Origin of the sequence: Pedobacter ghigonis, from assembly GCF_903166585.1 — a bacterium.
GTDB classification, from domain to species: Bacteria; Bacteroidota; Bacteroidia; order Sphingobacteriales; family Sphingobacteriaceae; genus Pedobacter; species Pedobacter ghigonis.
Genome location: NZ_CAESCM010000016.1, coordinates 1 through 57,671, shown reverse-complemented (window position 1 = coordinate 57,671; position 57,671 = coordinate 1). Strand labels below are relative to the sequence as shown.

The window sequence follows — 57,671 nt, the reverse complement described above, 5'->3', positions numbered from 1 at the left end:
AGGGATATTATGCCAGATGTAAACAACCTGTGGCATTACCATTCTGCCTTAGAGTTAATTTATATCAAAAAAGGGCGGGGGACACAATTTATTGGAGACAGCATTAAAAATTTTAATGATGGCGATGTTGTTTTACTCGGAAGTAATTTGCCGCATTACTGGCGCTTTGATCCGGAGTTTTTTGAAACAAACGATGGGGAGCCGGTTGATGTTTATGCCGTACATTTTAAGGAAGAGTTTTTAGGGAAGGATTTTCTTAACCTGCCCGAGAACCAGGAAATAAAAAGAATTTTTGCGCAGGCAAAGCAGGGGATTAAATTACAAGGGGCTGCCAAAGAGAAAATTGCGGTTTTAATGCCTCAGATAATCGAAGCTACCGGCACCATGAGGATTATCAGGTTGCTGGAGGTGCTAACGGTAATTGCCAATTGCAGTGAAAAGAACATTTTGGTTTCACTCGGCTTTAAGCCTAACTTTCTGGAAAACGAAAAAGACCGGATCCAGTCTATTTATAATTATACCATCAGCAACTATAAAAAGAAAATCGAACTAAAGGAAATTGCAGCCGTAGCTAAGATTAGCCCAAACTCTTTTTGTAAATTCTTTAAAACCAAAAGCCGAAAAACCTACACCCAGTTCCTTAACGAAATCAGGGTTGGGCAGGCCTGTAAGTTACTTATCGAAAACGATTTAACGGTAAAGGAAATTTGCTACGATTGTGGTTTTTATAATTTCACGAGTTTTCATAAATATTTCAGGGAAATAACCGGAAAGTCGCCATTGAAATACCAGCAGGCTTTTTCCAAACAATAAAAAACCTGATCATTATTTGCAAAGCAAATTTTGCTTTCGTTAATGTTTTGACAGGGCAAGCCTGACAAATTTTAATGATTTGCCACGCTTACCTCGCCTGAAATTTGTCGCGGTATTGCGTAGGTGTCATACCAACGGATTTTCTAAATACTTTTCTGAAAGCTTTAGGATCGTTGTAACCAGAGTTATAAATTACCTCAGTCATTTGCTGTGCCGTTTGTTCCAGCAGCTTTTTGGCAGCTTCGATACGCGTTTGCTGCAGGTACTCAATAGGTGTAATACCAATTACCTGTTTAAAGCGGCGCACAATGTTCCTCCTGCTTGATGGAATATCTTTAATCATCTCTTCGATGGTGGCTACATCCTGGTAATTGGTTTCTATTTTTTCCTGTGCAGAGGCTACAATATCGTCGTTATGGTGCCGTATAGGCTGGAAGGTACTGAAATATAATTGGTTTACACGATCCATATCGATGGCAAAAATCTTAGCCACTTTAATGGCCATTTCTTTTCCGCAATGTATTTGTAAAAGGTGTAGCAACAGGTGGAAGGTAGAGGTTGCGCCACCGCTGGTAAACAGTTTACCATCCTGGGTTACCGTTTTATCAGCCTTTAAATGCACCAGTGGAAATGCTGTAGAAAATGCAGCACTGGCATCAATATGAGTAGTAGCGGCTTTGCCGTTTAGCAGTCCTGATGCGGCAAGTAAAAATGCACCTGTACAAAATGTGGCAATTTCAGCTCCTGCATGGTGTTGCTCATTTAGCCAGGGCAGGTAATGCTTATTTTCTGCAAGGCTGGCAGCCATGTCGTTGGTAGAAAAAGATGGGATCAAAATCAGATCGAGTAACGATATATGCGCTATCGAAATAGACGGATGCTCGCTAAAATTGTAATTTTTGTCATCCAGTGTAACTAAACTAATGGCAAAAGGTGTTTCGAGATTATCTTTTCTGTAAAAGCCATTTACGGTATCAAAAACGTCTAAAATGGCTGCTACGCTCAATAATCTGAAATTTTTGGGCATTAATACACCAACTTGTATCATTTGGTTAAATTTAGGTTCTGCGTACAAGATATAAAAAAATGTCTGAAATGCCCCTCAATATTGACTTTTACGGCAAGGGTAGGTGGTTAAATAAAGCCCTAACTTTATATTCATAATCAACCTAATAACAATAACATGAAAACAAAACCAATTAGCAACAGGATGTATGGCATTATGGTGCTGTACGAAATGCATACCGATTTTTTATTAAGGGCTTTAGCGGATATTGATGAAAAAGATGCCCAAAAAAGATTGGATACTAAAGCGAACCATATTGCATGGATAACCGGTAGTATAGTAGATGGCAGGTATTTTTTGGCCAAATCGTTTGGTATCGAACTTAAATCAGCAACTGGAGCGCTTTTTGCCGGTCATAAAGGGATTGTTGATGATGCCGTTTATCCTTCTTTGGCAGATTTTAAAGCAGACTGGGCACAGATTTCGCCTTTATTACAGGATGCACTTACCCAGGCTACAGATGAAAAGCTCGACGAGCAATTAGAAATGCCAGGCATGGAAATGACGCTGTTTGAGATGATCAGTTTTAATACCTACCGCGAAGCCAATTGCATCGGGCAAATTGCACTCTGGCGCAGGCTGCTCAATTATCCGGGAATGAATTACATGTAAACTATGGAAAAGGTAATTAAAGAAGCCGATGGTACTTTATCGGCATTGGAAAATCTGTTTTCAAATTTTAATGCACAGCAGGTTAATGAAGTACCTTTTCCCGGCAGCTGGACGGCGGGACAACTAGCCCAGCACCTGATTATGGCTAATGGTGGTTTTGTAGAGGTAATTAACGGGCCAACCACAGAAACCAATAAGCCAGCCGATATTATGGTAGAAAGGATAAAGGCTGATTTTTTGAATTTCAATACGAAATTTGATTCGCCGGAATTTATTTATCCAAAAAATAAGGATTACGACCGGACTGAATTATTGGTAAAATTAAAGCAGATCCGAAACAATGTTGCTGATGTAATTACTACACTGGATCTCACTAAAACCTGTACAACGTTCGAGCTGCCTGTTTATGGATTTTTAACCCGCCTCGAAGCCGTTTATTTTATTATTTACCATACACAACGGCATACGCAGCAGTTAAAAAATATTTATAGTAAATTAGATACTGCCGATTTTAACTAAATTTATGAGAAATCAAAAGCTTGATCTATTAAATCCATATATTGGTAAATGGCAAACAGAGGGGCGTACAAAAACGGGTGATGTAATTAGTGGCACCGATTGTTACGAATGGGTTGACGGCGGTTTCTTTTTAACACATCGGGTTGATGTGAAGTTTAATGACAAGGAAATCAGATCGCTGGAAATTACGCATTACGATGATATGGAAGACGTTTTCAGGTCGCAATCTTTTGGTAATGATGGGATTATTTCGATTGCTACACTAAAGATCATCGACGACATTATTCTAATATTCGGCGATAAGGAAAGGTTTAAAGGTAATTTTAAAACCAATACTATTGAAGGATTGTGGGAACGTTTTGATGGTAAATGCTGGATGCCCTGGATGGATATTACGCTAAAGAAGCTTGAGGCTGGATAAAATACAAAGTTATGGCAATGAAAAAGAAGCTAATTTCTGGCAAAGCCGAAGTAGATGAATATATGCTTCAATTGAATCATCCCTATAAACAGGAAGTAGAACAATTGAGAGCGATTATTGCCCAGGCAAATCCATTAATAATGGAAAGGGTGAAATGGAATTCACCAAGTTTTTATTACCTTAAAGATTTCGCTGCTTTTAATTTAAGGGCCCGAGGCTATGTGCAAATTATCTTTATTTTTTACGATGGCAACATGATCGAAGATGCCTCACTCTTGCTCGGCAGTTGGAAAGACCGGCGAGAAGCCAGATTTTATGGTATGGACGACATAAGCGCAAAAAGGCTGGCGCTTGAGCAATTGGTGAATAACTGGATAAAATTAATCAATAAACCAAATAATAATTAACCTTCCCGGTTGGGATTTAACAACAACAAAACAATGGCATCAATTAACACGTATTTAAATTTTAATGGTAACACCGAAGAAGCATTTAACTTTTATAAATCTGTTTTCGGCGGGGAGTTTGCAGTGGTACAGCGCTTTAAAGATTCGCCGGGTTGCGAAGGAATGGCTGCGGGAGATCAGGAAAAACTGATGCACATTGCATTACCGATAGGCGGAAATGTACTCATGGGAACCGATATTACCGATCCAACACCTGCATCTACTTTTGGAACCGGTATTTCTATTTCTGTTGATGCGGCTACTGAAGAAGAAGCACATCAGCTTTTTAACGGCCTATCGGCAGGTGGCACAGTAACTATGGAACTACAAAAAACATTCTGGGGTGCTCTTTTCGGCATGGCAACCGATAAATTCGGAATCCAGTGGATGGTTAACCACGATTATGATCAGAAATAATCTTTAAAGGTGAAAATAGCTGAATGGTTGATGGTTTATAGTCGATAGTTTTATGGCCATTAACCATTCATCTTTAGTCATTAATAAATAGGCCAATTACGTTGAGGGGTTGATCGACTATAGCTATTAACTATCAGCCATTAACCCATAAACCAGCTAGAGATATTAAGCAGGAGCTAACATAACCATTGACTATCAGCTATTAACTAACTAAACCAATAACTTTTAGTATTTTTAAATAAATAACCCAAAATTAAATCACTATGAAAATTGCAGTTATTGTTGTACGCGTGCTTTTAGCCGCCATGTATTTATTTGCTTCGGTAAGTTATTTTCTCAATATAATGCCAAAAGCACCAGAAATGACCCCGGCACAAACTACCTTTATGAGCGGCCTTATGGCATCGGTATATTTGTTTCCGCTACTTAAAGTTACCGAATTAATAGGTGGCTTATTGCTGCTTATCGGAAGGACAGCACCCCTGGCCGCAATCATTATTTTTCCGGTTACGCTGAATATTTTCCTGTACCACGCATTTCTGGGACCAAAAGATTTGCCTATGGTTGGTGTAATGCTCATTTTTAATATTTTCTTGTTTTACGCTTATCGCCAGAAGTATCTGCCTATCGTTTCCAAGTAAATTTTAAGGGATCTAAAACTTTCTTATACTTTTTCGCTTTATTTAGTGTTTCCTATAAGGTCAAATTATTATCTTTAAAAACTAACTAGAAAAAATATGAGAAAGTTCCCATTTTTAATGCTGCTGTTATTGGCAGTTTCATTTTCTGCTTTCGCACAAAATAAAGATGCAATTATCGGCAAATGGCTTAATCCATCAGGAGAGGGGCAAATAGAAATTTACAAAAAGGGTGATAAATACTATGGAAAGTTAGCCTGGATGAAAGAACCCAATCTAAATGGTAAACCCAAATTAGATAGTAAAAACCCTGATGAAAACCTGAAGAAACGTGCATTGTTAAATCTCGAAATCTTAAAGGATTTTGATTATGATGGCAGCAAATGGACCGATGGTACGATCTACGACCCGAAAAGCGGTAAAACATACAGCTGTAACCTAAGTTTAAAAAGTACTGATGTGCTAAACGTTAGGGGCTATGTAGGTATTTCACTTTTAGGTAGATCGGAAACTTTTAGAAGGGTTAAATAATATTTTATACATGAAAAAATTACTATGGTGCCTGTTAATGGCACCTTTTTTTTGCGCTGCACAATCGTATTCGGTAAAACCTTTGAATGAAAGTGCCAAAACCAGTTTACGGGGTTTGAGTGTGGTTTCTGATCAGGTAATTTGGGTAAGTGGAAGCAATGGCTCGGTGGGTAAAACTACAGATGGCGGTGTAACCTGGAAATGGTCAAAACCTAAAGGATACGAAAAGATCGATTTCAGGGATATCGAAGCTTTTGATAGCCAACAGGCAATTATTGTGGGTATCGCCTCGCCAGCCTATATTTTAAAAACTATTGACGGTGGCGAAACCTGGACCGAAAATTATAAAAACGTAGATTCGGCTATATTTCTGGATGGTTTAGGTTTTTGGGACAAGAATAAAGGTATTATTTTTGGCGACCCGATTAACGATAAAATGTCCTTGTTAAAAACAACCGATGCAGGTAAAACCTGGCTGGATGTTTCTGCAAACCTAAAACTTCCACTGGCTAAAGGTGAGGCTGGCTTTGCGGCCAGTGGTACAACGATTAAAACATTGCAAGGTGGTAAAACCTGGGTTGCAACGGGGGGAACAGTTTCCAATATTTACTTTTCGCCTGATTATGGACAAAGCTGGCAGGTTTTTAAATGCCCGATTTTACAGGGTGAAAATAGCACAGGTCCCTTTTCAATAGATTTTCTTAACGAAAAAACAGGTATAGTTGTAGGGGGTAATTACTTAAAAGATAAAGAAAATTCGAATAACGTGCTGTTAACCAGCGATGGTGGTAAAACCTGGCAAAAACCTGCAACACCTGTATTGGGTTTCCGCTCGGCAGTAACTTATATCAACTCAAAAACTTTAATAGCTACCGGAACTTCCGGAACTGATATCTCTACCGATGGTGGCCAAAACTGGAAACACATTTCTGATAAAAGCTTTAATGCTGTTCAGAAGGCTAAAAAAGGGAAACAGGTTATTTTAGCAGGCGAAAAAGGATCGGTTTATCAGTTGGTATTTTAGCTCGTTATTTCGACCGTAGCGCCTGCCCGTACTGGCGGGGAGAAATCTTTCACAGTAGATTTAGCTTCGCTGAGCACTGCGTGGTTCTCGATTCCGCTGCGCTTCACTCGAAATGACGGGATCTGCCGTCATTTCGACCGTAGCGGAGAAATCTTTCAAAGAAGATTTAGCTTCGCTGAGCATCGTGGTTCTCGACTTCTCTTGATCTGATAGCCATAAAAGATTTAGCTTCGCTGAGCACTTCTTGGTTCTCAGTTCCGCTGCGCTTAGGAAATCGTCATTTCGACCGTAGCGGAGAAATCTTTTCAAGGTAGATTTCTCGATTCCACTGCGCTTCACTCGAAATGACGGGTTTCGAGTGAGGTTCACTTTAATGGACACCCCCAATGGTGATCGTCATTTCGACCGTAGCGCCTGCCCGTACAGGTGGGGAGAAATCTTTTCAAGATAGATTTCTCCATCTGATAACTGTAAAAGATTTCTCGACTTCGCTGCGCTCTGCTCGAAATGACGACTACTGACTAGGCTTCACTCGAAATGACGATTTGATTAAGTAAACTGTTGTTATCTCGTTAATACCGCTAATTTATTTTTAAATAGCTCAATCGTTCTACCCCAGGCCAGTTTGGCAGCGGCCTCGTTATATCTGGTAGGCGAGGTATTGTTGTTAAAAGCGTGGTTTACTCCTTCATAGATGTAAAGTTTGTAATCTATCTTATTGTCTTTTAAAGCCTGTTCATACGCTGGGATACCGGCATTAATGCGTTCGTCTAAGCCTCCGTAATGGAGCATTACACTTGCTTTGATCTTTGAAACATCGGCTGCATTAGGCTGGGCACCGTAATAAGCCACAGCGGCTTGCAACTTCGGATTGTTAACGGCCAGTTTGTTCGCCATGCCGCCGCCCCAGCAAAAGCCCATGCAACCCACTTTACCATTACCATCTTTGCGCTGCCGTAAATAATCCAATCCTTTTAAATAATTCTGCAGGTTTTTTTCAGCATCCAGTTTGCCAATCAGCTCGCGGCCTTTATCTTCATCTGCCGGGGTTCCGCCAAATGGAGAAAGTGCATCTACACCTAAGGCAAGAAAACCTTCAGCGGCTACCCGTTTGGTTACATCAATAATGTGTGGGTTTAAACCACGGTTTTCGTGGATAACCAGTACGCAACCCAGTTTCTTTTTGCCCTTCGGTTTGGCCAAAACGGCTTTCATATCTCCATCAACACCCGGATAGCTAATGTTTTCGACTTCAATATCATCGCCTGTGAAATCGGCCGCCGCTACATAATTGTTTTCGAGCAGGGGTAAAATGGTTGCTGCTAAAGCGGTACTGCCGGCAAGAATGGCCAGCTTTTTCATGAAATCTTTTCTGTTTATCTGACTGTGGGTGTACGCATCGTACAGGTTGATTATTTTCTGGTCCATCTTGTTGGTTTTGAATAAAATACAAGATAAATAAGCCTGCCGGAATTTGAGCAAGCCTTGCCTAAAAGTTACAATACAGCGCTTCCCATTTTTTGATCAACCCAACACGTTGTTTTACATACCTGGGGGTTAAAAAGATGTTCGACCAGTCGTCGTAATTATCGTAAAAGAATTTTAAAAAGAAGATATGAAAACAAATGCCCAGGTAGGGGATGGCAGCCAATTCATCGCTGCTTAATGGCCTTACCTGCTGATAAGCCTGTAAAAAGACTTCAAAATCTTTTTCAGCCTGCTCTTTGGTGGTTAGCTGATTCACCTGGTGGAAAAAGTAATGATTCAGGAACGACATGTGGTCGTTAATCAGGAAACCCTCGCCGGCAAAATCGAAATCAAAAAAGGTAATCTTTCCCCTTTCATCAAAATGAAAATTCTTTGGGAAGAAATCGTAATGGCAATAACCTGTACTAAATTTAGCAGTATCGAAAGTTTCGAATTTTTTTACCACTTTATCTGCGAGCTGGTTCAGGTATTCGTATTCCTCTGGCATGGTTTCAAAATGTGGTGCCAAAACCCTCAGCGGTTCAAATAAAGTGGTTTCGAAGTTAAATACCGGTCGTGGGTTTTTAAGTTTTATTACCGAAGTAGTTTCGTGGAGTTTGGCCATATCTTTGCCTAACTGAATGAGTTGTTCATTTTCCAGCTCATGGATCACCATTCCTTCGGCAAAGGAGAATAAGACACCATTCCTTAGTCCTTCAATGGCATTAAATTGCTGAATTTGTTTGCCCTCGCGATCTGTAAAAGGATAGGATACCGAATTGTCGTTGGCTTTCAGTGCATTAAGAAGCTCTACTTCCGCCTCAATTTCGTTTTTTTTGCGGTGTGCATCGCGGTAAATTTTAAAGATATATTTCTGCTTATCATTTTCCAAAATGTAAGTATCACTAACATTTCTAATCAGCAGGCGGCAGGTTGTAGCATGATCAAGATCGTAGGCCTCAATTAAATAATCTTTTAAAGCAGCGGCTGATAAGGTGGAATACTGGGCGGGGAAAAAATGATGCATGAGATCGGTTTGATGAACTCAAATATAAGCATTTCAAAGATTGAGCAACTGCCTGATTAAGGGTTTATAATTTTTACCAATTGGCACCTGTTGCTGACTTTTAAGTATAATGGTATTGCCTTCAAAATAATCGACTTCCTTTTTGTTGACTATGAAAGATTTATGGATGCGAACAAAAAGGTGAGCAGGTAGCTCTTCTTCAAAACTACTCAACGTTCGGGGGGTGAGTAGAAAACTGTTCTCTTTCCAAACCTTTACATAATTGCCCAAACTTTCTAAATATTGTATCTCATCCAGCTGCAATAAAATATGCTTTTTATCTGCTTTGATCGAAATTTGCCCGTTCTGCTGTTGCGCGTTATTGGCTGGTTCAACAGGTGCACCAGATTGTTTTTTTAACTGTTGAAAGGTTAAAGCACGGTTAACAGCCATTAAAAAACGTTCTAACTTAAAAGGCTTTAACAGGTAATCGCAAACGGCAAGATCGAAACTCGCTAAGGCATATTCTTCATAAGCCGAAGTAATAATAACCTGCGGCTTATGTTGCAGGGCACGCAGAAAATCGAGTCCGTTTAATTTGGGCATTCTGATGTTGAGAAAAATCAGATCTACTTCCTGTTTGCTTAAAAAATCCAATGCCTCTGTAGCCCGGTAGCAATGTGCGGTGATCTCGATAAACGGAATATCTTTGGCATAAGCCACAATAATTTCGTGCGCGAGGGGTTCATCATCTACAACTAAGCAACGTAAACTCATGTGAATCGGAGTTTTAATTCTGCCTTAAAGATATTGCCAATCGTGCTAATATCCAAAGTATGCTTAGCCGGGTAAAGCAGTTCGAGCCTTTTGCGCAGGTTATCTATCCCAATTCCGCTATCAGGGCTGATCTCTTCAGGATCGAAAGAGTTTTCTGCACAAAAAGTTAAGCTTTGTGCGTTGCTGATTAGTGATAGTTTTAGGCGTGCTTCTCCATCAGCAGGCTCAATACCATGTTTAAAAGCATTTTCGATAAACACAATCAATAAAAGCGGGGCAATTTCAACCTGATCGTCGCTAACTTGCTTTTCAAACTCAAAATGGAGTGTTTTACGCAACCTGATTTGCTGCAATTGTATATAATCTGTAATATAATCCAGTTCCTGTGCCAGTTTAACCGTTTTTTCTTTCCCCTTATAAATGGTGTAACGCATCAGTTCCGATAACTGTAAGATGCTTTCGGGCGTTTTGTCCGATTTTTGCAGGCTCAGGGCGTACAGATTATTCAGGGTATTGAAAAAGAAATGCGGATTGAGCTGCTGTTTCAGCAAATCGAGTTCGTTTTGCGATTTCTCCTTTTCTAAAGCGAGGATAATGTTGTTCTGTTTGCCCCACTGCAAGGCCAGCACCACAGGTAAACTGATAAGCATTATAGCGAAAGCCCCAAATGCATTTTCCAGTTCAAAAGGGTTGGCTTCGAATATGCTTCTGCCAAATACGGTATTAATGGGTAAGGAAATGAGCAGTTGAGCCAGCAAGGGGTAAAGTAGCGCAACGGTAGCCGCAACGCTTAACACATAGATTAACAAGCCTTTTTCTTTCAATACCTTGGGTACAAGCCAGCGGCTGTTGATGAAAAAAAGGAGGTAACCGCACAAATACATGATTAAAAATTGGGAGAAGAAGCTCAGGAAAACTCCGAAATTGTGCAGCAATTGTCTGATATTAAATTCAAAACCAATAAGCCAGAAACCTTCCCTCTGATAAACCGGGTTGTTTAAACTCGATACGGCCATTATAGAAATGCTTAAAGCAATTAAAACGATGGAAATGAGTACAGCGTTTTCCAATCCGATTTTCTTAATCCATTTGATGTGCTGCACCTTTTTTTGATAGTACTGGTTAAGGATGAGCAAAAGTTCGAGCGCTAATGCAGCCATTGCTGTAGTAAGCTTATCCGATAAATCGAGCGGTCCGGTTTGAAACTGGCTGGCCAGTAGGGTGAAAACGGGCAGTAATATCAAAAAGCAACCGCACCAGTAAAGGATGTACTTTTTGTTGGGGAGCTTTTCTTTTAAGCGCTGTTTAAAAAACGAAAAAATAAGTACCGGCAATAAGCAAAAGCCAAGGCTTAAGATGCAGGTTGCATAAGTAAGCCAGACAGCTGTATGCTGATCGTAACAGTTGCAGATAGCTACCCACAGTAAAAGCCCCGTAAAGATGAAAAAGTCCTGGTATTTATAGCTGGGGCTGAATTTTTTTGTATTGGGCATGGTTACGATATAGAAAAGCCTGCTAAAGTTAGAAAAGGCATCGAAACCATTAAAATATTAATGACGAAGGGCTGGTTTTTGGTGATGAAAGGAGAGAAAGGCATGAAATCAGGTCTAAAGGTGAGACTCTTGTGCTTTCGTCATCACTTTCGTTGCCTTCATCACTTAAATGTGGAAATCAATTTTGGTGAGGCTAATTTGCGGCCATTCTGAAGTTAAAATTCTATGGCACGACTTAAAATACAGCAACTTACAAAAACTTATGGCAATGGCGTAAAAGCGCTTGATGAGGTGAGTTTAAATATCCCTAATGGCATGTTTGGTTTATTAGGACCAAACGGTGCCGGCAAATCGTCGCTTATGCGTACCCTGGCTACCTTGCAGCTGCCCGATAGCGGACGGATCCATTTTGATGGAAACGATGTGCTGCAAAACCCGCAGGAAATGCGCAATAAACTGGGCTACTTGCCGCAGGACTTTGGGGTTTACCCTAAGATTTCGGCTGTTGATTTATTAACGCACCTGGCTGTTTTAAAAGGACTGCCGAATACTAACGACCGCAAAGAACAGGTGCTGTCGTTATTGCAGCAAACCAATTTATTCGAGGTGAGAAAAAGATCGGTAGGAACCTTTTCGGGTGGTATGCGGCAGCGCTTCGGCATTGCACAAGCATTGTTGGGCAATCCACAATTGATTATTGTTGACGAGCCAACAGCAGGCTTAGATCCTCAGGAGCGGAACCGTTTTCACGATTTGTTAAGCGAAATAGGCAACGAAAGGGTGGTGATTCTGTCTACGCATATTGTAGAAGATGTGAACGATCTATGCCCCGAGATGGCTGTAATGGCCGATGGGAAACTGATTTTGCAGGGAAAACCAGCTGAACTAACGAAGAACCTGGATGGGAAAATCTGGCGTAAGGTGATTACCAAAGCTGAGCTGGAGCGCTATTCGCTTGATTTCGATGTGATTTCGACCCGGATTATTGCCGGCCGGTTAAATGTTTTTGTATTATCGGCTCAGCTACCTGCCACCGGGTTTGAGCCGGTTTATCCCGGCCTGGAAGAAGTTTACTTTACAGCTTTATTTGGGATAAAAGGTAAAAGGGAGGCTGTGATATGATTGGAGCATTACTGAAATTTGAGCTGAAGTATCATTTTAACCAGATGGCCTTCAAAATAGGGGCAATCCTGTTTCTGGTTTTGGGCATTGTTTGCGTAGCCAAGGGAGGTTTTGGTACCGATGAGGTACACAAGAACTCTCCTTATGTAATTACCAATATCATAGCCTTACTCTCCTTGTTTTCTATATTTTCGAGCACACTTTTTAGTGCCAATGTAGTGCTTAGAGATGCCATGTACAAAATGGAATCGGTAATATTTACCACTGCCATTGCCAGGCCTGCTTATTTTGTGGTGCGGCTTTTAGGTTTACTTATAGCGGTTTTTACCTTGCTGCTCCTGGTGGCCATTGGCATTTTTATCGGTACCTTTTTTGTTGATTCCGATCAGCTGGGTGCTTTTAATATTGGCTATTTTTTGCATGCGCTTTTAGTATTTGCTTTACCAAATGTGTTTTTTTCGGCTGGCGCACTGTATTGTACCAGCCTGTTAACCAAAAATGTACGGGCCATTTACGTAGTGGGTGTGCTGATTTACATTTTGTACATGCTGGCTTCTATATTTGGAAACTCGCCCTTACTGGCTACCTCTGCCTTAAAAGGCACAACACCCGATGCTTTGCCTATTCTATTAGATCCATTTGGGCTGGCTTCGTTTTTCGGTGAAACCCGAACTTGGACAAGTGCACAGCGTAATGGGCAAGTCTTTCCCTTAACAGGCTTATTTCTGCTGAACAGGTTATTGTGGCTTACTTTTTCAGCTATACTGATGTGGCTAACGTATCGCATTTTTAACTTCAGGGTGCAGGGGCAAAAACAGGCAAAACAGCAAACAATCCCAGCGGTAAAAATTTCGCCAATTCCTTTTAAACATTTAGAGGTTAAGCCGAAAGGTTTGGCTTATCAACTGGCCACTTTAAATACACAGTTTAAGCTCGAAATGATCACCCTGTTTAAAAACATTCCGGTTATGGTGATGCTTTTACTTTGGGTATTTCTTTTCGCAGTAGAACTGAAAGACGAACTATTTAGCGGCGTGTACGGTATTCACAGTTACCCGGCAACAGGAATTATAGTAGAAGAAATACGATCCATTAAATTCGCATTAATCCTGATTATCTTTTATGCTGCAGAAAGTGTAGCCCGCGAGAAATCGATGGGTATCCAGTCGTTAATTTATAGCACCCCGGTGCGCAGTTCGGTAATGTGGGCTGCCAAAAGCATGAGTCTTTTTGTGTTGGTTTTTATCCTTGTTTCTTTAAATATTGGTATCGGCATTACCTTACAGCTAAGTCACGGTTATTTCCATATCGAATTGCCCTTATACCTTTCTTTATATTATTACAGTGCATTTCCCTTATTACTTTTTGTAGTGCTTATTGTGTTTATCCAAAATTTGAGTGGCAATAAATATGTGGGCATGATGTTGAGCATGGTTACCGTTTTTATCATGCTTTACGCCGATCGTTTCGGGCTGGAACACTTCCTTTTCCGTTTTGCAACTGTGCCAGATTTGCTGCATTCGTACTTTAACGGGTTTGGATATTATGCAACTGCATTTAGCTGGTATATGTTGTATTGGTCGGCATTTGTAACCATTATTGCATTGTCAACCATTGGAATGTGGCAAAATAAGGTCGAGACGAAGGCTAAAAACAGATTGAAGTCGATTGGTTTAGTGCTTAGGCAGCATAAGTGGATTGCGATTTTTGCCTTGCTAACCTGGATTTCTGCTGGTGCATATAGCTATTATCAAAGCAATGTGGTTGGCAGGTATCAGAATGCCAAAACCTGGTTAAACTGGCAACTGGCTTACGAGCAGCAATACAAAGCGCTGGTCAATATGCCGCAACCTGTTATTAAATCGGTTAAAACCATTGTCGATTTATACCCGGATGAAGGCAAGTACACCGTTAATGGTACTTACCGCTTAAAAAATGAAACCGGGAAAGCAATTTCGAAAATATGGATTAGCCTGAACCCCCAGGTAAACTTGTTTGCTGTTGATATTGCCGGAGCGAAGAAAAGTAAGGTAGATGAAAAATTTAAACAACAGTTTCTGACTTTAAACAGTCCTTTGTTGCCGGGCGATACCATTAAGATGAGTTTTGTCCTCACCGTTTTTAAAACAGGATTTATCCCCTTCGATAAAGAAAATTCGATAGTAAAGAATGGTAGCTACATTGAACTGGAGAAACTTGTACCACATCTGGGCTACAGTTATAATTTTGAAAGCGATGATAAGCGCGCCCGCAAACAATATGGCTTGACAGAAAAACCCGTTGAGCCAACGTTTAGCAGGAGCTACGAACTGATTGATTTTGAAACAACCATTTCTACCAATCACGACCAGCAGGTGCTTACAGTTGGTGAAATACAAAAAAGCTGGCTTGCCGATAACCGGCGCTATTTCAGTTATAAAACAGCCATGCCTGTTAATTTCATGTTTGCGTTAAGTTCGGCACGATATGAAGTTAGAAAGGAGCAGTACAAAGGTGTTGCCTTAAGTATTTATTATCAGCAGGGACAGGAATATAACCTGAGGCAAATGTTTAAGGGAATCAAAGATGCACTGGATTACGGAAATGCACATTTTGCAAAGTACCCCTTAAAGCAACTTACCCTTGCCGAAATTCCACAATACAAGGGAGCTGCAACGGCTTATCCGGGGATTATATTTAGTGCAGAGAACATTAATTTTCTGGGCAATTTTAGTCAGCGGGGTACGATAGATCACAGTTATGCCATTGCTGCACACGAAACCGCGCACCAATGGTGGGCCAATAAACTGGCTCCTTTTGATGGGCCTGGCTATGCCATGCTTACCGAGTCGCTGGCTAAATACACCGAAAATGTACTGATGGAAAAAGCTTTTGGTAAAATGTACCTGCAGCAATACCTGGATTACGATAACCGCCTCTATTTCTTAAACCGCAACAATACCGAAAAAGAATTGCCACTGGCAAAAACACTGAATCAGGCTTATGTCAATTACCAGAAGGGCGGTATAAACATGTACGCGGTTAAGGAGTTAATGGGCGAACAGAAATTCAATGCAGTATTGAAGCAGTTGATTGCTGATCATGCCGATCCAAAACCAAAAGCTTCGGCTACTGATCTGGTTAATGCCTTGTTAAAAGAAGCTTCGCCTGTACAAAAGAAATTTATCGACGATTGTTTCAACCAGGTGGTAACTTATGATCTTGGCTTGAAAGTACAACAATGCACTTTGCTTAAAAACGGGAAGTATCAACTCGAACTTTTGGTAAATGCCGAGCGTTTAAGTACTGGCCCAAAACAATTGCCTGATCTGGAAGTTGAAATTGGTTGTTTTAATCAACCGGAGCAAGATTGGACGGTAGAAACCAAGCCTTTTGCGCTGCAGAAGTATCACATTAACCAAAATCAAACCAGGCTAACCCTGGTTGTCGACCGTAAACCTAAAACAGTAGCTATTGATCCTTACCGGTATTTGCTTGATGCAGATAAAAGTGATCATGCGGTGGAGGTGAAGTAATACAGGATTCAGCCAGCTGTTAGATAGAAACTCCGTCCGTAGTGTTAAGCGCAGCCTCACTACGGATTAGGGAAAGAATGAGTTTTTAAACTCAATAAAAACGAGTCAGAGACTCTTTTCTATTCATCATCCGTAGCGCCCTTCGGAACTCTACGGACAGGTTGGGAAGTAAACAGGATTCAGCTGGCTGTCAGATAGAAATATCTGACAGTAGGTTAATAATCTAGGTAGTCCTAAAATGCTTTGGTGTACATTGCATCTGGCGTTTAAAAAAGATGTTGAAATTGGCCGGATATTCAAATCCGAGGCAATAAGCAATTTGTGCGATGTTCCATTCGGTATGTTTCAGCAGGGCTACAGCTTCTGTAGTTACCCTTCTCGAAATATGCTCGGAAGTAGTTTTGCCGGTAACTTCTTTTACGGCATGGTTTAAATGGTTTACATGCACCAGTAGCCTGCAGGCAAAATCGTGTGCTGTTTTTAATTCGAGTATTTGCTCGGTAGAGCCAATAGGAAACTGTCTTTCCAGTAATTCGATAAACAAGGCGGTTAGGCGTACCGAAGCGTTGTTTTGTTTCAGTAATTCGCCCTGTGGTTTAACTTTTAAAGCTTCGTGAACAATAAGTTGTACGTAATTTCTCAGTAAATCATATTTGTGGATGTAATCGCCATCCATCTCTTTCATCATTTTTAAGAAAATGTCGGTCAATACCACTTCCTGCTCGCCGCTGATATGTATAACCGGACTATCGTTAATGCGCCAGAGTAACGAATCGCGCAGGGTTTCGTTGCGGTTATGGATAAAATTTTCGGTAAAGAGGCAAAAGTAGCCTGCAGGTTTTGGCGAAGTGCTTTCCCAGGAGTAAGGTATATTGGGATTGGTAAATAATAACGCACGCCCCTTTATTTCAATCTCGGCATCGGGGTAATGCAATATCCCATTGCCAATAATTAAAGAAATTTTATAAAAGTCTCTGCGGCTAAAAACCGAAGGCACATTGGTACAAACCGTGGCTCGGTTAAAAACATTAAAGTGCCCGATGTCGTTAATCATCCCTAAGCTAGGCGTAGGAATTTCAGGACGGTTGATTTTTAGTTTATTGTAAAAATCCTCCAGGGTTTCGTTTTTCTGGAGGGTAGAAAGCTCCTGGTTTTTGGTTAACATACTATAAGTGCTTATATGGTAAAGTTATGGTTTAATCGCCATTCCTTCGTGCATTTCCTCTGTAGGTTCTGCAACTAATTTGTCACCTTCGGCCAAATCGCCAAATACCTCAATGCGGTCGTCGGTTTCGCGGCCTTTTTTTACCTCAACTTTTACTGCTTTATTGTCTTGCACTTTCAACACAAATAGACCTTCGCTGGTATCTAAAAGTGCTTTTTTGTTGATGATAAAAGTACTGGCATTGGCTGGTATCGGAATGTTTACCTCGGCCACCATGCCTGGTAACAATATTTTGCCGGCATTGGGTACATCCATCTCAATGCGTTCGGCACGCAGGCGTAAATCTAAAGCTCCCGATAAACGTTTTACTTTAGCTTTAAACGTTTGGCTGGGTAATGACTTTACTGTAAAACTGATTTCATCGCCAGCTTTCAGGTAACCGGTATAAATTTCAGGGATTGATACCGCTAAACGCAGGTTTTTCTGATCCTGTAAAGTGAAAATGGGTAAATCAGAACCTTTGCCCGATGGACCTACATAAGCACCTAAATTTACATTCCTGGCAGAAATAATACCACTAAACGGTGCACGGATGGTCAGGTAATCCTGTACAGAACCCACCTCTTTATAGGCTGCTTTTGCCGCCTCGAGCTGGGCCAGATCGGCATTCTTTTTTGCCATGGCCTGATCGAGATCGTTAGTAGAAATGGTACCCGGTGTTTTGCTGGTTTCGTACAGGCGGTTGTAATTTGCCCTGCTGGCCGTATAGATGGCTTCCTGGGGTTTTAAACGCGGTTGGCTGGCCGAAAGCTGCGAACTTAATTCCGGTGCCTCGAGGGGCATTAACAGCTGGCCTTTGCTTACCTCAGAACCCATATCTACCTTTAGTGTACGTACAAAACTGCTTACTTTGGCATATAAATCTACCTGCTGCATTGCAATTAATTCGCCCGGTAAGCTCAGCTTAGTAGACAATTTTTCTTTTTTAAGGTCGAATGTGGCAATAACAGGGGCTTGTTCTTTTTTTACTTCTCCCTTTGATTCGGCATGGCCACAACCATAAATAGCCGTGAGGAACAGGAAACCTGCACTTAATAAACCTGTTGAAAATAGCTTGATATTCATTTGTGATGATTTTATTCGTTTTCTTCTAAACCTTTAATGTAATGGATGCTGTCTTTATCTTCCGGATCGAGCGACATCGAATCGGTAGTTTGCTTGCCTTGTACCCAGGCAAAAACCAGTGGTAAAATAATAAGTACAGCAAACGTTGAAGCCAGCAAACCGCCAATTACCGCCCTGCCCAGTGGCGAAACTGCCCCGCCTCCTTCTCCATGGCCAATAGCCATTGGTAACATACCTGCAATCATGGCAATACTCGTCATGATGATGGGACGCAAACGTAAGGCTGCGGCTTCCCGCGCTGATTCGAGCGCATTGCCATTGTGTTTTCTCAACTGCTCGGCATTGGTAATTAGTAATACCGCATTGGCAATAGATACCCCCACCGACATGATGATACCCATGTACGACTGCAGATTTAGGGTAGAGCCTGTAAGCGTTAACAGCAATAAAGAACCTAAAATAACCGCAGGTACCGTAGCTAAAATTACCAGGGGCACTTTAAACGATTGGAAATTAGCGGCCAGCATTAAAAATATCACAACAATAGCCACAAACAGCCCCGATTGTAAACTATCCAGCGTATCGGTAAGTACTTTGCTCATGCCAATGGCAGCAACATTTAAACCTCTTGGCAGTTCGCCAACATCTTTGATCGCTTTTTCCACATCTTTGGTAGCTGTGCCCAAATCGGTATGGTAAAGGTTCGCAGTAACCGATAGGAAGGGCATAGCGCCAATATTATCGTTTTCGCCGGCAGTAGTATCGGGGGTAATCTTCGCTACATCGCTCAATACAGGTCTGGCTGAATTTTTTAATAAAGGTATTTCCCCAATATCATCTTTACTGGCCATCTGGTTTAAGGGCACCTGCACCTGAACGTTGTAAGGTAAAGCTGCTTTTTCATCCAGCCAGATATTTTTATCCGTATAACGCGATGATGAAGTAGAAGCAATCAGCGACCTCGAAATATCGGCCATATCTATCCCGATTTGCGCCGCGCGGGTTCTGTCGATTTCGATATTTAATGAAGGATATTTAATCGGTTGTGCAATCTGAACATCGCGCATGTAAGGGATTTCTTTCAGCTCGGCCACAATTTTATTGGCGTATTGCGCATTCAGCTTTTTGTTTTTGCCCGAAATGCGCACCTCTACCGGAGTAGGAGAGCCCTGACTCAATACTTTGTCAGTCAGTTCTATCGGTTCGAATGATAATTTAACATCCGGTAAAAGTTGTTTAATTTTTGCCCTGAACTGATCCTTAAAATCATCCATATCAGCTTCGTAATCTTTTAAGCTCACCTGAAATACAGCTTCGTGCGGACCCGCCATGAACTGATAAATCGGATTTACCGAAAACTGTGCAGGGTGTTGACCTACAAAAACTGACGAAATACTTACATGCTCTGCACCAACAGTTTTTTTAAGCTCAGCCAAAACTACGTTGGCTTTTTCTTCGGTACGCTCTAAACGCGTTCCGTCGGGTGCGCGCAAACGCAACTGGAACTGGCTTGAGTTAACGCGTGGTAAAACATCGCGGCCAATATTAAACAATAAAAGGGCGGCCAAACCGATAATAACCACCAGATAAGTTAGCACAACAGGTTTCTTGTATGGTAACAAGCGGTCCATAAAGCGCATGAAACGGTTACGGAAACGATCGAAAACCCCAATTTTACCATCGCCGCTAAAATCTTCTCGCTCCACCAGTACCCTTTTTTGGTTCAGGGTATCTTTTTCCGATTCGAGGGTAATACCGGTAGCTTTAAAGTCAGCTTCATCCTGCGTAATGCCCGGATGGTGTTCGTTGCCTTTTTTCGGGTGTGCAACCATCAGCCAGTTGGCCATAATGGGTACAAAAGTTTGCGAAAGTAAGAACGAAACAATCATCGAAAATCCAATAGCTAACGCCAGGGGTAAAAATAAAGCCCCCGGTATGCCCGACATGGTAAATGCAGGTGCAAATACGGCCAGGATGCAAAACAGGATCAGCAATTTAGGGAAAGCAATTTCTTTACAGGCATCCCAAATGGCCAGTGCCTTGGGTTTTCCCATATCAAAATGCTGGTGTATATTTTCAATCGTAACGGTCGATTCGTCTACCAGAATACCAATCGCTAAAGCCAGTCCGCTAAGCGTCATGATGTTGATGGTTTGTCCGAATAATTTCAGGAATAAAACTCCGGCAATAATGGATGTTGGAATGGTGAGGATTACAATGAGTGCTGCACGCTTATCGCCCAGGAACAGTAAAACCATTAAGCCTGTTAAAATTGCACCGATAGCCCCTTCACTAATCAGACTTTTTACGGCATTAATTACATAAACCGACTGATCGAACTCATACGAGAGCTTTACATCTTCGGGCAGGGTGCTCTGGATATTCGGTAAGTTTTTCTTTAAATTTTTAACTACGTCCCAGGTAGAGGCATCGCCTGATTTGGCAATACTTAAATACACCGAGCGTTTACCGTTAATTAAAGCATAACCGGCCACTAAATCGGCACCATCTTTAACTGTAGCCACATCGCGAAGCTGTAGATTCTGTACACTGCCTTTAAAGAGGGGGATGTTCTCAAAATCTTTAACTTTTTTGATGGTATAATTGGTCGGTGTAAGGTAGTTTTTATCTCCAATACGCACGTTTCCTGATGGAGCCGTTTGGTTATTGAGTCGGATCGCTTCAACCACCTGATCGACCGTAAGATTGTGCGAACGCAATAATGACGGGTTAACATTAATTTCTATTGTGCGCGGACTACCACCAAAAGGAGCCGGAGACAGCAAACCCGGAATAGACGAGAAGCTGGGGCGCACATAAGTGTTGGCCAGATCCTGCAGCTCGTTGTTGGTTCGGATGGGGCTGCTCAACACCAGCTGACCCACGGGAAGCGAAGAGGCATCGAAGCGGATTACGAAAGGCGGTTGCGAACCCGGCGGAAAAATAGCCTGTGCCCGCGTAGAGAGCGCGCTTAGCTCGGCCGCGGCCTGGGCCATATTGGTGCCTTCGTAATAGGTAAGTTTCATGAGCATTAAGCCCTGCGTATTCTTGGTTTCGATACTTTTGATACCGTTGGCAAAAAGCAGGATGTTAACATATTGCTTGCCGAAATAGGCCTCCATCTGATCTGGCGTATAACCACCAAAAGGGTGGGCAATATAAATTACGGGCAGGTTCATTTGTGGCAGGATATCAACCTTCACCTGGTTGATGGCTCCTATACCGAAAAAGAACAGCCCGGCAACTAAAACCAGTATGGAAATGGGTTTGCGAAGTGCGAAACGTATTAAATTCATGTATTGGGGCAGATTAAAATTCGTTGATAAATAGGTCGTAGTTGCCAAGTGCTGCCGATTTTAACAGCAAAGCCTGCCAAACATTGGTATAGGCAATATCGCGGTCGGTTTCGGCGCGGTTGAGTGTAAAAAGTGCCTGGGTTAAATCAACCAGTGTGGTTAAGCCATTTTTATATAAGGTGCTTTTTTGCAGGTAGGCATCCGAAGCAGCCTTTACTTGTACGGGTGCTTCGCGGTAATTGGCCATGGCATTGGTCAATTTGGTTTCTGCCAGTGCCAGCTGGGCTTTCAATTGCTGATCAACCAGATTATATTCTGCTTTTAAACCTTCGCTGATGTATGCCTGCGCACGAACCTGCGGTTGATTTTTGAGCAGGGTGGAAAGGTTCCATGTTATTCCTATGCCAATCAAATAGTTACCCCTGGTTGGATTGATCCCATCTACATAACTGGATGAAAAAGCCGTCTGATCTAAAGCATAACCCGGACTAAAACCCGAACCACGGCCCTGCATTACACCAAATAGGGAAAGGGTAGGGTAATAGAGTTTTCTGAAATAATTGGTTTGCTCTTCACTTACCGTGATCCGGTTTTGGTAAAACTTTAAAAGCGGGTGTGCACTGTTAATGCTATCACCAAGCAAATTGTTGGGGATGCGCGTAATGGATGCGGTATCTAAATCGTAACTGGTTGCTGTGAGCCCCATTAAAACGCCCAGCCGGTTGGCTTGTTCCTGTTCTAAATCTTTAGCTTTGGTTAAGGCAATTTTGGCATTCGAAACCTCGGCTTTGGCCAATGATGAATCTACCCCGGCAATCAACCCGTTTTTAGCCCTGATTATAGCCGTATTTTGAAAGGTAATGGCACGGTCTAAATTCTTTTGCTGCGATTTGGTTAAGCGTTGTGCAGCCAGTAAATTAAGGTAAGCTGCAGAAACGCGGATTTCCTGTTGAAATTTCTCCTGCTCCAGATCGTTTTTATCCCTGTTATAGGTAGCACTGGCAATTTTTATCCTGTCCTTAATTTTCCCGAAGGTAAAAAAGTCCCAGTTAATATTGGCCAGATAAAGTGCGCCAAAGGCAGCATTCCAGTTTTGCTTATCTAAGGCTGGCCCCGATGAAGCTGTACCCAAACCACCAAAACCAAACTGTGGTCCGTTTTGGCCGTTAATGGTGCCGTAATCTTGCTGTGCGCTCAGGCTAAAGTTAGGCAGGTATTCTCTTTTGGCTTGCTGGATAGTTGATTTGGATGCATTGGCATAACTATCTTTGGCTTTAATAGAGCCATAATTGGTTAAGGCCGTATTAACAGCCTGTTTTAAGCTGAGTGTTTGGGCATTTGCACCCGTGTACACATTAATAAACAGGAATAACGATAGTAGAAATAAAGATATACGATACATAGTGTATAATTTACACGGCAAATGTAAATTATGGTCACAATATCAAAGTATTCGGTTCAAATCAAAAATTATGCGAATCAAATAATAATCGAATTGTTACTGTAGGATTATTTTGGGATGATAAATTGCATAAAAATGGCATATTCCTTACAGATTGAGTTAACCTGCAAGGAATATGGGTGGGTATTAAGATTCTTCGGTATATTGTTTGAAATTATCTAAAATGGCTTGCCAGCCACCACGTTGCATTTCAACCGGGTTGGTGCCTTCCGGATCGAAAGTTTCGGTAACTCTGGTGCTTTCGCCCAGTGCATCAAAAATGATGCTCACTTCGCGACCATCGCCCAGCGTATATTCGATTTTTTTAAGGTGATCTACAGTGGTATAAGTTCCCCCGAAATCAAAGCTCATGCTGCCGTCTTTGGCTGCCATGGTGCTTTTAAACTGACCGCCAACTTTAAGGTCGTTATCGGCGTAGGGGGTATGCCAATCGGGCGAAGCAAAACTCCATTTGGTAATGTGTTCCGGATTGCTCCAAAATTCCCAAACTTTTTCTACAGGACTGTTTACTGTGGTTTCGATGGTGATTGCATTGTTTTTCATTTTTTTCTGGGTTTAAATTGTTAATCAAAGTTATTGTAACTTTTACAACCTCAAAAGTGCAATTGCGACAAATATAGGGGTGAAATACCCCTGCATTGATCAGACCGCTTAGTTACCATTAACCAAAAAGTAGGCAATACGGCAGGCATATCCCACTGATTTTTGGTTGTGATACTCACTAATGCGCACGCTTAATTTGTGCTCGCCACCGCCCAGTTCATCGCCAAGTAGCAGGTACCAGGGTAAATGCAAACTTGTACTCCATTGGCTAAACAAATCGATCGTTTTTTCATCTCCATTATCAATGCGGTAATGCAGCATGCCAGCATCAGGCCCCGATAGAACAGCAATCCCAACAGCATTGCCTTTAAAAATTAAATCGAAAGTACTGTTTCGGGTAGTGCTTTCGAGCACCGGGATATTTACAAAACCATCACGTGTACCTACGCCATCATTTGGTTTCCAGCTTTTGTTGATGTTAAATGTGTTTAAATTTTCGGCGGCAGTAACGTTAATATATTGTCCTTTTGTATAGGCAAACTTATCCAAAATTTTAGGCATGCCACCAGTAGCTTTCTTAGCGGTATTTTTCTGGTTTTCTTCCAGGAAGGTTTTAATGGTGTTAAAGTAAAGCTGTTGTCCGAAGGGCGAAGGATGGAGGTTTTTGAAATCGCCGGCCCAGGTAAATTCTTTGTTGGCAATGCGTTTATCTACTTCCAATGCCAGGTTAATAAAAGGCAGGTGGTAATATTCGGCTAAGTCGCTGTGTACTTTTACTTCTGTTGGTACCTTGCCTTTGTCGAAATCGTCGTTTTTATCTTCATCTGCAAAAGCCATCAATACAATATTGGTTTTCGCGTTTTTACTTAATGTATGTCTGATAATGCCTTCTAATGCGCGACGCTGTGTTTTTTCTGCAGTTTGGTTTACATGATCGTTAACCGCCGATTCGATAAACAGGAGGTCTATTTTTCCACTGTCCAGTACATCGCGCTGAAGGCGGAAACTATGCGGCAAACTACCCAGCGAGGGGATACCTGCATTGATAAATTTAAATTTGTTTTGCGGATAGGTTTTAGGCAGGTAATTGCAAACCAGTCCGCGCCAGCCTTCCATATTGGTAATCGATCCGCCTAAAAAAGCAACAGTTACAGGCTCGCTTTTTTGAAGTTTTTCAGCGAAATTGTTGCTGTAGCCATTAAAAGTAATGAAGTTGGCAGATTGCAGCTTATTTTGTGCAATGCTTTTAGTCATAATTGTGGTTACCAGCAGGGTAACACAAAGAAAAGAGGTCAGTTTCATTTTTGATTAGAATAAACCAAATGTAATAAAATTAACAATGACAAAGAATGTAGCTTAATTTTATAAATTTAGCATCATATTGTAACCTCATTAAAAAATAACGCATGAAAAATAGCTTTTTAGTAGCCATTTGTTTATTCCTGTTTACCTGTGTTGCTAACGCCGCCGAAGTAGATACTGCTTTAACCTATAGCAAATCGATGAAAAAAAATATCAAGGCAGTAGTTATAAAACCAGATAGTTATAAAAGTGGAAAATCGTTCCCGGTGGTTTACCTGTTACATGGGGCTGGAGGCAGTTATGCCGAATGGGTTAGAAAGGTGCCTGGAATTAAAAACCTGGCCGATCAGTATCAGTTTATTATTGTATGCCCCGATGGTAATGTAACCAGCTGGTATTTCGATAGCCCGGTAGATCCCGAATGGAGATATGAAACCTATGTGGCTACCGAGCTGGTAAGTTATATAGATGAGCACTATAAAACCATTGCAGAAAAGAAGGGCAGGGCCATAACCGGTTTAAGTATGGGCGGTCATGGTGCATTTTACCTGGCCATTAAGCATCAGGATGTGTATGGAGCAGTGGGGAGCATGAGTGGTGGTGTGGATATTAAACCCTTCCCGAACGGGTGGAATATTTCGAAAAGGTTGGGCAAGCAGGATGAGTTTCCGGAGCGCTGGAAACAGAATAGTGTAATTGATATGATTTATCTGATTAAGCTCGGGTCGCTGGCCATTGCATTTGAATGTGGCGTAGATGATTTTTTCTATAAAGCCAACATACGCCTGCACGATGAATTGTTGTACAACAACATTCCACACGATTTTACCACCAGGCCCGGCGTACACAATTGGGATTACTGGGCAAATGCAATTAAATTTCAAAGTGTTTTTTTAAGTAATTATTTTAACCAGAAACCCTAAACCAGTTATTGGCTGCCGATTTAAATGTTTTGTTGTTGATAAACAGTGCTTTATCAGTTGTTTTGCCCGTGGAAATGCTCGTTCGTGGTCTAAATCATACGTTTTGAATTAAAATTGATACATGATTTACCCAAAAAATTAACTTTTAGATTACATGAAAAATACAGACTTACCATATTTTTGGCCGTTCGCGTAATCTTATTTATAAAGCGGGAAACAAAGATTTAAAACAAAAATGAAATACTTAGTCAAAGAAATAAGTGAGGGAAACTGCGATATCACTTTATTGCCGGAAAACTTAAATGACCGAAATCTTTTAGCCGAAACAGCCAAACACGTTCAGGGCGATTATCAGGAAGCTATTCAAACACATTATGAGCACGCATTAAAAAACGAAGTTCACAACAGTGCAGCTTTTGTTTCGTTAAACAACGAGCAAAGCAATTATCCGAAAAGAGTAAATGTAAATTACCAGATCATTTTAAGTTAAGTAACTTAATTTGTTGGAAAAAGGCTTTCTTTAATGATGAAGAAAGCCTTTTTTGTTTTTAAATCATAACTAAGGTAAGGGAAGTACCTGTCCGTTTACCTGAAAATCGTTAAGTCCTACCAGTAAATTGCCGCTGGTTGCCGTAGCACCATAAGCGTATAATCTGAAAGTTACTGGCGTATTAATATTCGTAAGTGCAGCTGCATTAAACGATATGAGCGTAGGCGTGGTAGTGCCGCTGATGCTAACAGGAGCCGAAATGTTACTGGCATAATTATCTACACTGGAGCGAAGCACAAACTTATTGGGATGTGTAGTGCTGCCGCGAAGCACTGTAAACTTAATATCGCCAAAATTAAAATAGTAGCCACTTTTTGGTTCTAAACGGAACTCGTAATATTCAGTAAGATCGAGCGCAGTTGGCGTGCTTGCCGACGATGCATTGGCCCAGCCACCCAACAAATAACGCCCGCTTGGGCCAGGCGTACTGCCCGACATACCCGATGCGGCGAGTGTAGTCCGCGAAAAATCAGACCAGGGGGTACCTACCACATTATCGGCAGGGTTTGGTGCCGGACTTGTACTGTTTACATATACAATGTTTTGCGGCGCCAGGTACTTAATATATGGATGCTGGTAAACATTACTGGTGTTATTGTAATTCGAAGGGAGGCTAGCATCACCAGCTTTGGTATAAGCGCCATCTAAATAAGCAGGGTTGGCATCAGGAATACTGTTTCCCCAAATCAGGCCAGTACTGGCAGGAGGGTAGTTCAGATTAATAATGCGGAGATCATCGTGATAAACAATACGGGTAAGGTTGGGCGGTACTACGTAAACACCCCATTTAACATAACCAACGTTTCCGCTGCCTACGTCACCTGTAAAAGTAATGGCATTATTCCTTTCATTTGCCAAAGTAAAATCTGTTTGCCCTGGTAATTTCATGTAAATCTTCATCGAACCGGTTGCAGTAGTTGCCCATTTCACATCTACCCTGAAATGAATCCACTGGTTTACCGATGGACGTATATCGTTAAGGATATCTACAACTGTTTTGGTATTATCCATATTGCCATAAACCACGCGCATTGCATTTCTTTGCGTGCGGATCTGCAACGGAACGGCTTCACCTCCCGACATTTTTAACTGAAAAATATTGGTTTCGTTAATGGGGTCGCCGGTATTCCAGGCTGTCCAGTCTTTTAACAATACACTAAACTCATATCTTCTTTCCTCGCCTGGCAAATAACAGCTTGAAGGTACGTTGTTGCTTGCTGCTTCGCTACGCCAGTTGCCATCAGAGTAGTAGGTAGAGTCGCCATAGGTTACTTTGTGGGCAATGGCATAATTTCCAGTAGCACCGGGCGAAAGGATATAGGCTGCATCGGCCGCTGTAGCATTAGTAGCCGTTAGTCCTGTAATACCCGAGTTAAGTGTACCACTTTCGTAATTGATGTTTAAAATGGTATCGCCATAAGCATAGCTCGTAGGGGTGGTACCACTCATTTTGGTGATGGCTTTGAAGGTTACTGCAGGTTGTTCGCTTTCTCTTTCAATTTTACTGCAGGAGCTTGCTAAAAGTAATACAGCAATAGCCATATACTTTTGGAAGTAAATTGGTTTTTTGTTCATGTGGTTTTTTTGGTTAGAATTTAGGTTGATTAATCTCTTTAGGTCATATCGAAATGTTTTTGAAAAAAAAGAGGTAATGTTTTTTGCATTACCTCTTTCTGATTATTGGTTTAGTGTGGCTTTTATTTCGTTTTTTTTGCCATTGATGGTTAAAGTGATATTGATGTTGCCTTTTTCGAAATCGTTGCCATCGTTTGTTTTGATGCTGATTTCAGGAGTCTTTGCACCATCAAATGGATATAGGATACTGATGAAAGATGCCATCTCGTTTCCTGTTTTGGCTTTTTCGAATACAAATGCGGGGCGATCTAATTCTTTTCCGTAGCTGTATGATACTTTACCAGCTTCCTCTGTTAAGGTTATTTCATCTTTGTTCAGGTTCTGAATAAGCAGGTTATTGCCATCTGTATAGCTTGTGTACACCCGTTTGGCGGCTTTATCGTAAACCAGTTTGCTATCCTCCTTTAATTGAAAATGCGTACCCAGCTTGCCTGTAGCATTACCTATGGCTTTATCAATAATTGAGAAATATTTTTGATCTATAAAAAGTACGCTGCGCTGGTGGCTTAAATTTTTGTAGCTGGGGTTGGTATAGGTTAGGATGTCTAAATTTTTACCAGTTTGCCATTTTTGCTGCTGCGCTTTAGTAATCACCATGTTTTCGTTGTTCAACGTTAGGGTACTGTGTACGCGTGTTTGGCGATACCAGGCGCGTTTTTCTTTGAGTATGCCTTCGCCATTGTACACAAAGCTGCCCGCATCAGGCGTAAAATTGCGGCCATTAGCCCATAATTCAAAAGTGCCGTTATCGGGTTGTGCATGAAACTCGCCCGGAGGACTCGCTTTCAGCATCAGTATGGTAGCGGTACTATCCCATCCGTTGCGAAAAGTATAAAAGCCAGCGGTAGTTAGTGCGTTTGATAGCCAATCAGGTTTTTTACCTTCCCTGCGGTCGGAAGCAAAGTATTTAATAAACGGATTTTGCGGAAAAGCAGCCGACCACGAATTGTATTGCTTCAGCCTGAATTCTTTTTCGCGCAACCAGGAGTCGCCATACATAGGTTGGTTATAGTTGGGAAAAGTAATGTTGATAAAGGCCATAGCCATTTTTTCGATGGTTTGCTGGTAGCTTGCCGGAAATTCTTTATCTATTCCTGCCTTTTTAGCATCACGCAGGGCATTTACAAAAATATCGATGGTAGCGGCATGGTAAACAGGCGAAAGCTCCCATTGCACGCCATCGGGATAAACCTGCTTTTTTATTTCTTCTACCAGTACATCGATGCCACGTTTGCGCCAGATAGGAGCATCTTTATATTCTGGAAAAAAACCGCCTGCCAGTAAACTTCGTTGCGCTTCAAACAGGCGATGATTCCCCTCGGCTGCATAATGTTTTACCAGATAATCGGCCTGTTGGTAATAGCCATTTAAAAACTGCATCAAAAACTCAGGGGTAAAATTGGGCGAATATAAAAACAAGCTAAAGGCATTGGCCATACTTTGTATGCGTGCCGATACTTCTAAAGGTCGCCATACGTAACTGTCGGTTTCTGCAGAAAGGCCAACCGGGTTTTTCTTTCCCCAATCTAAAAATTGAAGCATCCATTCTTTAGTATAAGCTTCGTTACCGCTGCCGCGATACGCTAAGCCCATAGCCAGCCACCAGTTTAAGCGGTGCAGCTGAAACCGAAATTCATGATCTTTTACCGGCCACAGTTGCCAGTTGATGTCTTTACCAAAATCGAAGTATCCGTTAGCTTCCTGTGGTTTAAACCGGTGTTGAAGGGCATTGTCGGCTACAGAAATGGTAATGCTATCGGGCTTGCCCAAATTAATGGTTTGTGCATCGCTGCCCAAATCGGGTGTTTTAAATTTTTCGAGCCTGCGAAAATAGGTAAGCAGGGCAGCGGCGGCTGTATTATAGTTGCTGGCATTTACAGCTGCTTTTACCTGCTCTAAGCCCTGATAGTCCAGGTTAATGACCTTAAAACTATCTTTGTGAATGGTTTGCTGTGCTTTTATTATCGAAGTTTGCACCAATAGCAGGCACAGTGCAAATGTTATTTTTAAATGCATGTATAAGGTGTTTAGATTAACTTGGAAAAAGACTAGGAATCTTAATTTATTTCAGCGGTAGCTTAATGATCCTGATGTCATCATGGTAAGCAATCCGGGTACTATTGGCCGGAACGATGTACAAGCCCCATTTTATGTAGCCAATTTGCCCGCTAGCGCCACTGCTATTGTAGGTAAGGTAGTTTGTCTTGTTGTCTTTAAGGGTATAATCGCTTTCGCCGGGCAGTTTCATATAAGTTTTCATATATCCTGTAGCGGTGGTTTGCCAGCCAACATCTACCCTAAAATGAATCCACTTATTTACGTATTGCTGCATGTTACTTATTACGCTAACGTTGGGCTGGCTATTGGCAATGGCAAAACGCAATACCATGGCGTTTCGTGTTGTTCTTATTTGAAGGGGTACTTCTCCGGCACTTAACTTTAACTGAAAAAGATTGGTTTCTGTAGCATCTGAAGGATTAAGTGTCCAGTCTTTTAAGTACACGCTAAATTCATATCTACGTTCATCGCCCGGAAAAAACCTGGCATTCTGTAGGGCAATGGCATCACTTTCGCTACGCCAGTTTCCATCCGAATAATAACCGTTGTCGCCATGAACTATTTTATGGGCAATGGCATAATTGCCTGATGCCCCAGGCGATACCATGAATGCAGCTTCTGCAGCAGTAGCATGTGTGGCTGTTACTCCTGTAATGCCTGAGCTGCTTGTACCGTTTTCGTAAGTAACATTAAGCAAGGTATCGTTTACTGCTGTTGCTTTTACCTCAGGTTTTCCTTTATCTGGTTCTTGCGGAGCAACTGCAGTACTTTTTTTACCGCAAGAAACCAAAATCATTAACATGACTAAAAAGGCACATTTGGCGATTAAAAGGTGAAAGTTTTTCATAAGATAGCTGTTTGTTTAACATTAAGGGTTAGTTAACATCGTTTTTATATCGCTTTTTTTTCCATCAATGGTAATGGTCAAATCAACAATTCCCTTTTCGAAATTGTTAGCTGGATTTTCGATCAGGCTGACTTTAGGACTTACAGTGCCACTAAACGGTAGTAAAATACTGATGAAATTTTGTGTTTTTCCGTCTGTTTTTTGTTTTTCGAATGCCAGTGCAGGACGTTTAAATTCTTTGCGGTATTCATAAGAAACTTTGCTTTCTTCTGCTGTTAAGGCAGTTTTATCCTTGTTCAGCGATTGGATAAGCAGGTTATTGCCATCTGCAAAGGTGGTATAAACCAGATTTTTGTTTTGATCGTAAACTGGTTTACTATCTTCTTTTAAATGAAAACGGACAGCTAATTTACCTGTTGCGGTTCCAATGGCCTTGTCGATAATTAAAAAATACTTTCCTGCTACAAACAGTACGCTGCGTTGGTGGTTTAAGTCGGTATAGCTGGGGTTGGTATAGGTAAAAACGTCAAGATCTTTGCTATTGCTTAGCTTTTCAAGCTTCGCTTTGGTAATTACCATATTTTTATCATCTATGGTTAGTGTATTGTGCATTTTGGTAGCCCGGTATGCTTCGCGAAGCTTATTAATTTCAGCATCTCCACTGTACACATAGGCACCTGCATCGGGCATAAAATTTCTACCCTTTATCCACAGTTCAAAAGTGCCGTTATCGGGTTGCGCATGAAACTCTCCCGGAGGACTTGCCTTCAATACCATAACTGTCGAATTCGCATCCCATCCGTTTCTAAAAGTATAAAAACCGGCATCAGTTAATCCCATGGATAGATAGGCAGGAAGTTTACCCCTTTTGCCCTCACTTGCGAAATACTGGATTATCTCATTGTTTGGGAATGCTTCTGCCCAGGTTTTGTATTGTTTTAGTATAGCGCTTTTTTCAGTTAACCAGGCATCACCAAACATGGGGAAAGTATAATCAGGAAAAGAGAAATTGATGGTAGCCAGTACCATTTTTTCGACCGTATGCTTATAACTTTCAGGAAATTCTTTTTCCAAACCAGCTTTCTGAGCGGCTTGTAAGCCAGCCAGAAAAGTATTAATCATGGCAATGTGGTAGCCTGGTGCCAGTTCCCATTGCATTCCATCGGCGTAAACCTGTTTTTTAATTTCGGTGTTCAAAATTTCTACGCCACTTTTTCGCCATGCTGCAGCTGCTTTTAATTCAGGGAAAAATGCTCCCGCTCCCAATTCACGCTGGGCTTCAAACAACCTGTGATTGCCTTCATCGGCATATCGGGTTGGTAAAACCTGTGCCTGCTGATTGTACGATTGCAAAAACTCGAGCAAAAAGGCAGGCGTAAAATTAGGCGATGTTATAAATATGCTGTAAGCAGAAGGAATGCTGTTTAAACGTTCTGAAATTTCGAGCGCACGCCATGCATAGCGATCATTATCTGCCGAAAGTCCCAAAGGATTTTTCTTTACCCAATCTCTAAATTCGTACACCCATTCTTTCGCATATGCCTCGTTACCACTGCTGCGGTAAGCCAAAGCCATGGCATTCCACCAACCTACACGGTGCAGCTGCCAGCGAACCTCGTTGTCTTTAACCGGCCACAATTGCCAGTTAATATCTTTACCATAGTCAAAAAAGCCATAACCTTTGTGCGGCTGGAATTTGTGTGCCAGGCTATTGTCGGCTTTTTCCTGATTGGCAGTACCTATTGATTTGCCTGCGTAAGCGCTGTTGTTGGTGCTTACATCGGCACGTTTGCGGTAGTATTGCAGCAAGGCTTCGGCTGCTGCATCATATTTTTTTGCTGCAAAAGCTTGTTTTGCTTTTTCAAGCCCCGGATATTCCAGGTTAATGATATCAAAACTGGCTGCAGTTACTGGTGTTTCCTGTGCCTGGCTTAAAGCGGCAGTAAGGATATAGCAGCAGAATAGGATTAGTTTTCTCATCATTTTAATTGGTTAGATTTTCTTTTAATGTTCTGGTTTTACCATCTATGGTTATGGTAAGGTTAAGCAAGCCTTTTTCTAAGTCGTTATTTGCATTTTCCTTTAACGCTATTTGAGGTGCCTCTTTACTTTTATAAGGATAGAGTATTGTAATGAACGACTTTGTACTTCCGCTGGTTTTTTGTTGCTCAAAGGCAAAAGCAGTACGCGGTGTTTCTTTTTGGTACTCGTAAGAAACAAAACTTGCTTCTTCTTTCAGCTTTGTGTTTTTACTAAACGACTGTATCAATAGGTTGTTGCCATCTCCGTAGGTTGTATATACCCGGTTATTGCCCTTGTCGATTACAGGTTTATTATCTTCTTTCAGGTTAAAATGAATGTCTAGTTTGCCTGTATCACTGCCAATAGCCCTGTCTACGATAATAAAGTAGCTTTTATCTACAAACAGGAAACTGCGCTGGTGCTGCATGTTTTTGTAACCTGGATTATTGTAGGTTAAAACCTCGGGATTGCTGCCTGTTTTCCAGCTTTTGAGTTGAGCATTGTTTTCGATATTTTGATCGTTAAGCGTTAAGGTTTGGTGTGCTTTAGTGCTGCGGTACCAGTCTCTTTTACTGTTTTCCTGGTTGCCCACATTGGCATAAATAAAGCTTCCGGCATCGGGCGTAAAATTACGGCCATTAACCCAAAGTACAAAGTTGCCATTATCGGGATGTGAATGGAATTCGGCCGGAGGACCTGCTTTAATTTGCATTACGGTAGCTTTTTGGTCCCAGCCATTTCTAAAAGTATAGAAACCCGTGTTTTTCAGTGCGCTTGATAAATAGGCAGGCTGGCGGCCCGATTTACCATCGGTAGCAAAATAGGCGATTTCTGCATTGTCAGGGAAAACTTCAGCCCAGGCCTGGTAATTTTTCATCATCTGTGCTTTGTTGGTGATAAACGAATTGCCATACAAGGGGAAGGTATAGTCGGGAAATGAAAATTTTGGTACAGCAGTGCACATTTTCTCTACCAGATCGCGGTAACTTTTAGGAAATTCGTTCGCTATTCCTGCGTCGCTGGCCATTTTTAAGGCACGTAAAAATGTACCAATGGTTCCGATGTGATAGGACGGCGACAATTCGAACTGCATACCATCGGGGTAAACCTGCTTTGTAATTTCTGCATTTAATACGCTTATGCCACTGTTGCGCCAGGTACTCGCCTGTGTAAATTCAGGGAAACTGGTGCCTGCCAAAAGCAAATGCTCTGCTTCGTACAGGCGGTGATTGCCTATATCGGTATAGTTGGCCATCACATAATTGGCTTGTTCGTTATAGGAGTTTAAAAATGTCAATAGAAATTGAGGCGTAAAATTTGGCGAATTGATAAACTGGTTAAAGAAAGTTGCCCAATTGTTTAACCTAAACGAAACAACAAAAGCTTTCCAGGCATAGTCTTTATCATCGGCATAAGCGCCCTGTTTGTTCTTTTTAATCCAGTCTTGCACTTCTAAAATCCATTCTTTGGCGTAACGTTCATCGCCTGTGGTTAAATAAACGGTGCCCAGCGATTCCCAAAAGGTTGTGCGGTGTAAAAAAGTGGTCAGTAACTGGTCTTTAACCGGGCGGTACTGCCAGTTAATGTCTTTTCCATAGTCAAAAGTGCCGTAACCTTTGTGTGGTTTAAATTTATGCAATAGAATATCATCGGCAAGCTGCTGCGCATTGGCACTTACCTTTTTGGTAGTTTGCTCAGGGCTTAAAGCCACTTTACGTTTGCGGAAATAAGCCAGCAATTGTGCAGCCGCTTTTTCATAATCACTTTTGGCAACAGCTTTGGCTACATTTTCCAATCCGGGATAGGACAGGTTTATGCTACTGAAGCTATTGCTGTTTATAGGTTGCTCCTGAGCATGTAAAACAAATGCCGGGAGACAAAAAATACAGGCCGTTAACAAAAAATTCTTTAGCATCATGTTTAGGGTTAATTAACCTTTAATTTTTTTATAGCGATTTAATGCCTCCAGGTAATAGTAATCGGCATAATCCAGTGGTGTATCTATTTCAGAGTTGTACAAAAATGCTCCAACACTATGTTTCAATATAAAATATTGGTTTTCTCCTGGCTTGGCCAAATAAGCGTCAGAAGATAGTGTTTTCAAAATATCTTCGGCATAGTTAAAATATTTTTGGCCGTCTTTTACTTGCGTGCTTAAATCGAGCAGGGCCGAGGCAATTACAGCAGCGGCAGAAGCATCGCGGGGAGCTGCACCATCGGTATCCAAATCGTCGGCGTTGTGTACATCCAGATCCCATGCCGGAATCTTATCTTTCTGCAGGCTGGGATGGTTCATTATAAATTTGGCAATGTTTTCGGCCTGTGTTAAAAAAGCCGGGTTTTTGCTGTTTTTATAACACATGGTATAACCATATAATCCCCAGGCTTGTCCGCGTGCCCAGGCCGATTCGTCTGTTAAACCCTGATGAGTAGCTTTTTTTAATATTTTTCCTGTTGCTGCATCATAATCTACCACATGGTAAGAACTAAAATCTTTTCGGTAATGGTTTTTCATGGTTGTGGTAGCATGGGTATTGGCTATGGTAGCGTAATTGGGCATGTTAAATGTTTTGGCACCCCAATATAAATATTCGAGGTTCATCATGTTATCGATAATAACAGGGTAGTGCCACCAGGCGAAATCCCACGAACGGATTACCCCAACTTTAGGGTTAAATCTCGCTGCAAGGTGTTTTGCACCGTCGGCTAATGCCGGTAAATAGGTTTTATCGCCAGTTAGCCTGAAAGCATTGCCATATGAGCAGTAGAGCATAAAACCTAAATCGTGTGTATTGGTAATGTTGCGGATAGAATCGAGCGCCAGTGTAAATCTTTTTGCTTCCTCTGCCAGATGCTCATCACCGGTAAGCTCATATCCGTACCATAAACTACCCGGAAAAAATCCGGTGGTCCAATCGGTTATGCCGGCAATTCTTACCGTTCCGTTCGGGTTAATCGAACGGGGATTTTGACCAGGTTTATAGGTTTGACTGGCTCTGTTCAGCTGAAATGCAATCACATCAGTAGTTCTTTTTAACCAGCTTGCCGGTGGATCATTTTGTATGGGTTTAGCATAACCGTTTAATAAGAGTGTAGTTGCCAGTACTATTAAGCAAAAAGCTTTTTTCATTGTGTTAAGGTTTGAATCTTTGATAATTGTTTTATAATTGTGAAATTAGGGGCATCCGGAGACAAACACTTTTGATTATATCCATAAATATTTTGAATTTGATTAAAAGTCATTTTTATATGCTGTTTAGTGCCTCATAAGGAAATAGTGGCTTTTTTGAACGGTATTGTGGAAGTGGTTAACCAATGTTAAAATATTTTAAGCCGAAACCTAAGGCATCAATGCGCACTACGTTTTATTTTTAACCCGGATTAAAAAGGACAGCCTTAAACAAAAACAAAAAGACTAAAACCTCAAACAAATGATAACTTTAAACAATACCAACATGGACCAATCTTATGCCATTGGAATTGATGTTGGCGGCTCTTCGCTCAAATGCGGAGTGGTAAACCAGCAGGGAGAAATTTTATATTCCACACTGATTTCGCTAAAAAAAGCTAAAACACAAGGTGCAATTATTGCGCTTATTGTAGAGGCGATCCAAACCTGCGCCGCAAAAGTTAAACACCCTATCTTAGGTGTTGGAATCGGATTTCCGGGAACGATATACAACAATAAGATTATCGCCGGAGCCGACAATTTACCTGGCTTTAAGCAATTGGCCCTGGGCGAAATTCTGCAAGATGTAACCCGTTATAACATTATCATGGATAATGATGCCAATTTGATGGGGCTTGGCGAAATGAGCTATGGTGCTGCTAAAGATTGTAGCGACGTAGTTTTCCTTACCGTTGGTACAGGGATAGGGGGGGCTGTAATGATTGATAATAAGTTGTATGGCGGGTTTAGAAACAGAGGGACAGAATTAGGCCATATTATTGTGCAACACAACGGTTTAGCCTGTGCATGTGGCGCTAAAGGATGTTTGGAAGCTTATGCTTCGGTAACTGCCTTGTTGAAACATTACCAGTTTATTCACCCGGGCATACCCGAAACAGACGAAGTTGATGGCAGGTACATTATAGAAAAGTACCTGGCAGGCGAAGAGTACGCGGTAAAGGCAATGGAGCTGCACTTCGATTACCTGGCTACAGGTATTACCAGCTTTATCAACATCTTTAGTCCCGAAAAAATTGTAATTGGTGGTGGTATAAGTGAAGCTGGTGCCTTTTATACCAGAGAGATAGAACGGAGAATTAAAACATTAGCCGTTCCGGTTGCATCAGTTAATGCATTGGTTGTACCAGCTAAACTAGGTAACAAAGCTGGGTTGTTGGGCTGTGCTGCTAACGTCTTTCAAAAATTTAAAGCTTTTGATTACGCTGTCAAATAATGATAGTGTTTGGAAAAATTGTTCCTTAAGGCTCAGTTATATATTGTGACAACTTTTTCTGTGGCAAAAAAACGGTCACAAAAAAAGTTGCCACACATTTGTGAGCAAATTTTAACGGGCAGAAATAAGTGCCACAATGGAAAAGTTAAACATTGCATAAATTTTATTCAGATCAGAGAATGAAACATTTCAAATGTTAATGCTTACAAGGCCAGATAATTTGCACTAATTGTTTTTCCGTAAGTATATACTTCTCATTGGGATTTTGGCTTTTCCATTTACGGTTTGTGAGTCACGGTCACCTATAATTAGTGAATCTTTAGTTAATCTTATTATTTCTGATGTTCTTTGTGCTTCTTTGTCAGAGCCTATAAAAAAAACTCTATTTCGAAACCATTTAGTTGCTGTAGAATCGTAAGCTTTAATTAGGTATGGTTCTGGAATAAAATCCTTGGAGCCAGATACAAAATATTTAAAATAAGTAAGTTCGCGTAAATCTTCAGTCTTAGAATTATCTGCAAATCCCTGTTTCTTTACCAGTATCCATTCTCCCCTCAATTTACTTCTAACACTTTTAGTTTCATTACTATCATATACCATTGCAGAAGCAATATGTCTATAATGTGTAATCAGGAGTAATATTAAAATGATCAACAGTGAATAAATTATGTTTTTAGTGGTTTTCATATTTGGTTTTATTTTGTATGTTATTTTGAAAACTCAACAACTCCATATATTATATAGACATATGATTTCAAATCTATAATTTGTATTTTAATTTCTAGTCGGTGTTAAAATGAAAGCAATTTTGTGAGCGCAGAGGCTACCAGTATGATGTGTTATTTATCAATTACGTAGTGGAATTTTTTGCCTCCTTGTACTAAGGTCATTTCATGCTTTTCTCTGTCGAATTGCAATAATACATCGTACAGCTCGCGTTTAAACTCATTTTTACTCACAGCATCAAGTGAAAAGGCTGGCTGGCCGCTAGCCTGCGCCACGAGGGTAGTTCCTGATTTGGTGATCGTAATTTTTAAGGGCAAGTCATTGCTGGTGTATTTGCCTACTAATGGGTCAAGTTCTTCCGCTTTAATTTCTACAGTTTTAAATAGCGGTACCAAATAAGGTTTGTTGTAATAGGCATTTAGTAAAGCGAGTATAATATCATTCAATTTGTAATCCATGCCATTGGTGGTAACCGCAAAAGACATTCCGTCTTCAGGAACGGTGTACATCGCACTATAACTTCCGTAAGTGCCTCCATTATGTCCTATTAGTACTTTTTCGTAAAAGAACGATTTAAATAATCCCATTCCAGTTCCGTCCTTCTGGAAAGTTTTCATTTTGTCGTAACTTTCTGCGCTCACTAATTTACCTGAGGTAAGCGCATTGATAAAAATAATAAGATCTTGTGGGGTAGAAAGGACATCGCCTACAGCTACTACATTTGGAAAATAGATGTCTTTTACCGGCTTCCATTCACCGGCAAAAGTATATGGCCTGGCTTCAAGTTTCTGGCTGTTATTTACTGTGCCCGAAATGGTGTTTTTAAGTCCGATTTTATCAGCTATTCTTTTTTTCAGGGCTGCAGGATAAGTTTTTCCGGTAATCTTTTCGATAATATATCCCAGTAGCAGGTAACCGCCATTAGAATATTGGTGTTTAGTACCTGGTTCGAAATGCGGTTTAACCTTTTCAATTTTTTCGAGTAACTCCGTTTTGCTATGGGGATCTGCTATCCATTGCCGGTTTTCATTAACATGATCGGCCAGGCCGCTGCTGTGGTTTAACAGATTTGCAATGGTGATTTGTGTTGCATTTGGCATTTCGGGAAAGAAATTGGATAATTTGGTATCCAGGGTTAATTTCTTTTCCTCTATTAACTGAAAAATCATCACGGCGGTAAAGGTTTTGGTAATAGAGCCGATACGATATTGGGTTTCTGCTGTAGCAGTAACCTTTTTATCTCCCTCAATCTGGCTATTGCCGATAATGTTTTGATAAACAGGCTTACCATTTTTAGAAATGATAAAACTCCCCATTGTTTTATTGTGCTTCAACAGTGCATTGAAAACGCTATCTAATTTGGCCTTGTCAATTTGTTGAGCGATCGAATTTGTAGAAAAAAGCAGGAAATTGAACAGAAGTAGCAGGAGACAAGCGTTAATTTTTTTCATCGGAATGCAATTTGAGTTTTAATAGTAACAGATCTATAATGTTACAATAATAGTGCTTTTCTTCTTTTTATTTGAAATGATTATTTAGCACCATATACTCAATTGAACTTCTATTGTAGCCAAATAGTCCTCGTTTGTAACGAGGATTATCGAGCCATGCATTTATAATGTATATTAAATATGCTTCAATCCTATCCGAAAAACACCAGTTTTTTCTGTTTTGTAGTATTTATATGGCTGCTTATTTTAATAAAAAGTAGTTCGTTGTTTTCTGTTTTTGAAATGAAAAGCAGTTAATCTGCGGTTTTTAAGCTGTATTAGCCAAATTTGATAGTATTTTAAACAAATTTGAAACTCCGTTTTTATATCGATTGCTAAATTCGTTTCTGTCGATTTAACCCAATGTGGCAGATTGCTGATCACTGCCAGGCAGGAAAAAATCAGTAAACACGATTGAAGGTGTTTGGCAGAATTTATACGATAACCAACAAACTAAAATAACTAACCAAAAATGGCAGGAGATCATGAAAAAACTGAAGATATCGCCTTAATTTTCTTAACAGATAAAATAAGGCGGTGGCAATTTAACAAAGGAATTACCAAATTATGCTGATAAACTAACCTGCGCTTTCAACACATTATTTCCAACTAACCAAAACCAAAATGAAAAGGATTATAATACTAATAGGCTTACTCTGCTTTTTTAAGGGATTACATGCACAAAATGTAGTTACCATAAAGGGAGTAGTAAGAGATGTATCCAACCAGCCAATTCCGGGGGCTACAATTACTGAAAAGGGAACTAAAAATATCACAGTCTCTTCTAACTTCGGTACTTATCAAATCAATGTGAAAACCGATGCTGTATTGGTTTTTAGTTATTTGGGTACGAAAACTGTCGAGCAAAAAATAAACGGACGTACTTCGATAGACGTAAAATTACAAGACGATGTAAACAACCTCAATGATGTGGTGGTTATTGGTTATGGACAAACCGTTCAGCGTAAAGATTTAACCGGAGCAATAGCTTCTTTAAAAGGTAGCGAGATTGCAAAAACACCTGTAGCAAACGTTGCCCAGGCCTTACAGGGGCGTATGGCCGGTGTACAGGTAACCATGCCAAGTGGCGATCCGGGTTCAACACCACAAATTAAAATACGCGGTGGTTCATCTATTACCCAGAGTAACGAACCGCTCTATGTGGTAGATGGTGTGCCTCAAACCGATGGTCTGGCGTTTTTAGATCCAACGGATATTGAATCTGTTGATGTAATGAAAGATGCTGCGTCGACAGCAGTTTATGGTGCCAGGGGAGCCAATGGGGTAATTCTGATCACCACAAAACAATCAAAGGGCGGCAAAACTACCATCAGTTATGATGGTTATGCAGGTGTACAAAAAGCACCTAAGTTTTTGTCAGTGTTAAGCCCGTATGAGTACATGTTGTATATCTACGAAAACTCTACAAGGGATGCAACCCGGGCACAAAAATTCTTAACCACTTTCGGCACCTTCGAATCGCTTGCCAGCAATTACGGCAATAGGGAAGGGATTAACTGGCAGGATGAAATATTTGGCGGAACAGCTTCAAGCCAGTACCATAAAATTGGTATAAACGGCGGCAGCGGCGATACGAAGTATAACTTATTCTATTCCCATAATATTAACGATGGTTTAATGCTTAACAGTGGTGCAAACCGTGATATTGCTAAATTAACGGTAACCAACAGCCCAAGCAAAAAAGTAAAACTGAACGGGATTGTTAATTATTCCAATCAGAAAATATATGGTTCGGGTGGTACACAGGAAGGTGGTAATGCGCGGTTGAGCATGTTACAAACCTTACTGCAATACCGTCCGGTAAATTTGCCAAATGTTTCGGATGTAGGGCTGATTGATGATGTTTTAGACCCTTTGGATGATGCAGGCAATCCAGCTTTTCAAAGCCCCATTGTAACGGTAAATACCCGTTTGCGCGATCAGCGCATTCGTTCGCTCAACGCCAACGCTACAGCCAGATATGCCATTAGTAATAAATTTACTTACAATGGTTTGGTAGGCTTCACCAATACCTCAAGGGTTGATAAAACTTTTAACGATTCGGAATCCATTACTGCCATTAGAAATAAAGGAGCCTCAGGAGGCATAACCACTACTTTCAATAACCGGTTTAACTATAACAATACGCTTACCTATGCCGATGTTTATGGCAAAGACCATAAGTTCGACATTACTGTAGGTCAGGAGTATATTTATAACTATTCGGAAAGTGTAAGCGCGGGCGCTACTAATTTTCCTAATGTAAATAGTGGCTGGAATAATCTGGGCTTAGGTACTGTTGCGGGTTTCCCTTCGTCGTTTGCAGAAGAAGATAAGCTATTGTCGTTTTTTACCAGGGCCAATTACAGCTACAAGGGCAGATATATTCTTGCCGGAACCTTAAGGGCTGATGGTTCATCCAAATTTGGAGAAGAGAACAGATGGGGGTATTTCCCTTCGGGATCTTTTGCATGGAAAGTAACCGAAGAAAACTTTATGAAATCGCTAAACTTCTTGTCAGATTTGAAACTGAGGGCCAGTTACGGTACTTCAGGTAATAACCGAATTGCCAATTATGCGGCTTTGGGTATTTTTACTTCTGGTCAGTACGCTTCAAATACCAGTATTTTACCTACTGTATTTCAAAATAGTTTAGCCAATCCATTTCTTAAATGGGAAGCCGTTAAAGCTACCAATATCGGTTTGGATATCGGTTTGTTGAAACAACGCATTGCTTTGACGGTTGATTGGTTCGATAACCGCTCGAAAGACTTGTTGTACAATACCCGGATCCCGGCAAGCGCTGGCTTTACCCGTCAGTTTCAGAATATCGGATCTACATCGAGCAGGGGCGTAGAGTTTACTTTAAATACCGTAAACATCAAAAAAAGCGACTTTAACTGGAGTACCAATTTCAATATTACCTTCAATAAAACTAAAGTGCTGAAATTAAGCGATGGCGAAAATTCGCTAATGACCAGTAGCTACAACAATAGCTACCAGGATTATATTTTACAGGTAGGACAGCCCGTAGGTAGTATGTTTGGCTATCAGCAGGATGGACTTTACCAGGTAAGCGATTTCAATTACGATGCCACCGCAAAAACGTACAGCTTAAAACAAGGTGTGGTGCAGGATGCCATTGCCGTACAGCCCGGCTATATTAAATTTAAAGACCTTAATGGCGACGGAAAAATTACCGATGCCGACCGTACCATCATTGGTAATGCAAACCCTAAATTTTCGGGTGGTATTAACAATACCTTTGCTTACAAGGGTTTCGATCTGAGCATATTCCTGAATTTTACACAAGGCAATAAAATTTTTAACGCCAATGTTAAGAATAACCTGGCCATTGCCAGCGACTTTAGTAACAACCTGGCTTTTCAGGCCGACAGGTGGAGGACTATCAACGCTGCAGGGCAGGTAGTTACCGATCCGGCAGAACTAACAGCACTTAACCAGGGTAAAAATTCAGTAGCGTCTATATTGGGCAATACCAGCGGCCGCATGTACGACAGTGTGATTGAAGATGGTTCCTTTCTGAGAATAAGCAATGTAAACCTGGGTTATACTTTCCCGAAAAGATGGCTTGAGAAGGTTAAAATAGCCAACGCCAGAATATATGTTACCGCATATAACCTCCATGTATTTACCAATTACTCGGGCTATGATCCGGAGGTTAGTGTGGTGGATAATGCACTTACACCGGGTGTAGATTTTAGTGCCTACCCAAGACCGCGATCATTTGTAGCGGGAATTAATCTCTCTCTATAACCAAAATTATATTCCGTTATGAAAATATTAACATCAAAAATAAAAAAATCTGCCATAGCAGCGGCGTTATTGGCAGTGTCGTTTACCTCATGTAAAAAAGCTACAGAGGCTACCCCTTATTCCTATTTTACTACCGCCAATTTTTTTAGCACGGTAGATGAGGCTCAACTGGCCACTACAGGCGTTTACGAAATCATGAAATATCCTTCCACTTACGCCTGGTATGTGCCGCTTATTTACGATAACGATTCGGATATTCAGTTTATCAGTGATGGTGTTACGCCCGACTGGCGAATTATTCCACATTACCTGGGAATTCCTGAAACCCCGTTTTTATACGAAACCTGGAGCGCTTACTACAATGGTATCGACAGGGCAAACCTGGTAATAGACCGGATTCCAAAAATGGATTTGTACAATAACGGCAGCACCGAGCAAAAAACAGCGCTGAACAGGATGCTGGGCGAAGCTAAATTTTTACGTGGGTTCTACTACTCAGAACTGGTGAGGTTATGGGGCGATGTGCCTTTTAAACTTAAAAATTCAGAAACAGGCGATGATTTTAAACTGCCTTTAACTGATCGCTACCAGATTTATACCCAGATTATTAAAGATATGCAGGAAGGAGCCGATTTGCTGCCTGCTACATTACCAACTGACGAACGCATCAATAAATACGGTGCCAAAGCCGTGTTGGCGAGGGTTGCTTTGGCCGCTGGAGGCTTCTCGTTAAGGGCCGACGGAACCATGCAACGACCTGCCGCTTATAAAGATTATTACAAACTGGCGCAAACCCAAATTAACGATGTAATTGGCTCCGGCTTGTATGCCCTAAACCCCGATTATTCGATGGTTTTCAAAAATCAAAGCATACAGAAGTTCGAACCAAAAGAAAGTCTTTTCGAAGCTGGGGTTTATACACCTACGTTGGCCACTACCAATCAATCCAGTTACGGAACATTTAATGCGCCACAAACAGCCAGCAGTGCCACTTCACCTTATGGTAGTACACAAAACCGTTGCTTTGTAACCAAAACTTTTTACGATACCTTTAAAGATGGCGATTTAAGAAGGGATTTTTCGATTGCGAAATACAGCATTGATGCTACAGGTAACAGGCTAAGTTTGCTTACCAACAATCGGATATGGGCACCAGCCAAATGGAGCAGGGAATACCAGAACAATTCTAATTTGGAAAGGGTAAATACCAATATCAATACGGTACTCATGCGTTATTCGGATGTGTTGCTGATGCGGGCTGAGGTAGAAAATGAATTAAACGGAGGACCTAATGCTTTGGCTTACGATGCAATTAATACCGTACGTCGCCGTGCATATGGCCAGGCGCTGGGCGGAAGCAGGGTAACAGTAACACTTACAAATGGTGGTACAGGTTACACAACCATACCTGTAATTAAATTTACCGGTGGTGGCGGTACCGATGCTTCTGCAGTGGCTACCATTAGTGCTGGCAAAATAACGGCCATAACCATGCTGAATAATGGCTTTGCTTATACATCAGCCCCTTCAATAAGCATTACCAATACCGGTACAAGCACCGGTACTGGTGCGGTAGCTACCGTTACTTTAATGGCTCCTGCTACGGGTGTAGATTTGCCTGCTGCTTTAAATCAATCTGCTTTCTTTCAGGCAGTGCAGGATGAACGGGCCTGGGAATTGTGCTTTGAAGGTACACGGAAGGCCGATCTCATCAGATGGAATTTGTTAGGCGATAAAATTAAAGCAACCCAAGCCGCATTAAAGGTAATTAATACAGTTTATCCGTATAATGCTGCAAATAATTTTGTTGCCGGTAAACACGAATTATATCCAATTCCACAAAACGAAAGAGATGTAAACAGTGGCATTACCAGAAATAATCCCAAATACTAATTAGTTAATCAAAATGAAGCGGTTATCTCTGAAGAGAAAGATTGATCGTAAGTGATGTTATGAGATAACCCGCTTCATTAGGTTCCGTATATTGATCCTATGAAATTCATCCTCGCATACCTAAGCCTTTTCATTTGCCTGCAAACGGTATCTGCGCAGCAGCAAACGCGTCCTAATATTCTCCTCATCATGACCGATCAGCAAACGGCAGAGGCCATGAGTATTGCCGGTAATAAGGATCTGAACACCCCGGCTATGGATAAGCTGGCCAAAAATGGTGTGCGCTTTACCAGGGCTTATTGCGCACAGCCTTTGTGCACGCCTTCCCGTACAGCCATTTTTAGTGGTAAAATGCCTTTCGAAACAGGTTTTGTAGGTAACGCAACCGAAAAAGACGGGCAGTGGCCGGATAGTCTGCTCATGATGGGTAAAATATTTCAGCAGGATGGATATCAAACCGGTTATGTGGGGAAGTGGCATTTGCCCGTACCTACCAAAAAAGTAAGCCAGCATGGCTTTGCCTACATCGAAAACACTAATTTTTTAGATTATAACGATGGGGCTACCCCCTCATTTTGCGCACGTTTTATTAAAGAGAATAAAGAAAAACCATTTTTGCTGGTGGCATCGTTCCTCAATCCGCATGATATTTGCGAATGGGCCCGCGATGAAGATTTGAAAATGGATGTGCTGGAAAAAGCACCACCGGCCGATCAATGCCCTGCATTGCCGGCTAACTGGCAAATTCCGGCCAGCGAGCCTCAAATTGTACGCGATCAGCAAAAAACTGTTGGTTTACGTACCTATCCATCGGTAAACTACACACCCGAAAAATGGCGACAATACCGCTGGGCCTATAACCGCCTGGTCGAAAAAGTAGATCAGTACATTGAACAGGTACTCTATTCGCTTAAAAAATATGGCGTAGAAAAAAATACCATTATCATTTTTACTGCCGACCACGGCGATGGTTATGCCGGCCATAGCTGGAACCAGAAACAAATTTTGTACGAAGAGGCAGCCAAGGTTCCTTTTATTATTGCTAAAATGGACGGCTCGCTGAAAACAGGTACCGACGATATGTTGGTGTGCAACGGTACAGATATAATCCCCACCATCTGTGGTTTAACCGGTGTGCAGAAGCCTGCCTATTTAAAAGGTATGGATATTAGCAAAAGATTAAACAATCCGGCTAAAAATCTCCGCGATACCCTGGTTATTGAAACTGATTTTGCCGACAACGAACAACTGCTTGGCATTAACGGACGCGCCGTAATTACCAAAGATTTTAAATATATAGTGTACAATAAGGGCGAGATTAAAGAACAATTATTTAATTTAACCAATGATCCTGGTGAGATTAAAAATCTGGCCGTTGATAAGGCTTATAAAAAGAAACTGATTGCTATGCGTAACTACCTTAAACAATGGTGCAAAAGCAATGGAGATAATTTTATAGTACTTTAGATCATTGATGCTCGGAACGAGGCCATTTGGGTTCGGAACGAGGTCATTGATGTTCGGAACGAGATCATCGGGGTTCGGAACGAGGTCATTGGTGTTCTGAACGAGGTCGCTGGGGTTCGGAACGAGGTCGCTGGAGTTCAGAACGAGATCGTCGGGGTTCGGAACGAGGTCATTGGGGTTCAGTTTGGAGTTTGGAGTCCGAAGTCTGGAGTCCGAGGTCGGAAGCTTGGGAGGAGAAAAGATGGAAGGTGTAAAATGGACGATGGAGTGAAACACCCCAGCTTTGTGCCCTCTGCGTCTTTTTCCTCTGTGCGCTTTGTGGTTAAAAGGAAAGCCAGATGTAGGGAGTTTGGTAGGAGAAAAGATGGAAGGTGTAAAAATGGACGATGGAATGGCCTCCCAGCTCTGTGCTCTCTGCGTCTTTTTCCTTTGTGCGCTTTGTGGTTAAAAGGAAAGTCGGAGGTAATGATAAATGTTTAAATTTATGCAGCAAAGCTAAATATATGCTTTTCGAAATAGGGCACCAGATATGTTGAAGAAGAACAATTACAGGATGATTAATAAGATGAAATATCAGGTTAGAAAAGGCTGTCTATGGTTTTACGCTGCATTACTACCCCTTTTTTTATTTTCGCAAGCTGCCCTCGCACAGGTAGATGGCCGGCATTTCAGGAACATTTCTGTCGATAAAGGCCTGTCGCAAAGTACCGTTTTTTCTATTAAACAAGATAGCCTGGGTTTTATCTGGATGGCCACTCAGGATGGCTTAAACCGTTATGATAGTAAAGGTTTTAAAGTTTATCGCCCGGTTGATGGCGAGAAGAATGGCCTGCAATCACATTATATCCGTTGCCTCTTTGTCGATCATAAAGGAGTAATGTGGATTGGCGGCAACCAGGGCGTTAGCCGTTATAATTACGCTTCCGATGATTTTGTAAATTATAAGCTGCCGGGAAGCCTGGGCGAGTGGTATATCTCGTCGATTACCGAAGATACTGCACATAGTATCTGGGCAACCACCATAACAGGGAGTGTATTTAAGCTTACCGCTGGTGATGCGCAGTTTAAACCGGTTAATTTTGATGCACTCGAGCATGGCATAAAAAAGATCACTTACATCAGTGCATGGAATAAAAATATGTTAATTGGTACCGATGTTGGCCTTTTCGAATTTAACGGACAAGGCCGCCGGCTTAAAAAGTTAAATTTAGGTGTAGATAAACCTGCTATCAACGATGTAAATATCGACGGTAGAAATTTGTGGGCGGCAACAGAAGGTAACGGACTCATTAAATACGAAACCCCAAATGGTAAGCTTACTTTTTTTACACACCAATCTGCCCAAAATAGCATTGCCGATAACAATGTAAGGTGTATCGGAAAAGATGAAGCAGGTAACTTCTGGCTGGGTACATTTAAGGGCTTATCAATTCTGAACCCCAATACCAATACTTTAGAAAATTATTTTCATCAGATTTCGCAACCTTACACCATTAGTCAGAATTCAGTACGTTGTTTTTTTAAAGACCGGCAGAATGGTATTTGGTTGGGCACATTTTATGGCGGGGTTAACTATTACCATAAAAACGATATCAAATTCAACCTGTTGAGTCAAAATACAGGCCGGTTATCTTTAAACGATGAGGTAATCAGTGTAATTAAGGAAGATTCGAAAGGTAATTTTTGGATCGGTACCAACGATAAAGGTTTAAATTACTGGAACAGGGCTGCGGGTACCATCAGTTATTTTACAAGTAGCGAAAACAACGCCAACAGTTTAAGTTCGAACAACATTAAAGCCATTGCTTTTGATGATAATCAGAATTTGCTGGTGGGAATGCATAACGGTGGTTTTAATATTTTAAATCCCGCCACAGGAAATGTAAAAAGATACCGCCACAACGAGCAGGATCCGAATAGTATAGCAGGCGATTTGGTTTATGGCATATTGAAAGATTATAAAAGCAGGATCTGGATCGGAACCCGCTCGGGCCTCGATCAGTTTAATCCCCAAAGCCAGACATTTACCCACATCCATTTAGATAGGGCAGGTAAACGCCCCGCTTCTGATGATATTACCTATCTTTTCGAAGACAGTAAACACCGGGTCTGGATTGGTACAACCAATGGTATTACACTTTTCTATCCCGATAACATGCTGTTTGATAACGAACTCGCCAGGCTGTTGCGCGAAGAGGTGATTAGCTGCATTACAGAAGATAAGCAGGGTAGGGTGTGGATTGGCTCGCGCGAAGGGCTAATTTTGTATCAGGAGGCTAAACAAACATTTGTAACCTATAAAAACCGTAACGACTTTGTAAAAGGTACCATTTATGGTTTACAGCCCGATAATGAGGGTAATTTGTGGATTTCTACCAACAGAGGGCTCATTCGCTACAATCCCGATACCAAAACAACACAGGCTTTTGATGAAAGCGACGGACTGCAGAATAATCAGTTTAACGATTATGCCTTTTGCAAAGCCCGCGATGGCATGTTGTTGTTTGGAGGTATTAAAGGCCTTTCTTATTTCTACCCTTCGAGCATTAAGCAGCAGCAGCTACCCTTAAAATTAACTTTTACAGGCTTAGCCGTTTTTAACAAGAATGTAACCAGCGGCGATGATACCAAAATACTCGACAATCATATCGATCAAAGTGCCGAACTCAAATTTTCTGCCGAGTATAAACAGTTTACCATTCATTTCAATACCTTCAACTACATCTCTGCCAACCGAACCCGCTATTTGTATAAATTAGATGGTTTAGATAAAGACTGGCAAAGTACCGAAGATTTAAAAATAACGTATAACAACCTGAAAGCAGGCAGCTATAATTTTTTGATTAAAGCTGTAGGACCAAACGGCGAAAACAGTGCCGTTCGAGCGTTAAAAATTGTCATTTCTCCGCCCTGGTACAATGCAGGCTGGTTTTATTTGCTCCTCCTGGCCATGGCTGCTACCGGTAGCTATATCGGATACCGGATTATTTCTGAAAGGATTAAAGCCTTACAACAGCTTAAACTGGAGCGGGTTGATAAAGAACGCGTTCGTTACATTAACCAGGTAAAAATGGATTTCTTTACCAATGTTTCGCACGAATTGAGAACCCCGCTTACCCTGATCCTGGCACCACTGGAAGAGCTGATTAAAAAGCCTTCGGAAGATAAGCTCGTAACAAAACGGCACGAAATGATGCTGATTAACGCCAGACGCTTGTATAACCTGGTCGATCAGTTATTCGAATTCAGGAAAACAGAAACAGGTACAAGGAAACTCAAAGTGGGTAAAAGCGATATTGTTAGCTTTATCCACGAAATTTACGAGTCGTTTAAGCCGCTCTCAGAAAAGAACCAGATACAGTACACCTATTACTCAACCGAGGCTAAATTATCTTTCTATTTCGATAATGATGCCATGGAGAAGATCTTGTTTAATCTGCTGTCTAATGCATTTAAATACACGCAGGCATATAACAAAATCAATGTCGAGTTGGCTACACAAAACAATTTTGCCATTATAACGGTAACCGATACCGGTGTGGGGATTGCAGCCGATGATATTGCAAAGGTTTTCGATCGTTTTTACCAGGTTAATAATCAGGAAATGAATTTAGGCTCGGGCGTTGGTCTGGCTTTTACCAAACGCCTGGTAGAACTTCACCACGGAACGATAAAGGCTGAAAGTGAGCTTGGAAAGGGCAGCCGTTTTACCATTGCCATTCCGATGGATGATGCGGTTTATAATGATGATGTGCGGACAGAAACTACCCGTTATGAACTTTCGATCGTAACAGATGAAGAAGCCCTGGCAGAAAATAACGAGATTTATGCCGATCAGACTTTAACAAACGATCCTGCCGAAAACGAAGGGCAAAGAAGCCGCTTGCTCCTGGTTGATGACAACAAGGAAATTTTAGACTACCTGCAGGATTATTTTAAAGAAAGTTATGATATCACCACGGCTTTTGATGGTAAAATGGCACTGGATATTCTGGAGAAAGAACAGTTTGATTTGGTAGTGAGTGATGTGATGATGCCTGAACTGGATGGCTTGCATTTTTGCAAAAGGTTGAAGCAGAATATCAATACTTCGCATATTCCGGTGGTGCTGTTAACCGCTAAAACGGAAGTAAGCCAGCAAATTAAAGGCCTTGAAGTGGGGGCCGACGATTACATTACCAAACCCTTTTCGGTAGATATGCTGGGGGCTAAAATAGCCAGCTTATTAAAATCGCGCAAACGTTTAAAAGAATATTACAGCGGAAGCAAAGAGGTAGTACCCCAAAATTTAGCCTTTAACACACTTGATGAAGAGTTTTTAAAAGAAGCGATTGAGATTGTAGAAAAATACCTGGCCGATTCTGACTTTTCTGTAGATAAATTTAGCCGGGAGATAGGCATGAGCCGTTCAAATCTTTATTTAAAGTTTAAAGCCATAACCGGCGAGTCGGCAACCGATTTTATCAAAAGGATCAGGTTTAATAAAGCCATCGAACTGATGCAGAGCAAGCGCTATACCATTGCACAGATTACCTACATGTGTGGTTTTAATTCGCCCTCTTATTTTTCTACCGCATTTAAGCAGTATTATGGTTGTATGCCTAGCGAATACTTCGAAAAGAATAGTTAAGCAAAAATAGATCGGAAGAAACGTTTGATTATCCTTTTTTGGCGGTCATTTGGTTCACTATTTTCCATATAAGGCGTGTAAGTACATTTAGGCTTTATGTGGTCTTATATTGCTTATATGGTTAAAAAGTACCTTTTACGAATCACGGGCCATAAAACAAAAAAGCCTCGATTTTCATCAAGGCTTTTAGTTCGATTTTTGTTGTTGTATGGAGGGCAGGAGATTCTTTGAGTACCTTTCAGCCTTTCTTGAGGTGTTAAAAAGGAATTTTGGGAAAAAAAGCCGCAAAAAGAAGTTTAAGACTTTAATAAAAAAGTAAAGTTTTGGTGTTCTGAAAATCTTTCCTTCTGATGGTTAGGGAGATTTTTAGAACACTCATTTTAAATTAATTTGGCTAGTTAAACTCAAGTTTATTTTTTGTTCTAAATATAAAATTAACGTTTGATTGGGAGTTATCCTTTCGCTGCTTCATTCGAAATGAGGTCAAACAGCAACGAATTTGATCTATTATTGCTATTTTGCAAGGCTATATTTGCCCTCAATGAAATTAACATTATTAACTCTCCTATTCATCCTAAATTTATGTGCATTTAGTGTGTTGGCAGATACCTTCGTTGTGATTAACAATAATGACAGTGGGACCGGAAGTTTACGCGAAGCGCTAATAAAAGCAAATACAAATCCTGGCAACGATCTGATTTCTTTCAACATCAGTGGTAATACAGAAGATTCCAGAACAATTACGCTATTATCTCAGCTTCCCGTGATTACCGAAGGACTAACAATTGATGGTACTACTCAGCCTGGAAACCCATTCGGAAGGAGTAAGGCAAAAATTATCATACAACCCGCTCCGAACATTACACCTCAAAATTTATTTGTGATTAAAAATGTAGACGGCATTTCTTTTTATGGCTTATATGTGAGAGATTTTAGGGGTACATTACCATTAACAACTTTTCAGGCCGCTTTCATTTATGCCGAGAATGTAAAAAACCTTCAGATTGGAGCCCCAGATAAAGGCAACGTGATCACTAACTGTGGACAACTGATCATAACATCTGATTATGCGATTCCCAATGGACAGGTTCAGCTCGACCTGGGTATTGAAAATATGAAAATCAAATCGAATTTTATCGGTTTTGAACCAGATGGCAAATCTGTGCGGTCATCACCTGCAGGACTCTCAGGCGGGGCATGGCTAGTGCTCTCTAAAGGTACTTTCGAGATTGGCGGAGACGACGACTCCGAACGCAACTATTTCGCCAATTCGGCGAACTATTTTAGGATGTTTTATAGCCAAAGCAGGTCTCGTTTTTACGAGATGAACTTTGTAGTTAAAAATAACTATTTCGATTTCGATATTGATGGCGAACCCCGGCCATTAATATCCTCCGAAATAAATGATCAATACCTGGTTCTATATCAGCATTTTACAGGCGACTTATATCCCCCATTACCAGGATCGGCCACGATCTTGAATAATAAATCGCTAAGCAGGAATTCGGTACAAATGTATAACCTCACAGGACCAATCAAATTTCAGGGGAATCAGTTTCTACCTCATCCAAACGTTATCTACAATAACTACAATGCACATATCCGTTTAACTTCTGCTGATGCTGTGCTACTTGGAGGAGAACAACCCAAAGAACCCAACACGATATACAATATGCGTGTTTTAATCTCTTCTACCAAGTCGGCCATAGCAACACAAAACAGCATTTATTGTAACATCGCAAGTAAGGATCAGGATGTACTCCTCGTTAGCGACGATAAATTGCCAAAGGTGAGTATTACCAGCGAAACCAGTACCTTGGTAAGCGGTACAGCAACACCAGGAGCCAAAGTAGAGCTTTTTTATGACGACGATTGCATCACCTGTCATCCACAAACTTATTTTAAAACGGTAGTGGCCGATGCCAATGGAAACTGGTCTCAAAGCGGTAATTTCTCTAAAGGAATTATTGCTTCAGCAACATATAATAATTTCACGTCAGCATATACCAGGTTTATTTTTAACTATAATTTGAAAGTAAAACCCGCTACCTGCAATGAAAGTAATGGTTCCATAAGCGGTTTGAATGTAGAAAATGCCATCAATTTTTCCTGGACAAATGAACGAAATGAAGAGGTAGGCACCACTCAAGATATTAGTGGTTTAAAACCTGGTAAATATAAATTAACCATTAAAAACATCAGTTGTTCCAAAACATCAGATGAAATAGAAATCAGGGATTTAACCCCCCGCATTAACGATAGATATTTTACGAAAATCGAGCCGAGCTGTAGCAAATTAGGCGCAATCAATAATCTGATTTTGCCCTACGAATATGAATATACACTTTCTTGGACCAACCAACTCGGCGAAAAAGTATCTGGCCAGCTAAATCCACAAAATTTACCTTCAGGTAGTTACATGCTTAGCATTAAATACAAAGAAGAGTGCGAGGTCAGGTACGGACCAGTCATATTGCAAAGCACCGTAAATCCTTCAGTGTTAACCGAGGCAGATGTGAAAGTAGAAAACACCATTTGCAATAAAAGCACAGGATCTGTTAGTGGTTTAAAGGTATCTGGTGCATCAAACATTACCTACAAGTGGATTGATGACATGGGCAAAACCGTTGGAACAAGTCTGTCACTTACCAACGTTGGCGCAGGCAAATATTTTCTCGAAATTAAAAATCCAACAGATTGCAGTGTGGTGTATTCATCAAAGTTCGATGTATTGGAATCGAATGGTATTCTGTTGAATAGCGATGCAATCAAGATTACTAAATCAAGCTGTAGTTTGCAAAATGGTGGTATCGAAGGGATAACTGTTGATGGGGCAACCACTTTCAGGTGGTTAAATGAAAAAGATGAAACTGTTTCCAGCCAGTTATTATTAAACCAAATGCCGGCCGGTAAATACAAACTGGAAGTTGCTAATGGTTTTTGTACTAAAACAACCCCGTATTACGAGATCCTCCAGCTTCCAGGTCTTATTGATGTCAGTATTTTTAAGTTTAATGCCCGTCATGCCAGTTGCGGACTCAAAAATGGCGCTATCGAAGCAGTAGTTAACCAAACTGGCTATTTACCCAAATCCTATTACTGGGCCAATGATCAGGGAGCTATTCTCCGAAATGAAAACAACATCAGTGGTTTAGCTCCCGGGCGGTACAGTCTTTTTGGTGTTGATGAAAATAACTGTGTAGTATTAATCGGAACTCAGGAGATTATTGCAGTTAAACCGCTACTGATTGAAGATAGCGATATTGAAAACAATGCAGCTACGTGCCAGCAAAGCAACGGGAGCATTTCGGGCATCACCATAAGCGGCGGTACACGTCCTTACGCTTACCAGTGGTTCGATAGTGATCATCAACTGGTGGGTCAAAATCTGAATATAGCATTGCTAAAAGCGGGGAGCTACGAATTAAAGGTTACCGATGCTAATCTATGTACAATGATCACGAAAAGTTTTGTTATCACTGAGCGTTCACTTTCGGTTAATGTCCCTGTTATCACGCCAGTTACACTGTGTTCGGCAGCAGAGGCTCAAATCATTATCAATAACTTTGAAACTGACAGTGAGTACCGCTTGTATAATAGCCAGTACGCGGTTGAACCTATTCGTATCATTACTGATCAAAAATTCACTCAGTTTTTAGCGCCCGATAAATCATTTTATTTAAGTAAAAGAACCGGAAGCTGTGAAAGCGAACGGGTAGCGGTTGAGGTTCATTTTGGAATGTTGGCTACTGCAATTCCCAGTGGATTTACGCCTAATGGTGATAATCAAAACGATAAATGGGAAATTAAAGGTATTGAAAACTATCCAAACGCCAGGGTACAGATTTTCACCAGAGCAGGCACCAGAATATTTGAATCCGTGGGTTACAAAACTGCTTTCGATGGAACCTACAAAAATACACCACTTGGTGTGGGCGTATATTACTACACCATCAACTTTGGTTCTGATTGTAAACAAATTAGCGGTAGTTTAATGCTCATTCGCTGATCCCTCTTATGCAATCACCTACGAAGCGAATGCTAGTCTGAATTTTTGTATTTAGTTACAAGAAATTATAAAATCCAAAACGACAGGTGAATTCTAAACGAGTCAACAAAAGCTCTAAAACTATTCAATTCCAATGTTGTAGTACTGGAAACCGTAATTTTGGCTTATAATTTCTTTACATTTTCTCTACTGGCTGGTGTCTACACCTGCCAGCTTTTAGTTATCTTTTTCGGTGGGTGAGGCACCAACCCATAGATTGCGGATATTTGAAGCCTGTTTAACGAAATAGATATAAAACACAAAAGCCTCGATTTTCATCAAGGCTCTTCGTTCGATTTTTGTTGTTGTACTCGGGGCGGGAATCGAACCCGCACGCCTTTGAAAGCACAGGATTTTAAGTCCTGCGTGTCTACCAGTTCCACCACCCGAGCATTAGCCGCTACCGATCTCCATCGGCTTGGTTAACTTTAAAATAAATGCCTTCGGTTAGGAAGGCATTTGGAGCGAAAGACGAGATTCGAACTCGCGACCCCGACCTTGGCAAGGTCGTGCTCTACCAACTGAGCTACTTTCGCAATTGAATACTGATGTGTTGTATTCCGTTGGGGTTGCAAATATAGAAATATAAATATCACTTTCAAAAATAATTTTATTTTTTTTTGTGCTAATAGACAAGCTGAGGGGCTTTTTGCACTAAAATACCATGGACAAACCACTATGTTTTGTTCTCTTTTTTAATGCAAAATTTAAAGATTATCAATGAGTTAAAAGCTGGTTGAACAGTCGGGAATGTATGGGCTTATCAGGCTTGAAAAAAAATGAAATTATTTTTTCTACCCGGTAAAAAGAACCGAAAAATTGCCCGGTTGTTTAGCGCTCCTGCAGCAATTGGTAGTTTTTTGAGTAATATTGGTGCCTTTGAATGATCAATATCTGTTAAAAAAAACTAAAATAAATTAACCAGCCATGAAATACCATACCGTTCTTAAAGCCTTTTGTGATTTAAGCCCCGATGAACTTTATCAGATTATGCGGCTTCGGATTGAGGTTTTTGTAATCGAACAGCAGTGTTTTTATCAGGATGCCGATAATAAAGATCAGCATTGCCATCATTTAATGCTTTTGAAAGATAAGGAACTGGTGGCTTATGCGAGAATTGTTCCGGCCGGACTTTCTTTCGAGGAAGCTTCTATCGGAAGGGTGATTACCAGCGCCCAGGTAAGGGGTACGGGAGCAGGGAAAATATTAATGGAAGCAGCTATTAAAACTTCCCGAGAACTTTTTGGCAATGTTCCGATTCGCATTGGTGCCCAAACCTATGCCAAAGCATTTTATGCGTCGCTGGGTTTTGAAGCATCGGGTAGTGAGTTTATGGAAGATGGAATACCGCACATTGAAATGGTGGCTAAACCGCTTTAAAAGCATTTGCTTAGCCGGTGATGTACTTTACTGTTAATATGCCTTATAGAGAGAAAGATGCTCCAATCCGGTAAAATATTTATGGGCTGCAATAGGGTATATCCCTTTATATAATTAGTATTTTTATTTATGCTTATCTGTTGCTGCTACGGTAGTAAACCTGATGATGAAGTTTAATTAATAGCTAAAAATATGGCAAAGAATAAATTACTACGAATGGACAATGTGGGCATTGTTGTAGAATCATTGGATAATGCGATCTCTTTTTTTTCCGAATTAGGCCTTAAGCTCGAAGGGCGGGGTATGGTAGAGGGCGAATGGGCAGGTAATGTTACCGGGCTGGGGTCTCAACGTGTTGAGATCGCAATGATGGTTACTCCTGATGGTCACAGCAGGCTTGAAATTTCGCGGTTTCTTAGTCCGCCTACTATTGCTGATCACCGCACTGCTCCTGTAAACGCGCTTGGTTACCTACGCATTATGTTCACTGTTGAGGATATTGATGAAGTAGTTTCCAGACTCATTAAACATGGTGCTGAGCTGGTTGGCGAGATCGTGCAGTACGAAAATTCTTATCGCCTTTGCTACATGCGTGGAACTGAAGGAATACTCATAGGCCTGGCTGAACAGCTGGGTAATAAATAAGCTATTGCCTACAGGCTGGTGTCCGCACCTGCCAGCTTCAGGTTATCTGTTTCGGTTGGTGAGACACCAACCGATAGGCCACCGATATTTGAATGTTATTCAGGCCCGGCGAAAATCTGTTCGATGCACCTACTGGCTGGTGTCCGCATCTGCTAGTTTTAAGTTATCTGTTTCGGTCGGTGAAACACCAACCGATAGGCACAGATATTTGAGTGTTCTTGGATCAAGCGGAAAAGTTGGGGGTGATGGAATAATTTGTTTCTTTTGTATCTTATAGCAATTACAAATTCCCTTGAATCAGGCCGAACAAACCCTTATCAGTTTTTTATTACCAGAAGGCATTCTGGATTATTTCGAAATACTCAAAGTCGAAAAAGAGCCAAAAGAGCTTCAGATCTATCTTGAAGAAAAGAATAT

40 protein-coding genes and 2 tRNA genes (1 of these 42 running past the window's edge) are annotated in these 57,671 nt (G+C 41.1%); 21 read left to right on the top strand and 21 right to left on the bottom strand.

Annotation, left to right across the window (positions count from 1 at the left end; genetic code table 11):
• A protein-coding gene (locus HWV58_RS20200; RefSeq protein WP_175635821.1) for an AraC family transcriptional regulator crosses the window boundary here: on the top strand, positions 1–813 show its 3' portion. The gene continues 57 nt to the left of window position 1, outside the view; only the last 813 of its 870 coding nucleotides appear in the window; the start codon falls outside the window, past its left edge; it ends in the stop codon at positions 811–813.
• 88 nt (positions 814–901) lie between these two features.
• On the opposite strand, the gene HWV58_RS20195 is transcribed toward HWV58_RS20200, so the two are convergent.
• Entirely contained in the window at positions 902–1,861 is a 960-nt protein-coding gene (locus tag HWV58_RS20195) for a GlxA family transcriptional regulator (RefSeq protein WP_175635820.1), read from the bottom strand.
• Between the two features lie 135 nt (positions 1,862–1,996).
• On the opposite strand from HWV58_RS20195, the gene HWV58_RS20190 reads away from it, so the two are divergent.
• From HWV58_RS20190 to HWV58_RS20155, 8 genes are all read left to right on the top strand, one after another.
• Positions 1,997–2,491 (top strand): DinB family protein, encoded by a 495-nt coding sequence (locus HWV58_RS20190; RefSeq protein WP_175635819.1) that lies wholly within the window; start codon positions 1,997–1,999, stop codon positions 2,489–2,491.
• A gap of 3 nt (positions 2,492–2,494) precedes the next feature.
• Positions 2,495–3,010, top strand: a complete 516-nt coding sequence (locus tag HWV58_RS20185) for a DinB family protein (protein ID WP_175635818.1) — start codon at positions 2,495–2,497, stop codon at positions 3,008–3,010.
• Between the two features lie 4 nt (positions 3,011–3,014).
• Positions 3,015–3,431 (top strand): hypothetical protein, encoded by a 417-nt coding sequence (locus HWV58_RS20180; RefSeq protein WP_175635817.1) that lies wholly within the window; start codon positions 3,015–3,017, stop codon positions 3,429–3,431.
• Between the two features lie 17 nt (positions 3,432–3,448).
• Positions 3,449–3,838 carry a DUF1801 domain-containing protein gene (locus HWV58_RS20175; protein ID WP_235972781.1) on the top strand — a complete coding sequence of 130 codons (390 nt, stop codon included), beginning with the start codon at positions 3,449–3,451 and terminating at the stop codon, positions 3,836–3,838.
• 33 nt (positions 3,839–3,871) lie between these two features.
• The gene (locus HWV58_RS20170; protein WP_175635815.1) at positions 3,872–4,294 is read left to right on the top strand and encodes a VOC family protein; all 423 of its coding nucleotides are present in this window, start codon (positions 3,872–3,874) and stop codon (positions 4,292–4,294) included.
• Positions 4,295–4,557: 263 nt separating this feature from the next.
• Positions 4,558–4,935: a DoxX family membrane protein gene (locus HWV58_RS20165; RefSeq protein ID WP_175635814.1), complete on the top strand. Its 378-nt coding sequence runs from the start codon at positions 4,558–4,560 to the stop codon at positions 4,933–4,935.
• Between the two features lie 96 nt (positions 4,936–5,031).
• A complete protein-coding gene (locus tag HWV58_RS20160; RefSeq protein WP_175635813.1) occupies positions 5,032–5,463 on the top strand; it encodes a DUF2147 domain-containing protein in 432 nt (143 codons plus the stop codon).
• 10 nt (positions 5,464–5,473) lie between these two features.
• Positions 5,474–6,487 carry a WD40/YVTN/BNR-like repeat-containing protein gene (locus tag HWV58_RS20155; RefSeq protein ID WP_175635812.1) on the top strand — a complete coding sequence of 338 codons (1,014 nt, stop codon included), beginning with the start codon at positions 5,474–5,476 and terminating at the stop codon, positions 6,485–6,487.
• A 564-nt stretch (positions 6,488–7,051) separates the two neighbouring features.
• Here HWV58_RS20155 and HWV58_RS20150 read toward each other — a convergent pair.
• From HWV58_RS20150 to HWV58_RS20135, 4 genes are all read right to left on the bottom strand, one after another.
• Positions 7,052–7,915: a dienelactone hydrolase family protein gene (locus tag HWV58_RS20150; protein ID WP_175635811.1), complete on the bottom strand. Its 864-nt coding sequence runs from the start codon at positions 7,913–7,915 to the stop codon at positions 7,052–7,054.
• 61 nt (positions 7,916–7,976) lie between these two features.
• Positions 7,977–8,981, bottom strand: a complete 1,005-nt coding sequence (locus tag HWV58_RS20145) for a phosphotransferase enzyme family protein (protein ID WP_175635810.1) — start codon at positions 8,979–8,981, stop codon at positions 7,977–7,979.
• Positions 8,982–9,014: 33 nt separating this feature from the next.
• A complete protein-coding gene (locus HWV58_RS20140; RefSeq protein ID WP_175635809.1) occupies positions 9,015–9,737 on the bottom strand; it encodes a LytR/AlgR family response regulator transcription factor in 723 nt (240 codons plus the stop codon).
• Complete coding sequence (locus HWV58_RS20135) at positions 9,734–11,230, bottom strand: sensor histidine kinase (protein WP_175635808.1); 1,497 nt, start codon at positions 11,228–11,230, stop codon at positions 9,734–9,736. Before HWV58_RS20135 ends, HWV58_RS20140 begins: the two co-directional genes overlap by 4 nt.
• A 225-nt stretch (positions 11,231–11,455) precedes the next feature.
• On the opposite strand from HWV58_RS20135, the gene HWV58_RS20130 reads away from it, so the two are divergent.
• Positions 11,456–12,352, top strand: a complete 897-nt coding sequence (locus HWV58_RS20130) for an ABC transporter ATP-binding protein (RefSeq protein ID WP_175635807.1) — start codon at positions 11,456–11,458, stop codon at positions 12,350–12,352.
• Positions 12,349–15,867: an ABC transporter permease/M1 family aminopeptidase gene (locus HWV58_RS20125; RefSeq protein ID WP_175635806.1), complete on the top strand. Its 3,519-nt coding sequence runs from the start codon at positions 12,349–12,351 to the stop codon at positions 15,865–15,867. The genes HWV58_RS20130 and HWV58_RS20125 overlap by 4 nt, the downstream gene beginning before the upstream one ends.
• 223 nt (positions 15,868–16,090) lie before the next feature.
• Here HWV58_RS20125 and HWV58_RS20120 read toward each other — a convergent pair whose 3' ends face one another.
• The 6 genes from HWV58_RS20120 to HWV58_RS20095 form a co-directional block, all read right to left on the bottom strand.
• Positions 16,091–17,032, bottom strand: a complete 942-nt coding sequence (locus tag HWV58_RS20120) for a helix-turn-helix domain-containing protein (protein ID WP_175635805.1) — start codon at positions 17,030–17,032, stop codon at positions 16,091–16,093.
• Positions 17,033–17,056: 24 nt separating this feature from the next.
• On the bottom strand, positions 17,057–18,157 hold the full coding sequence (locus tag HWV58_RS20115; protein WP_175635804.1) for an efflux RND transporter periplasmic adaptor subunit: 1,101 nt from the start codon (positions 18,155–18,157) through the stop codon (positions 17,057–17,059).
• A gap of 11 nt (positions 18,158–18,168) precedes the next feature.
• Positions 18,169–21,453: an efflux RND transporter permease subunit gene (locus HWV58_RS20110; protein WP_175635803.1), complete on the bottom strand. Its 3,285-nt coding sequence runs from the start codon at positions 21,451–21,453 to the stop codon at positions 18,169–18,171.
• 13 nt (positions 21,454–21,466) lie between these two features.
• Entirely contained in the window at positions 21,467–22,855 is a 1,389-nt protein-coding gene (locus tag HWV58_RS20105; protein WP_175635802.1) for a TolC family protein, read from the bottom strand.
• A 186-nt stretch (positions 22,856–23,041) separates the two neighbouring features.
• Positions 23,042–23,458: an SRPBCC family protein gene (locus HWV58_RS20100; protein WP_175635801.1), complete on the bottom strand. Its 417-nt coding sequence runs from the start codon at positions 23,456–23,458 to the stop codon at positions 23,042–23,044.
• Positions 23,459–23,566: 108 nt separating this feature from the next.
• The gene (locus tag HWV58_RS20095; protein ID WP_175635800.1) at positions 23,567–24,760 is read right to left on the bottom strand and encodes an SGNH/GDSL hydrolase family protein; all 1,194 of its coding nucleotides are present in this window, start codon (positions 24,758–24,760) and stop codon (positions 23,567–23,569) included.
• A gap of 104 nt (positions 24,761–24,864) precedes the next feature.
• Here HWV58_RS20095 and HWV58_RS20090 point away from each other — a divergent pair, with 104 nt between their 5' ends.
• Together HWV58_RS20090 and HWV58_RS20085 are read left to right on the top strand one after the other, a co-directional pair.
• Positions 24,865–25,683 (top strand): alpha/beta hydrolase, encoded by an 819-nt coding sequence (locus tag HWV58_RS20090; RefSeq protein WP_175635799.1) that lies wholly within the window; start codon positions 24,865–24,867, stop codon positions 25,681–25,683.
• Between the two features lie 235 nt (positions 25,684–25,918).
• On the top strand, positions 25,919–26,173 hold the full coding sequence (locus tag HWV58_RS20085) for a hypothetical protein (RefSeq protein ID WP_175635798.1): 255 nt from the start codon (positions 25,919–25,921) through the stop codon (positions 26,171–26,173).
• Between the two features lie 69 nt (positions 26,174–26,242).
• Here HWV58_RS20085 and HWV58_RS20080 read toward each other — a convergent pair whose 3' ends face one another.
• The 6 genes from HWV58_RS20080 to HWV58_RS20055 form a co-directional block, all read right to left on the bottom strand.
• Positions 26,243–27,808 carry a heparin lyase I family protein gene (locus HWV58_RS20080; protein ID WP_175635797.1) on the bottom strand — a complete coding sequence of 522 codons (1,566 nt, stop codon included), beginning with the start codon at positions 27,806–27,808 and terminating at the stop codon, positions 26,243–26,245.
• A gap of 102 nt (positions 27,809–27,910) precedes the next feature.
• Entirely contained in the window at positions 27,911–29,884 is a 1,974-nt protein-coding gene (hepC, locus tag HWV58_RS20075; RefSeq protein ID WP_175635796.1) for a heparin-sulfate lyase HepC, read from the bottom strand.
• 46 nt (positions 29,885–29,930) lie between these two features.
• A complete protein-coding gene (locus tag HWV58_RS20070; protein WP_175635795.1) occupies positions 29,931–30,773 on the bottom strand; it encodes a heparin lyase I family protein in 843 nt (280 codons plus the stop codon).
• A gap of 21 nt (positions 30,774–30,794) precedes the next feature.
• Complete coding sequence (hepC, locus tag HWV58_RS20065) at positions 30,795–32,756, bottom strand: heparin-sulfate lyase HepC (protein WP_235972780.1); 1,962 nt, start codon at positions 32,754–32,756, stop codon at positions 30,795–30,797.
• Between the two features lies 1 nt (position 32,757).
• Entirely contained in the window at positions 32,758–34,713 is a 1,956-nt protein-coding gene (gene hepC / locus HWV58_RS20060; RefSeq protein WP_235972779.1) for a heparin-sulfate lyase HepC, read from the bottom strand.
• 12 nt (positions 34,714–34,725) lie between these two features.
• Entirely contained in the window at positions 34,726–35,925 is a 1,200-nt protein-coding gene (locus HWV58_RS20055; protein WP_175635794.1) for a glycoside hydrolase family 88 protein, read from the bottom strand.
• 301 nt (positions 35,926–36,226) lie between these two features.
• On the opposite strand from HWV58_RS20055, the gene HWV58_RS20050 reads away from it, so the two are divergent.
• Positions 36,227–37,198, top strand: a complete 972-nt coding sequence (locus tag HWV58_RS20050; protein ID WP_235972778.1) for an ROK family protein — start codon at positions 36,227–36,229, stop codon at positions 37,196–37,198.
• A gap of 225 nt (positions 37,199–37,423) precedes the next feature.
• Here the strand turns inward: HWV58_RS20050 and HWV58_RS20045 are convergent, their stop codons facing one another.
• Both HWV58_RS20045 and HWV58_RS20040 read right to left on the bottom strand, forming a co-directional pair.
• Positions 37,424–37,885 (bottom strand): hypothetical protein, encoded by a 462-nt coding sequence (locus HWV58_RS20045; protein WP_175635793.1) that lies wholly within the window; start codon positions 37,883–37,885, stop codon positions 37,424–37,426.
• Between the two features lie 152 nt (positions 37,886–38,037).
• On the bottom strand, positions 38,038–39,375 hold the full coding sequence (locus tag HWV58_RS20040) for a serine hydrolase domain-containing protein (RefSeq protein ID WP_175635792.1): 1,338 nt from the start codon (positions 39,373–39,375) through the stop codon (positions 38,038–38,040).
• A gap of 663 nt (positions 39,376–40,038) precedes the next feature.
• On the opposite strand from HWV58_RS20040, the gene HWV58_RS20035 reads away from it, so the two are divergent.
• From HWV58_RS20035 to HWV58_RS20015, 5 genes are all read left to right on the top strand, one after another.
• On the top strand, positions 40,039–43,191 hold the full coding sequence (locus tag HWV58_RS20035; protein ID WP_175635791.1) for a SusC/RagA family TonB-linked outer membrane protein: 3,153 nt from the start codon (positions 40,039–40,041) through the stop codon (positions 43,189–43,191).
• A gap of 18 nt (positions 43,192–43,209) precedes the next feature.
• Positions 43,210–45,084 (top strand): RagB/SusD family nutrient uptake outer membrane protein, encoded by a 1,875-nt coding sequence (locus HWV58_RS20030; protein ID WP_175635790.1) that lies wholly within the window; start codon positions 43,210–43,212, stop codon positions 45,082–45,084.
• A gap of 99 nt (positions 45,085–45,183) precedes the next feature.
• Positions 45,184–46,551, top strand: coding sequence for a sulfatase family protein (locus HWV58_RS20025; protein WP_175635789.1), 1,368 nt, complete (start codon positions 45,184–45,186; stop codon positions 46,549–46,551).
• Positions 46,552–47,080: 529 nt separating this feature from the next.
• The gene (locus HWV58_RS20020; protein WP_235972777.1) at positions 47,081–51,181 is read left to right on the top strand and encodes a hybrid sensor histidine kinase/response regulator transcription factor; all 4,101 of its coding nucleotides are present in this window, start codon (positions 47,081–47,083) and stop codon (positions 51,179–51,181) included.
• Positions 51,182–51,722: 541 nt separating this feature from the next.
• Positions 51,723–55,190: a T9SS type B sorting domain-containing protein gene (locus tag HWV58_RS20015; RefSeq protein ID WP_175635788.1), complete on the top strand. Its 3,468-nt coding sequence runs from the start codon at positions 51,723–51,725 to the stop codon at positions 55,188–55,190.
• A 347-nt stretch (positions 55,191–55,537) separates the two neighbouring features.
• Here HWV58_RS20015 and HWV58_RS20010 read toward each other — a convergent pair.
• Positions 55,538–55,621: transfer RNA gene (locus HWV58_RS20010), tRNA-Leu, on the bottom strand.
• A gap of 68 nt (positions 55,622–55,689) precedes the next feature.
• A tRNA-Gly gene (locus HWV58_RS20005) sits at positions 55,690–55,765 on the bottom strand.
• Between the two features lie 391 nt (positions 55,766–56,156).
• On the opposite strand from HWV58_RS20005, the gene HWV58_RS20000 reads away from it, so the two are divergent.
• A complete protein-coding gene (locus HWV58_RS20000) occupies positions 56,157–56,609 on the top strand; it encodes a GNAT family N-acetyltransferase (protein WP_175635787.1) in 453 nt (150 codons plus the stop codon).
• Between the two features lie 192 nt (positions 56,610–56,801).
• Positions 56,802–57,254: a VOC family protein gene (locus HWV58_RS19995; RefSeq protein ID WP_175635786.1), complete on the top strand. Its 453-nt coding sequence runs from the start codon at positions 56,802–56,804 to the stop codon at positions 57,252–57,254.
• The last annotated feature ends 417 nt before the right edge of the window (positions 57,255–57,671 follow it).

What these genes read in the sequence shown, in the direction of transcription:
- HWV58_RS20195 (WP_175635820.1), bottom strand. Translation starts at nt 1,861, where the DNA reads ATGATACAAGTTGGTGTATTAATGCCCAAAAATTTCAGATTATTGAGC.
- HWV58_RS20190 (WP_175635819.1), top strand. Translation starts at nt 1,997, where the DNA reads ATGAAAACAAAACCAATTAGCAACAGGATGTATGGCATTATGGTGCTG.
- HWV58_RS20185 (WP_175635818.1), top strand. Translation starts at nt 2,495, where the DNA reads ATGGAAAAGGTAATTAAAGAAGCCGATGGTACTTTATCGGCATTGGAA.
- HWV58_RS20180 (WP_175635817.1), top strand. Translation starts at nt 3,015, where the DNA reads ATGAGAAATCAAAAGCTTGATCTATTAAATCCATATATTGGTAAATGG.
- HWV58_RS20175 (WP_235972781.1), top strand. Translation starts at nt 3,449, where the DNA reads ATGAAAAAGAAGCTAATTTCTGGCAAAGCCGAAGTAGATGAATATATG.
- HWV58_RS20170 (WP_175635815.1), top strand. Translation starts at nt 3,872, where the DNA reads ATGGCATCAATTAACACGTATTTAAATTTTAATGGTAACACCGAAGAA.
- HWV58_RS20165 (WP_175635814.1), top strand. Translation starts at nt 4,558, where the DNA reads ATGAAAATTGCAGTTATTGTTGTACGCGTGCTTTTAGCCGCCATGTAT.
- HWV58_RS20160 (WP_175635813.1), top strand. Translation starts at nt 5,032, where the DNA reads ATGAGAAAGTTCCCATTTTTAATGCTGCTGTTATTGGCAGTTTCATTT.
- HWV58_RS20155 (WP_175635812.1), top strand. Translation starts at nt 5,474, where the DNA reads ATGAAAAAATTACTATGGTGCCTGTTAATGGCACCTTTTTTTTGCGCT.
- HWV58_RS20150 (WP_175635811.1), bottom strand. Translation starts at nt 7,915, where the DNA reads ATGGACCAGAAAATAATCAACCTGTACGATGCGTACACCCACAGTCAG.
- HWV58_RS20145 (WP_175635810.1), bottom strand. Translation starts at nt 8,981, where the DNA reads ATGCATCATTTTTTCCCCGCCCAGTATTCCACCTTATCAGCCGCTGCT.
- HWV58_RS20140 (WP_175635809.1), bottom strand. Translation starts at nt 9,737, where the DNA reads ATGAGTTTACGTTGCTTAGTTGTAGATGATGAACCCCTCGCGCACGAA.
- HWV58_RS20135 (WP_175635808.1), bottom strand. Translation starts at nt 11,230, where the DNA reads ATGCCCAATACAAAAAAATTCAGCCCCAGCTATAAATACCAGGACTTT.
- HWV58_RS20130 (WP_175635807.1), top strand. Translation starts at nt 11,456, where the DNA reads ATGGCACGACTTAAAATACAGCAACTTACAAAAACTTATGGCAATGGC.
- HWV58_RS20125 (WP_175635806.1), top strand. Translation starts at nt 12,349, where the DNA reads ATGATTGGAGCATTACTGAAATTTGAGCTGAAGTATCATTTTAACCAG.
- HWV58_RS20120 (WP_175635805.1), bottom strand. Translation starts at nt 17,032, where the DNA reads ATGTTAACCAAAAACCAGGAGCTTTCTACCCTCCAGAAAAACGAAACC.
- HWV58_RS20115 (WP_175635804.1), bottom strand. Translation starts at nt 18,157, where the DNA reads ATGAATATCAAGCTATTTTCAACAGGTTTATTAAGTGCAGGTTTCCTG.
- HWV58_RS20110 (WP_175635803.1), bottom strand. Translation starts at nt 21,453, where the DNA reads ATGAATTTAATACGTTTCGCACTTCGCAAACCCATTTCCATACTGGTT.
- HWV58_RS20105 (WP_175635802.1), bottom strand. Translation starts at nt 22,855, where the DNA reads ATGTATCGTATATCTTTATTTCTACTATCGTTATTCCTGTTTATTAAT.
- HWV58_RS20100 (WP_175635801.1), bottom strand. Translation starts at nt 23,458, where the DNA reads ATGAAAAACAATGCAATCACCATCGAAACCACAGTAAACAGTCCTGTA.
- HWV58_RS20095 (WP_175635800.1), bottom strand. Translation starts at nt 24,760, where the DNA reads ATGAAACTGACCTCTTTTCTTTGTGTTACCCTGCTGGTAACCACAATT.
- HWV58_RS20090 (WP_175635799.1), top strand. Translation starts at nt 24,865, where the DNA reads ATGAAAAATAGCTTTTTAGTAGCCATTTGTTTATTCCTGTTTACCTGT.
- HWV58_RS20085 (WP_175635798.1), top strand. Translation starts at nt 25,919, where the DNA reads ATGAAATACTTAGTCAAAGAAATAAGTGAGGGAAACTGCGATATCACT.
- HWV58_RS20080 (WP_175635797.1), bottom strand. Translation starts at nt 27,808, where the DNA reads ATGAACAAAAAACCAATTTACTTCCAAAAGTATATGGCTATTGCTGTA.
- hepC (WP_175635796.1), bottom strand. Translation starts at nt 29,884, where the DNA reads ATGCATTTAAAAATAACATTTGCACTGTGCCTGCTATTGGTGCAAACT.
- HWV58_RS20070 (WP_175635795.1), bottom strand. Translation starts at nt 30,773, where the DNA reads ATGAAAAACTTTCACCTTTTAATCGCCAAATGTGCCTTTTTAGTCATG.
- hepC (WP_235972780.1), bottom strand. Translation starts at nt 32,756, where the DNA reads ATGATGAGAAAACTAATCCTATTCTGCTGCTATATCCTTACTGCCGCT.
- hepC (WP_235972779.1), bottom strand. Translation starts at nt 34,713, where the DNA reads ATGATGCTAAAGAATTTTTTGTTAACGGCCTGTATTTTTTGTCTCCCG.
- HWV58_RS20055 (WP_175635794.1), bottom strand. Translation starts at nt 35,925, where the DNA reads ATGAAAAAAGCTTTTTGCTTAATAGTACTGGCAACTACACTCTTATTA.
- HWV58_RS20050 (WP_235972778.1), top strand. Translation starts at nt 36,227, where the DNA reads ATGATAACTTTAAACAATACCAACATGGACCAATCTTATGCCATTGGA.
- HWV58_RS20045 (WP_175635793.1), bottom strand. Translation starts at nt 37,885, where the DNA reads ATGAAAACCACTAAAAACATAATTTATTCACTGTTGATCATTTTAATA.
- HWV58_RS20040 (WP_175635792.1), bottom strand. Translation starts at nt 39,375, where the DNA reads ATGAAAAAAATTAACGCTTGTCTCCTGCTACTTCTGTTCAATTTCCTG.
- HWV58_RS20035 (WP_175635791.1), top strand. Translation starts at nt 40,039, where the DNA reads ATGAAAAGGATTATAATACTAATAGGCTTACTCTGCTTTTTTAAGGGA.
- HWV58_RS20030 (WP_175635790.1), top strand. Translation starts at nt 43,210, where the DNA reads ATGAAAATATTAACATCAAAAATAAAAAAATCTGCCATAGCAGCGGCG.
- HWV58_RS20025 (WP_175635789.1), top strand. Translation starts at nt 45,184, where the DNA reads ATGAAATTCATCCTCGCATACCTAAGCCTTTTCATTTGCCTGCAAACG.
- HWV58_RS20020 (WP_235972777.1), top strand. Translation starts at nt 47,081, where the DNA reads ATGTTGAAGAAGAACAATTACAGGATGATTAATAAGATGAAATATCAG.
- HWV58_RS20015 (WP_175635788.1), top strand. Translation starts at nt 51,723, where the DNA reads ATGAAATTAACATTATTAACTCTCCTATTCATCCTAAATTTATGTGCA.
- HWV58_RS20000 (WP_175635787.1), top strand. Translation starts at nt 56,157, where the DNA reads ATGAAATACCATACCGTTCTTAAAGCCTTTTGTGATTTAAGCCCCGAT.
- HWV58_RS19995 (WP_175635786.1), top strand. Translation starts at nt 56,802, where the DNA reads ATGGCAAAGAATAAATTACTACGAATGGACAATGTGGGCATTGTTGTA.